Here is a 57,671-nt window from a genome sequence, read left to right as displayed (position 1 = left end):
GATGGGAAGATCGAAGTGGCGGTAACGGGCTTGAAGCCATGCCAAGCCGAAGAAAACAGGCCACAGGGCTGCCGCGGAGAGCGCGACCTTGAAAAAGAACAATTTTCCCCAGACTTCGTTCCCTACTTTGTTGACAGCTTGATAGGAAGTCTCATCGCCCATGCGTTCGGCTTCATCGGAAAGTTTTTGGTACTCGGCGAGATCCTCGGAAAGTTTTTTGAGGTACCGGCGGTTGATGCGATACCCTAAGGCAAGTGTGGTCTCTCCTGCCAAGGTAGCCAAGAACGCCACGAGGAAGACCTCAGCGAGATAAGTTCCATAGGAACCTTGAGAAGAGTGGACCCATTGGAAGAAAGCCACTTGTGCTTTTCCTTGAAGTGTCCTTCGGTGCATACAAGGGCATGACCGAAGGACGCCACTTTTTTGTCCAAAAAGGTGTCAGCTCCCGTAAGGCTTCATGATCTACATGGGCACCCAGGCCTTGCCGAAGAAACCGAGGCTAAAGTAGCCAAGACCTACGTAAAGAGCAAGCAACACAAAGAGTCTCTTCAGCCAGATGTCCGGAATATATTTTTGTGTGCGTGGACCGATCATAGAGCCCACAAAGATGCCGATGAGTTCCAAGCCGATCAGGGTCCAGTCCATACCCGCCTTGGCCACGGTGATATAGCTGGCAATGCTGGTGATCATGCTAAGGAGCACCGCCATAGCCGATGTGCCGGCCACCACGTACATAGGAGCGCCTGTGAACGAGGTGAGGAACGGGACGTAGAGGAAACCGCCGCCCACGCCAAGGAAGGACGAGATGGCCGCGATCGCCACGCCACCCAAGAAGATGACGATGGGATTGAAGTGGAATTCAGTCCCAAAGAAGCTGAATGTGGATTTCGTGATGGAGAAGGATTTAAACTGGATGCCCTGTTGGGCCATGTCCTTCTTTTCCTTCATGGCCTTTGAAAAAGCCTGGGCAGCCTCTTTGGCGGCTTTCTTCTTCTGTTGACCTGCAGGTGTGGTTTCGTAGAAGAGGAAGGCACCGACCACGAAGACGAACAAGCCGAACCAGCCCTGATACTGCTTGAAAGTGACCTTACCACCTGTGAGCCAGGGAATGAAAATTGCGCCGGCGATGGATCCCAAAGCCAGAACGATACCAACAGGCCAGGCCAAGGTGCGTGCTTTTAAATAATTAATGGTACTGATCAGGGCAGAGAGTCCCACAAGGAACTGGTTGGATGTGCGCACACTATCCGTAAGAGCTTTATTGAGACCCGGAGCCGTCTTAGCAAAGGTCTTGGCGTAGGGTCCAATACCCAAAACAGACATATGACCCACACCGGCCATAATCCCGCCGAAGGCCCCAACCGTTGAAAAAATCCAACCGACCCATACGGACCACAAAATCGCAACCACGTAATTAATTTTAGGGGCTCCAGGAATTCCGAAGGCACCACGAGGTGCTGTGGGGTCAATCTGACCCCGCTCTTTTCCCAGAGGCGCTTTAGCCACTTCTTTACCGATTTTTCCGGGAAGTCCCAGGGTGTCTCCTACAGGTTTAGCCTCAGTACTTGCCGGCTTTTCTGCAGCAGGAGCCGTTTGGGTTTGGGCTGCGGGAGTTTGCGGCTGGGCCCCCGGTGCCGTCGTTCCTTGAGCCTGCGTGTCCTGCTGTTGGCTGAGCACAGGTTCCGCCGTGACTCCCGCCACAGCAAGTGTCGCCATAAAAATCATCCATACCAAAGACCATCGAAACTTTTTCCTCATTGCACCATCCTCCTTTAAAAAGTTAATACAGACGCCGAAATGAACACCCGCTTGACGTCAGCGGTCACATCTCCGGCACACCACAACGCACCCTACACAAGCATCATCCATGCCAACGCCTTCAGTCTCTGTTCATTCATCGTGGAGGCGGCTCCGCGTGTCCGTCCCAGCACCACCAGGCCGCAAGTCGGCTATGCCTCCAGGATCTATCCCACGCACAAAGGCCAGCGGCGTCGTAGGACGTTTTAGCATCGAGAGCCAGTCCTCGTAGGGCGGACCTACGTGTCCACCCAAAATCCTCTCTTGAAAAAGCAGCTTGGCGTGCTTCAACACCCATGCACCGAGAGGCTCTCTCTGGGACTGACACATCGGTCTGCCCCTGCGAATACAGAGTCTTGACGCCAAAAGGCGGTCAATATTGTCACGATACAAGGCATCTCATACCATCAAATTCTGCAGGGGTGAGGCGTCGCCTCGCCCCTGCAAACCCGGAACTGGAGGATTCCCCCGGAGCGCTGTCCACCAGCCCGCTCTGTCTCCAGGCGGAACGCCCGCGCTCAGAAATCGCAAGGGAGAGATCCTTTTCCGGAACCGTCTCCTGCCTGATTATTTCCAGCTCTCAGGCATCCATGCCGGCATGCCTAAGCGAACCTCCTGAATCAGAGGCAGCCTCCATGTCCCTTAAAAACTTCCCTTTTCACAGGCTCCCATTTGTTACGGATGCCTTGAAGCTTGGCCCTTGAGAATCCGTAGCGCCGCTTCCGTGGACGAAACCTCTCCACCAGCCTTGTCCAAGCACTTCGAACATGAAAGCCGGGTCCATCCATCATCAAAAATGCAATAAAAAAATTGCAGTGCTATAGAAAGATTGCAGGTATCCAGCCTTTCTTCTCGTGTGCCGCTGAAGTTTTCCTTGAACACCAAGGGCTACTCGTTGGCATGGACTTTGCCCATCAAGACCGCGATGTCGCCTCGTGGGGATGTGATGAGCTCGAAAGTCTCTTTCTTCCAAGGGCTGTCCACAAGATTCCCTCGTCGCGTGGTGGTGGACAAGGTTCATGGAGTTTGTTATGGCCCTCATCATGGTATTGGATGATGAGAAGGATGCGTGCCGCTTAATGCAGAGGGTTTTGGTTCGGCTGGGGCATGAAGTGCACACGTTTTGTGATGCGAGCACAGCGCGCCGATGGCTGGAGGACCATGATCCGGACCTGGCCTTACTGGACATCAAGCTCAAGGATGACGATGGGCTTTCGGTGTTACGGTTTCTGCGGGCTCATAAACCCCGTGTTCGTGTGATGATCATTACAGGTTTTCCTTCTGCGGAAACGGCTCAGGAGGCGAGGCGGTTGGCGACCGAAGATTATTTGGTGAAGCCGGTGGAGCTTGACGAGCTGGAATATCGCGTCAGAAAGGTTTTAGAGAATCGATTCGCGACTCCGTGAAGTTCAGGGAAGTTCAGAAAAGGAAAGGAACATTTATGAAAAAGGAAGTCTTCAGTCTTTGTTTTATGTGTTCGGTTCGCTGCCCCATCCAGGTGATTGTGGAAAACGGTCAGGTGAAATGGATCGAAGGGAATCCTCATGTGCCGGGGATGGAAGGCAGCTTGTGTCCACGGGGTGCGGCGGGTATCGCCCTTTTAAATGACACCCAACGGGTTCAGTCGCCCCTCATTCGCACCGGTCCTCGAGGCAGCGGGAAGTGGAAAAAGGCCTCTTGGGACGAGGCCCTGAGCTATGTCGCCGAAAAGCTCAAAGAGATTGTTGCGAAACATGGCCCCCAAAGTGTTGTTTTAGGTGAACGGACGCAGCTTGCCACCCATGTTAGCAAGACCTTCCTAAGGGCCCTCGGTTCCCCCAATCATTTTACCCATGATGCCATCTGCAAGGGCTCTGTGAACACCGCATGCCGATCCCTTTTCGGCTACACGGACGCTCAGATGGGTGCAGACTACAAGAACACCAAGCACATCGTCTTTTACGGTCGAAACTTTTTTGAAGCCGTGGAGGTTCGAGCGGTCAACAACTTAATGGAGGCTGTGGAAAACGGGGCGAAGATCACCTACATCGACCCTCGAGTGACCGTGACGGCGACCAAGGCCCATGATTACTTCATGATTCGACCGGGCACAGACCTTGCCTTGAATTATGCCTTAATGCATGTCATCATCAACGAAAAGCTTTACGATACCCGCTATGTGCAACGGTGGGTGGACGGTTTTGCCGTGCTACAGGACTTTGTGCAGCCGTATACGCCGGAATGGGCGGAACAGGAAACGGGAATCGAAGCGCATCGCATCGTGACTTTGGCGAGGGAGATGGCCAAAAAGAAGCCTTCGGTCATCTTCCATTACGGCTATCGTGGCGCCAGTCATCCCAATGAAATCTATCTGCGCCGCTCCATTTTGATTCTCAATGTTCTGATGGGAAGCGTGGAAGCTAAGGGCGGACTGTTTTTCAAAAAGGGTCCAGGCGAAGTGGGCGGCAAGCCCGCTCGAAAATTAACGGAACAGGAAGGCCTGCCCAAGGTCGACGTGGTTCGATTTGACAAGGTGGGTACCCCCGATTTTCCTTTGCCGGACAAGGACCATGGGGTGGGGCAAAGGCTTCCTCTGGCCATCCTCAACGAGGACCCTTACCCTCTGAAGGCTCTCATCGCTTACCGTTTTGACCCTCTCATGTCCATTCCCGACCTCAACCAGAACAAAAGGGCTCTGGAAAAACTGGACTTGGTTGTCAGCATCGATATCAATTACAGTGACATCGCCTGGTATTCCGATGTCATTTTGCCTGAATCCATCTACCTGGAACGGCTTGATTGCATTCAGCAGGCCAACGGCCTCAAACCCCAAATGTTCCTGCGCCAGCAGGCGGTGAGCCCTCGTTACGATACGCGTCCTGGAGCGATCATCCTGAAGCAGTTGGCGGAACGTCTCGGTTTTGGTCAATATTTTCCTTACGAAACCATGGAAGACCTGGTCCGCTGGCAGTTGGAAGGTACGGGATTTTATCTGGAAGATTTTAACAAGAAAGGGTTTGTGGCCTATACGGACAAGCAGATCTTATGGAATCGGGAAGACGGAATCAAATTCAAGACCCCATCCGGCAAAATCGAGCTGGTGTCTTCCTTATTGGAAAATGCCGGTTTTCCGTCTTTTCCCGCTTATGAGCCGGTTCAGGTGCCTCCAGAAGGCCATTATCGCCTCATGGTCGGACGATGTGCGCAGCACACTCACGTTTCCACGCAGAACAACCCGTATCTTCACGAACTGGTCCCCGAAAACCGCTTGTGGATAAACACCAAGGAAGCGCAACGCTTGGGGATCAACAACGGCGAATGGGTGGAGGTTTCTTCCAAGGTGGGATCCGGGCAGATTCGAGCTTATGTGACCGACATGATTCATCCGGAATCGGTCTTTATGCTGCATGGGTTTGGACACGAAGCGCGGTTGGCGGCACGAAGCTTCAATCGGGGTCTTGCCGACACCATGTTGCAGGAGAACGTGACGGATATGATCGGCGGCAGCCCTGCACTGGACCACACCATCGTGACGGTGAAGCGCGTTCAATAAGAAGATGGAAGGAACCCGGAGGATATGCTCATGAGCCAGTATTATCTCTTTCAGGACATAAAAAAGTGTATCGGATGTCATACCTGCGAAGTCCAGTGCAAGGCCAACAAGGGATTGCCCGCGGGCCCGAAAGTGTGCCAAGTGGTGGAAGTCGGCCCTAAGTTCGTGGGAGCCTTGCCGAGGGCTTCCTACATTTTCATGCCCTGTTTTCATTGTGAAAACCCTTGGTGTGTGGCGGCTTGTCCCACGGGAGCCATGCAAAAGCGGGCCAAGGACGGCATTGTCTTTGTCGATGAAGAGCTTTGTGTAGGGTGCAAGACTTGCATGTCCGCGTGTCCGTGGGGAGCCCCTCAGTGGCATGCGGAAACAGGCAAGGTGGTCAAGTGCGACTATTGCAAGGATCGCGTGGATCAAGGCCTAAAGCCTGCCTGCGTGACGGTGTGCACAACACATTGCCTGCATTTTGGAAAACCCGAAGAGATTCGTGAAATTCGAAGGGAACGCCACGCCAAGGCTCTTTCGCCTCTGGACTAAAAGCTTTCTCGAGAACGAACGGATTTTTCCCGAAAGCGCGGGTCTGCCCGCTCGCACAATGAGCGGGCCGAAAGCTTATGTTTCTTAAAAAAACGCAGTCTTTAGACTTGTAGGGGCGAGGCGCCGCCTTGCCCATCCTTTGAAAAATGGTAGAAATGTCGTGGCATTACGAGTTCCCATAAAGCCTTCAAGAGGGATCTTGGTGGGGCGCAAGATGGACACACCCGGCTACCAAGGCCGCTTTTTAGTGAAGATCTATGCATGATTTCACGACTCCGAGGTCATAACGTATGACGCTTTCAGCATGTCCGGTCAGTGAGTGCCGTCGGCATTTTCAAGAAATTCTTGCCACGGAGGCCATTACCACGCCGCGGTTTCGTCACGTGGCGGAGGAAATTTTTCTTCTTTTGGAAGACATAGCTTGGGGGCGAGGCGGGCATGAGCATGTGAGTGCTTTACGATCTTTGGGCGAAGCCCTTGCATCCAAAGGGCCCGATGCCAAGACCGTGGAAGCCGGCACGTTCCTGTTGAAGACTTTGGCGGAATACGAAGAAGTTTTCGTCAGCCATATCGAGACGCACAATTGCGCCACGGGCGACTGCGTGAAATTGGCTCCTGCTCCTTGCCAAATGGCGTGTCCTGCCGGATTGGACGTTCCAAGCTATGTGACCCTCATTGGCATGGGCCGGGAAGCGGAGGCCATCAGTATCATTCGCGAGGATAATCCTTTTCCCTGGGTGTGCGGCTTGGTGTGCACGCATCCCTGTGAATTCATGTGTGTGCGAGGTCGCGTGGACAAGCCCATTGCCATCAGGGATCTGAAGGGTTACGCGGCCGAACGGGCCATGTCTCGTATGGAGTACGTAAATCCGCCAGCCCCTCCGTTGAACGGCCGAAAAGTTTGTGTGGTGGGAGCCGGTCCGGCGGGTCTGACGGCTGCTTATTTCTTGCGCCTCAAAGGCTATCATGTCACGGTCATTGAGGCTTTGCCTGTGGCCGGGGGCATGATGATGGTTGGAATTCCTCGGTTCCGCTTGCCTCGAGAGGTGATTGATCGGGAAGTGGCGATGATCGAGGATTTGGGCGTGGAAATTCGGCTGAACACTCGCCTTGGCAAAGATGTCACCATCGAACAATTACGAGCGGAAGGTTATGAAGCTTTTCTCATCGCCATCGGGGCTCACAGTTCCTACAAGCTTATGATTTCCGGGGAAGACGATTACCCTCAAGTTATCAGCGCCGTGGACTTTTTGCGCCAAGTGGCCTTAGGCGAGCGGCATGCGCCGGGGAAAAAGGTGGCCGTGATTGGGGGCGGCAATGTGGCCATTGATGCGGCTCGAACCTGCATTCGATTGGGTTGTGAGTCCGTCACCTTGCTTTATCGAAGGACGCGTTCCGAAATGCCGGCCCATGAAGTAGAAGTGCGGCAGGCGGAAGAGGAAGGGGTTCAGTTTCAGTTTCTTACCATTCCGGTGGAAATCAAGGGCAAGGATGGGCGGGTGACGGCGTTGCGTTGTCTGCGTGCCGAACTGGGGGAACCGGACCCCAGCGGACGAAGGCGACCGGTTCCGGTGGAAGGAAGTGATCATGAACTGGATGTGGATTGTGTCATTGCCGCCATCGGTCAAGTGATCAATCCCGAAGGTTTGGATCGCCTGGATCGTCTGGCCTGGTCGAAACGTGGCACGATCAAGACGAACACGGCCACCATGGAAACCACTGAGGAAGGTGTTTTTGCCGCGGGAGACGTGGTCACGGGACCGGCGACGGTCATCGAAGCCATCGGGATGGGTAAGGTGGCCGCTGATGCCATCGATCGTTACCTTCAAGGGCTTCCTCAACCAAAGATGCCCCCGGTGCCTGTACGTCGTCGCCGCTTGCCTTTCCTAAAGGTTTCTGCATCCAAAAAGATGCGTCTGGAACGACCAAGAATGGCTGAACTGAATACGGACCGCCGGCGCATCACGTTTCAGCAGGTGGAGCTCGGGCTTTCGGAACAGGAGGCAAGAGACGAAGCTTTACGGTGCTTGCGTTGTGACGTCTGTCGACGATGCGGGCTGTGCGTGGAGATCTGCCGGGATAAGATGAAAATCGACGCCCTGAAACTAGGGTATGTGGACTTGGAGCAGCCGACGGGGACGGATTTTCGAGTGACGGCGGAAAAGTGCATCGCGTGTGGCGCTTGCGCTACCCATTGCCCGAATGACGCCATGCAGATTGAGGATAAGGACGGTACACGCGTTCTTTCTATTTGCGGCACGGTTCTCAACCAGCTCAAACTGGAATATTGTGAAGAATGCGGAAATGTTTTGGGGCCGGAAAGGTATCATGACTTCATCATGAAGCGCATGAACCATTTAGCGTCTGTTGTTCGAGGGCACCGATGGTGCCTGGAATGTGCCCGCAAAAAGGCTGCCAGCAGCCATGCGGAAATAACACCTCCGGGCGCTTGAAAGACACAAAAAGATTGCGGCTCGGCTGTCCTATCAAGCCTTTTGGATTTTTTCGACAACGGCAGCAACCGCAGACAAAAGGAGGTGCTTTATGACGTTTCGTCGAGGACAAAGGGTAGAGATATACAGAAAGTCCGAGGACGAAAGTTGGGAACCGTACATGGACCAGTATGTAGGCGCCCGTGGTGTGATCACGGATCCGGACACGAGCAAGAACGATCCCACGGCTCTGGTGGAAGTGAGCTTGGATGACAAGGGCACCCACCGGTTTCCTCAGGATTGCCTTCGTGTTCTTGACGAGTGAAAAGGTTGGGCCCGAAGGCCGGCCATGAGAGGCCTTTTTCAAAAGGAAACGGTGGAGTTTTCTGTGAAAGTGCAGGACCTGTTAGCCGGCAAGGGATTTGAAGTCTACACGATCGATGTCGGGGAAACGGTGGAAAGGGCCATCGACGAGATGACCTCGCGTCGTATCAGCGCCCTGATCGTCATGGATCGAGAACGTCCCGTGGGTATTTTCACGGAAAGGGATGTTCTTAAAGTCCATGTGAAGTTTCGCGAAAAACCTTTTACGGCCATCGGCATTAAAGACGGTATGACAGAAAAACTGATCGTCGCCCGCCCGGATGATGACCTTTACACCGTCATGTCAGCCATGGTGCAGGCGGATATTCGACACATGCCCGTGGTTTTCGAAGGTCGAATCGTCGGCGTTTTGTCCATTCGAGACATCATTCATCAATACGTGGGATCCCTTCAGGCGGAACTCACCTACTTGCAGGACTACATCAACCGTCTTGAAGATGCGCAGCACGACTGAAAGAAAGGTGCCTTCGATGGTCATGATTACCATTGATGGAAAGGATTACGAAGCGGAAGAGGGGCAGAATGTTTTGCAGGTGATGCGTCGGCATGGCATTTCTGTGCCCACCCTTTGTTACCACCCTGCTTTGAAACCTTCGGGTAGTTGTCGCCTGTGTGCGGTCGAGGTGTCCGGCAAATCAGGGCGTCCCGTTGCCATGTTGTCCTGCATCATGCCGGTCAAGGAAGGGTTACAGGTTCGAACGGAAGGAGAAGTGGTTCAGGCGGCACGTACGAAGGCTTTTCGAAGCCTTTTGCAGATGGCGCCTCAAAGCACAAGAATTCGGGACTTGGCTCAGCAATACGGCGTGGATCTGGGACCTCCTCCCGACGGGTGCGTGCGCTGCCGTTTATGTATTCGGGTCTGTAAGGAAATTATCCGGGCCGAAGCTTTGCGCATGGAAAAACGGGACGGCGTGAATTTTGTGGTTCCGGTGGAAGGGGCGTGTATTGGGTGTGGCACCTGCGCCAACCTGTGTCCTACCGGCGCCATTTGCGTCCAGGACAGCGAAGGGATTCGAACCGTTTCCATACGCAATGAGGTCATCGGCATTCATGCCATGGAGCGGTGTCAAGCCTGCGGACGTCCTTTTGCCACACGAAAATTCGTGGAATATGCCGAGCACCATGTGCATCCGCATCCGGATGTGAAGGAGCATCACCGATACTGTCCCACCTGCGCCAAGATGCTCGCCGATCGCGTCAAATTGGCGCTGCGCCAAAAACAGCGCTGATCCCCCTATCCTTTCTTTAGGCCCTTTCCAAAAATGCCTTTAAAACACGAAGGGTCACGGCGCGCGGTGGCCCTTCGTGCTTCCAACCTTACCATCACATCTTCCCTTTCGCCCCTTTGCGCCTTTCCGCCGTCGCGCCTTCACGATTTCACGCCCCGATTGACCTTTTGAACATTGTAAGCTAAAGGCAAAGCGCATACCAAAGCGTTTCAGAGAAAAAATGCGCGGAGATTTTAACGACTTGACCTCATTTTTTACGCACGGACACGTATTTTAACAGGTGGCGGAAGATGCTGTGTTTCGAGGTTTTTCGAGGATTTGTTAGAGATCTGTATTCTTTTCCAAGTTTCAAGGGTTTTTCAGAGACTATGGTTTCGATTGCCATCTGCCTTTTGGCCGTTGTCCTTTTCCCAAGAGAACTTTGGGCGACTCAAATTCATGCCGATCCCGAAGGTCTGTACAGTCATCAGATGGGCCACGGCTTTTTTATCTTATCCATGGGGGTTCTGGCGTACTGGCTTCGAGGCCGAAGGCTTATTCGTTACAAGGGGTGGCGTTACCTTCAATACTCGGCGCTGCTTTTTACCCTTTGGAATCTGGATGCCATTTTGGTGCACCACCTGGAAAATCAAGATGATATTTTTATGAAGTTTTCCGAAGGAACACTCCATGCCTATCTTCGACCATATCCAGGGCGGGAATGGCTCGCCTGGATCTTCTTTCTAGGAAAAATGGACCACCTGCTCTGTGTTCCCGCTATTGTTTTTCTCTATCTGGCACTCAGAGAAATGAGACGTTCACCTCATCGTTTTTCGCCGCAGGATGATACCGGGTTATGACTCTACCTTTTTTTCCTATTTTTTTTGTTGACTTGGTGGGTTCAGCCTGCATGGTGTTTTTCGCCATAGCCTGTGTGCGGCTGTCTTATGCGCTGCATATTCGTGACCGAGAAAATGTGCTGTATCTGTATCTGCTCATGGTTTGTCATGCTTTGGCTGTTTTTGCCATTTCTCGAGGCATTGGTCATATCGCCAAACAATTGCTGCTGCTGGGGGGATACCGGCATATTTGGGAGTCTTTAAGGCCCTACAGTGGATCATTGAACACCATCAGTTTTTGCGTCGTGGGAGCGGTGACGCTCTTTTTCGAAAGAATTTGGAAAGTCCATCAACAGATCCTGCGCGATCGTCAAGCCTTAAAGGAAGCCCATGAGAAGCTTCTATTGATGAATAAACACTTAGAGGATTTGGTTTCCGAGCGCACCGCGGAGTTAGGACGATCTGAGCAAAAGTTTCGCCGCATTTTTGAGGCGTCACGAGATATGATCGCCGTCGTGGCGGCAGACGGAACGCTGTTGGACATCAATCCCGCAGGTTGTGAGATGCTCGGGATCGATGGCAACAACGTGATGGTCGAGGCGGCTGCAAAAAAATTGGACTTTGGGAAATTTTTCGAACAACCCCGGGACTGGGAGCGTCTTAGGGAGAATCTTCAGCGGTCCTTTTATGTTACAGACGAGGAAGTGGCTCTGGTGCGTCAAGATGGGCGGGAGATCAGCGCTTTGATCAGTGCCTCCTCCCAGTGTGACCTTCAGGAAAAGAGGGAAGTTTTCCATTTGGTGGTTAAAGACATCACGCAACGCAAAATCATGCAGCAACAGCTTTTGCAGGCAGACAAATTGGCTTCCTTGGGGCAGCTTGCCGCCGGAGTGGCCCACGAAATCAATAATCCTTTGGGAATCATTCTGGGGTATACGCAGCTTTTGATTCGCGAGGAACCTGAAGGCACGGAACGTTATGAAGACTTGAAAACCATAGAAAAGCATACGCGCACATGCAAGACGATCGTGGAAGACTTGCTGAGTTTTGCTCGAAGCGCTCATAGTCGCAAGGAGCCTGCCTCGATTCACGACTTGGTGCAGGAGGTCCTGAGTGTGGTGCGACACAATCTGGAGCTGAAGCGGATCCAGGTGGAAACCTATTTCGATCCAAGGGTGCCTGTTCTCGTGTTAGACAAAGACAAAATGCGGCAGGTTCTCATGAATCTGATCATGAATGCTCAGCAAGCCATCGGCAAGGAAGGCCGCATAGAGATACGCACGGCTTTCGTGGAAAACGGGCCGAGTGTTCACATCGTGGTGTCAGATACGGGAATGGGAATCGACCCAAAACATTTACCGCGCATCTTTGACCCTTTTTTTACCACGAAAAGCACGGGGGAGGGCACAGGTTTGGGCCTTTCTGTAAGCTACGGCATTGTCAAGGACCATGGGGGCGAGATTCAAGTGGCCAGTGAACCTGGGAAGGGCTCTGTGTTCACGGTTGTGCTTCCTGCTCCTGCAGAGACACAGGAGTTCATGGGCCATGAAAACTGATGGGAGCCCCCAAGACAGGCCTGAAATTCTCAAGGACCGCCTCCTTGTGGTGGATGACGAACCTGATTTTTTACGCCTTTTAAAGCGTAGTCTGGTCAAGGACCTGGAGTGTGAGGTTTTGACGGCCTCTTCGGGAGAGGCAGCGCTTGAGGTGCTTCAGGAAGAGCCTGTGGATGTGGTGCTCGTGGACATGAAAATGCCGGGCATGGATGGTCTGGAGTTTTTGGATCGCTTACGCGTGATGCATCCATGGGTGACGGCCATTATGATGACGGCCCATGGGTGCGTGGAGCTGGCCGTTCAGGCCATGCGCCAGGGAGCCTATGATTTTATAACCAAACCCTTTGACCATGAGACCTTGGTTTTTACGCTTCAAAAGGCTTTGGAACGGCATCGACTGCTTCGCGAAAACATGCGATTGCAGAGGCGATATAAGGGCGAAGTGGCCTTTCAAGAGATCGTGGGACGCAGCCCGGCCATGCGCCGCGTTTTTGATGCGGTGCAAATGGTGGCTCCGTCGGATCTCACGGTCCTTATTACGGGAGAGTCCGGGACGGGAAAAGACTTGGTGGCTCGTGCGATTCACAACCTGAGCCAGCGCAGTGAGGGGCCCTTTGTGGCTGTCAACTGCCCTACGGTTCCGGAAAACATTCTTGAAAGCGAGCTTTTCGGGTACAAAAAGGGTGCCTTTACTCACGCGACACAAAACAAGATCGGTCTTTTTCAAGAAGCTCACCGCGGAACCCTTTTTCTGGATGAGATCGGGGACATTTCACCTGTCATTCAAACCAAGCTCTTGCGAGTGCTGCAGGACAAGGCCATCAAGCCTCTCGGAGACACCAAGATGATCAAGGTGGATGTGCGCGTGATTGCTTCCACCAACCGTAACCTTCAAGAAAAGATCCGCGCAGGTACCTTTCGTGAAGACCTTTATTATCGCCTTAATGTCGTTCCCATTGAAATGCCGCCTCTTCGTCAGCGCCGCGAAGATATTCCTTTGTTGTGCGACTACTTTTTGAAAAAACACGCCGAATCCCTTCGCCGACCCCGTAAAACCATCTCTTCGGAGCTCATGGAGCTGTTTCTGGGTCGGGAGTGGGAAGGAAACGTCCGCGAGCTGGAAAACATGATCATGCGAGGTCTTTTGTTTGCTTCAGGCGATGAAATACGTCCGGAACACGTGGGGCTGTTGTCGGAACGCAGGTCGTGCCCGGAGTTTGACGATGCGTCCTTGGAAAATTTGCCCTATAAACTGGCCAAGGAAGAAATACTTCGCCGTTTTCATAAGAGGTATCTAGAAAAACTTCTGGCTCGAACAGGCGGAAACGTCACACAAGCGGCCAAACAATGCGGTCTGGAACGTCAGGCTTTGCAGCAGGTCATGCGTCGCTTCGGCATCGAGGCTGAAAAGTTTCGAAACGCCAACGACAAGCCATCATAGCCTTGGCAAGGGTTAAAAGCCTTTTTTGAAACGGTGCACGGTTTTTAGGAGGACATGAGGCAGGGTTGACGGCCCTGAGGGTTTCGGTTAAGTTACCAATGTGTTCAATCCCTTGAGTCGCTTTTCGGTTGCAGAAGTTGGGCTCCTTAGTGTTTTTCTCCCCTCGTGCTCCATGGCGAAGACCTCCGCTTTTGACCGGGTTTCAGCGGTGCCGTGAAGGCGCCGCCCGAAAAGCTGCTCCCTGAATTTTAAGGGAAGGAGGTGGAAGCATGAAGCTCAACGTCGTGGAAATTCTCAAGCATTTACCAAAGACCAATTGCAAGGAATGTGGAGAGGCCACGTGCATGGCGTTTGCCGCCAAGCTGGCCAAAAAGGAAGTGGAGCTGAAAGCCTGCCCGCCCATGTTTACGGGGGAATTTGCGGCCAAGAGGGAAATCCTGGAAAATATGCTCCTGGGCAAAGCCGCTTAATGCCGTTAAGGAAAGGCCGCACACTTGAAAACCGAGTCCACCGTCTGGTGCCGGGGTCTTCCGCCGCGAAGTTCAGACCCCGGCCGTCCATGAGGAATCTCTTACGAAGCTTGCTTTATAGCCTTGAATGATAAGGGCCCTTCTCTCCAAAGCCGCTTTAAGGCAGAAGATTGATTTTTCGAAGCGGGCCCAAAAGGTCTCGGAGTTTTATCCAAGGGCGTCTCGGCATCTTCATCCCTGTGTCCGAGGGTTTGTAGGGGCGGACCGGTGTGTCCGCCCCGCAACTGCCTGGTGCGAGGAGAATATGGGACGGACACATGGGGCCACCCCTCCAAGGTTCTTTCCCATGACAAACGATGGAGAGAAACGGCTTTCTCCAGAATCTCGCAAGGATATCACCGTACGGTGCCGACACGGATCACGGACTGCGCTTTGTTCTCAGTATATTGATTGTTTCTTCGGCCACTTCTTGAAGCTCTGCGTCCTGGGCATGTTTTTGGGCCCATTGAAGGACTGTCTCAGCCCAGGTCGAGTCCCCGACCATTCCAGTGGCATAAATCACGTCGCCTTGAACCGCCGCTGAAAAGGTGTCCATGTTTTCCCACAGAAGCGGAAGATAGGCTCGAGCCCTGGTAACGTTCTTCTCGGCCAATTCTTCGAGGACTACCAGAGCGCCCAGGCGTACCGACCATTCGGCATGGGTGAGCACAGAAGCGAAATCTTTCCAAATTTTTGAAGAAGTCAACATGAGTCGGCTCAACTCTTTGGCTTTGCCTTCTTTAAGCAGACGAACGGCGGCAGCAGCCGAGAGTTCTGTGTGTTCATCACGGCAGACCACTTCCAGGACATGAGCCAGATCGACACGGCCCGTCCAGCGAAAATGATCGCCGTAAAGGATCGTGGGAACGGATCGAATGCCGGCCTCTTGAGCTTTTTCGGCGAAAAGCAAGGCGTCCAGGACACGGATAACCAGATACGAGGAGAGGAAAGGTAGAGGGCCTAGTTCGAAAAGCATATGAGCGCAATGGGGGCACTGAGAGGCCGTAAACACCAAAAGCTCCGTAGGCTTTTGCAGTCCTTGAAGCCTATCCCACAGATCGGGTTTCCTTTGCTGAAACGATCCCTTTTGTTCCTTTTCCGATGAAGGAAACGACTCTGCCGACCTCTCGTGAAAAAGGGCCAGAGTTTCAAGAAACGGCCTGAATTCAGCTCCTGACGGGGCGGCGTGCCATATCCAGCCGTTTCCAACAAAAAAGGCCGGTAAATCATTTGTGTCCCTAAAGGTCGTCTCGAGGCTGATGTGCGGCGTGAGCCCGACAAGTTCATCTCCAAAGGCTTGAAGCACTGCACTCCGTGTGTCCCGTGTCTTCTGCAGCCCCAAGGGCACCTTGCCGGACACATGGGTATTCCAGGAAAGAACCGCCCGTTTATCGTTTTCATTCAAGGGCATTGTCTCCTCCGTGCGTCATTGGCTCGATCCCCATGCGTTCCTTAACGGCTTTGTCCAAAAGGGCAGGAAGTCCCCCTTTGCATGCAGGCTCTTGTCCGAAGACATGCTTCCAGATCCAAGGTCCTTCCATGCACAGGTAGACGCACAGGTTTGAATCCCAGCCCAGAAGTTGTTCAACCATCCATTGGTAAAGCTCTAGGCGGATGTCTCGAAAATAGCGCATCTTACCGTCCAGTCCGCGAATGAATTCTCCGGTGACTATGCGGCTTTTGGGATGATGCCGTTCAATGATGGCTTTCAAATCGGGCATGAACCGAAAAGCCCCTAAGCTGATCCACACCACTTTGGCAGGGTCAACAGCTTCAAAAAGCGCCTGCAAAGTGCGTCGGTACCCTTCGCGCCATCCTGGATAATCAATCATGGGATCAAAGTGAAACCCTAAAAAGTATCCCCATTGAGCGCATTGTTGCGCGGCGTGCAGCCGAGCCTTTAATGGAGCGGCGCGGGGTTCTTGCGTGCGGATGATCTCCTCGGCATTAAGGGACCACGAGACCAGGGTGTGACCTCGATGGTCTAAGCCCTTGAGTTGTGACACATGATCGGTTTTCGTTTTCAATTCTAGAACGGCGTTGGGGATTTGCCCAAACAGGGGGACCAAGTGCTGGGACAAACCCGTCCAAGGGTCCAGGAGCAAGGAGTCTGTGAATTCTCCGGTGCCGGCTCGAAGCAAGCGTTGGGGTGAGGACGCCGTAACTGCCTGCACTTCTGCCAGCAGGTCGTCTAGGTTTCCAAAGATCCTCAAATTGGGACTTTCAAAGTAGGCTTGCAAGATGCAATAGGTGCAATCCAGGCTGCATTGCGTGCCAATATGGACGATCTGGTATCCACAACATTCATAGATTTTGGTTCCCGGACAGTTTCGCCAAAATCGTCCCTTGTAATGAACGACCTCCAAAAGACCCGGAATTTTTTCTTGGGTCTCCGCCACCTTGTCCACATAGACCACAGGAATGGATGGCAATCTTTCCAGCAGGGTACGAACGATGGGGCTGGAGGCGACGGCCTTTTCCACAACAAGGGAGGTGATGGGATTTCGAACGGTCGGTTTCATGCCTTCATGGATGACGGGTGAAAAGAAAGGGTGTAGGTTCGTCTTCATGGAAGGCGACGGGATGATCCACAAGATGAAAAAGATTTTGGAATTCCTGGGATTGGGCAAGAGACGCCGCTTTCTGAACAGAGGCGGCCAGGGCCTCAGGGTGACGAAAGTGTACCTTCAGTTCCCATACCTCGCCTTCCAGATACGCAGGAGGCGCAAGGGACATGTTGGAAGGCAAGCTCATCTGGGCAATGGCATTTTGGATGGCGGTCATTTTTTTCCATAACCGTGGAAAACGCCATTGCTTCAGGAGTTCACGGACAGCGGCTGTTTTTTCGCGGCGATTCCGTTCAGGATCTTTCACAATGTTTTGGATTTCCGAAGCCGAAAGGAGTGTCTGCCATGTCACTCCGTCTCGTTGGGCAATATCCTTGCACCGCTCAAGAATTTCCACCTGAAGACTGGCACTGCAGCGTAGAGTTTGTATGAGGTCCAGAAAAGCCTCTCGATCCGTATGAGAGACGGAAGTCAACAGAAGAGCCGTTTTGTCGGCGATAAGCTCTTGAGCCAAAGCGGCAAGGTGGTTTGAAGGCCATGTGGCGATGGAGCACCATCGAGGTAGGGTATCGGCAGCACCGGATATTCCCAAGGTCGGGCAAATCCTTCGCTGCAGGTCCTCTTGTGTGGTCAGTGTGGCGTACTTGGCGACAATATGAACTTTTTCCGCCAGATTCAAAGGCCTGGAAAACATCTTGGTTTCAAGCCGAAAAGCCAGAAGCTTTCTGTGTTCGGCATCTGTTGGATGGACCAAAGCCTGCACATGATCGCACCGGCACCGCAACCAGAAAAGCCTTTTGAACCCATCAAGGATAACGAAACGATGTGGCGTCTTTTCCCATAGAGTCGGAGGTGTGAGGACTCCACACGTTTCGAGCGATTGCTCCAGCCTTTCGTCCGGCACATAAGATGGAACGGCAAAGGTGTGGTCTTCCCAGTCTATCTGAGACAAGGGAGCGGAAACGAGACGCTTGGATTCCATGAGTTTTTACAGGCTAAGGCCGTGGCCTGTCAGTCGCTCCAAGGCTTCCAGGTAACGGCTTCGGGTGTTTTGCACCACCGTTTCAGGCAGTTCCGGCGCCGGCTGTTCCGGTGTCCATCCAATGTCCACCAAGTAATCCCGAAGATATTGCTTGTCGAAACTTTCAGGGTTTGAGCCTATGCGGTATCGATCCGCAGGCCAGAACCGGCTGGAGTCGGGCGTCAGAACTTCATCGATAAGGATCAGATGACCGTCGGCGAGACCGAATTCCAACTTGGTATCGGCCAAAATGATGCCTTTGCTCAAAGCGTATGCGGCGGCTTTGTCGTAGATACTCAGGCTTAAGTCACGCACACGCGCGGCCAGATCCCTACCGATGCGATCCGTCATTTGATCAAAAGAAATATTTTCGTCGTGGGCACCCTGCTCCGCCTTGGTGGACGGCGTGAAAATGGGTTCGGGCAATTTTTCGGCCAGTCGAAGACCTTTTGGTAATGGAATGCCGCACACGGATCCTGTTTTTTGGTAATCTTTCCAACCCGATCCTACCAGGTACCCTCGAACGATGCATTCTACGGGAAGAGGTTCGGCTTTTTTGACCCACATGGAGCGATCCCGAAGGGTATCGGCATAGGGTGCGCACGATTCGGGAAAAGCGTGGACATCTGTGTGCAAGAGGTGATTGTCGACTGTGTCCTTTAAAAAATCGAACCAAAAGAGAGAGAGCGCCGTGAGGATCCTCCCCTTGTCCGGAACGGCTGTGCGCATCACTACATCAAAGGCCGAAATACGATCCGTGGCGACGATGACCAGAGAATCTCCAAGGTCGTAGATGTCGCGCACTTTACCTCGAGATTTGAGTTTGAGAGATGGAAAATGCGTTTCAAACAAGGCCACCCTCTGCATGACGTGCTCCTCGTCCTTTCCCATTGGCTTGATGGTTTTTAAGCTTGGAAGTCGTTTTCTTATCACAGGTGTTGGGCCGTGCCAAAGAGCAAATAACCTTTCCTCGGACAACCCCTCGTTGGGACGGACGCATGTTTCCACCAGCACTTCTAGGAACTGTAGGGTCGAACCGATGTGTCCTTGCGGCATGCCGAAGTTTTTGGATGGTCTGTCTCATGTGTTGACCAGCACAGGCAAGAATCTTAGGGGCGGACCGATGTTCCGTCCCAGAACCGCCGGGATGGATGACGATAGGGGTGCACAAGTCGGCATGCCCCTACATAGGCCGTCTTTCGATATCGCCCAAAGAGCGGTTTCCCGGTTGACCCTGTGGATAGGGTTTTGGTAAGGTGTATCAATCGGGTGAATAGACTTTGTGGCACAGGGATCAATGCGGGCTTACACCATGGATGGAACTGAACCGAAGGTCAGGAAAAGCGTCGGCGGCATCGCCGCCCTGTTTGACGATGCGGAGCGTAAGGAGCTCTTTCGTAAATACCTCATTTTTCTTGCCTGGATGGAGGTGGGCATTTTTGTTGCCTGCTGGCTCTACCAACTGGGAACGGACGGTTATGATCGTTTCGGGCCCGTGGAACGACACTTTCCTTGGAAGGTCTACTTTCTCGTGGCCTTTCTCGCCCCGGTGGCTGTGAGCTTTCTTTTGGGGACTGTAGTGGTGGGTTTTAACCGCTACTTTGTCGGGCATGGTGGAGCCAATGAATCGAGCCACGTGGATAAAGATTCCCCGGAAGCCTCGGTTCAGGACGCCAAGGTTTACAAACTGGCCGCTTTGGTGGCCTGGATGCAGAAGCTTCCCTACCTGGGCCTATTGGTCCTTTTGGCGGCTGCCATCGGCGTTGTTTACAACCTGGACGTGGTGCTTCGCGTCATCGGCGAAATCGGGGAACACACCGTCCGTGTGGCCCTCATGGTCGGTGCAGCTCTATTGGCGGCAACATGTTTTTTTGCCTTGGTGTACCTCGTGTTAAATTACAAGCTGCGCAAACGATCCATGGAATACCACTACAAATCCCAAGTGGCCGATAAGTATGGATTGGTCATTCTTGAGGACAACACGGTGCTCAACCGGGACGGGAAGCTTCTTGTTCGAGGAAAGAAGTGGAAGGACGCGGTGCCGCTCCTGGACGTGACCCCAGAGAGTTCTTCCAGATCAGTGCCCCAGGAGGCTCTGCCTCAGGCAACGGTACCCGATGGCAACACGTGACGCAAAGTTTTCATCCTTTTGAACGTCGCACACTTCAGTTCATTCAACGCCATCACTTGGTGGATCCCTCAATGATCGTCGGTGTTGCGGTATCTGGAGGTCCGGATTCCGTGGCGCTGCTGCACGTCCTTTTATCGCTTAAGAAGGTCCTTTCCTACCGAACCCTCAAGGTCTTGCATTTCGATCACGAACTGCGCGGGGAAGATTCCGCCAAGGACCGGCTTTTTGTCCTCGATCTTGCATCACATCTCGGTTGTAAAGTTCTTGTGGGCTTCGGGGATGTACGGCGGGTTCAAACCCGGCAGGGAGTTTCATTAGAGATGGCGGCGCGGCAATGCCGTCGAGAATTTTTTTTGGACTTTTTAAGCCGGGGTGAAGTTCATCGGATCGCTCTAGGGCATACGGCGGACGATCAGGCCGAGGAAATCCTTTTGCGCTTGTGTCGTGGGACAGGTCCTTCGGGCATGCAAGGCATGCGGCCCAAGACATCGGAAGGTCTCGTGCGTCCTCTGTTGTGGGCGCATCGAGGCGAAATTCTCGATTATCTGAAAGCAAAGGCCATCCCTTTTCGGCAGGATGCCACAAATTTTAGAGGATTTTGCCAAAGGAATCGTGTCCGCCTGGAAGTGATTCCACTCTTGGAAGAGATCTTTCACCCAAGGATTCGTGAAACTTTATGCCGTCATGCCGAGCAGGTCGCTCAAGAGGAAGCCTACTGGGAAAATCAGGTAACCCAAGCCTGGAAGGAGCTGGTGTGTGTTCAAGACACCGAGACTGTGGTCTTGGACGTTTTGAAAATGAGGGCACTCCCCGAGGCTTTGTCAATAAGAGTGTTTCAAAGAGCTCTGGAAAAGATGGGCTATTCTTTCGGCATCTTCGCTGTGCATCTGAGAATGCTTGAAGGTTTGCTGAGGCGGTCTTCGTCCGGTCGAGAAGTCAAGCTTCCTTCGGGGATTCGTGCCGTGAAGGAAGGAACGACTTTGGTGCTCACAAATCGGGCCCCCAATACAGCGTTCTTAAAGCGTCATGAATTTTGGGCTCCCGGTCGCTACCCGCTCCAGGAGTTTCAAGGGGAAATCCAAATAGAACAAGCGATTCTTGTTGACGATTTGGTAGGGACATGCCCTTCCTTCAAAGGATCCATGTCCGGCAAAGGCCGTGCCGATGGCGGGGCTTGGCGAGACTTTGAAGAAGGTGAAAAGATAGAGCCCACCATGCATGGTCATCACAACGAAAAGAAGGGTTCAGGCGATGTATTTTTTAGGATCGCCCGGTTTATGGATGGACGGCCAGGCATGGAGGATGCTTTCACAGCGGTGATGGATGCCGACACCCTACGTTGGCCTCTTGTCGTGCGTTCCTTTGAACCCGGCGATCGATTTCGTCCTGTGGGTGCCAGAGGTTCTAAGAAGTTGCAGGACTTTTTTACAGACGCCAAAGTGCCTCGCAGCGCTCGTCGTCGTGTTCCGCTGGTCTGTGACCAGGAAAAGATCTGTTGGGTTGTCGGCCATCGTTTGGACGATCGGGTCAAGGTCACCGAGCGCACGCAAAGGATTTTGAAGATTCACTGGCGACCTTGGGACTAACCGTTGCGAATAATGAGAAAATAGATGTTAACGGCAAGCAATCCCAGGCATCCTCCGGCGAACGGCAAAAGTTTTTGCAGGGTCATGGCTTCCCCGGGAGGCGGCAGCGTGTAATGCAGCAGGACCACAAAGACCACAAGGGAACAGGCCACCAAAAGGCTGCGCAAAGCCTTTTTCCACAGCACCCAGCCGAGAAAGGCGATGACGGCAAGCCAAAACAGAGGTTCTCGAAGGAGTTGGGACCAATCCACATTCCGCAAAGCTTCACCGGCCTTGGTCATGTTGTATTCCTTGAGAAAACCGATGAGCTTAGACCACATATCGTTCATGTTTTCATCTCCATGAGCGCACACCGAAATCGGCGAATTCTCCCTGATAAGGTTCTTCGTGCACTTCCACGCCATCGACCCGACTTAGCGGACTTCCTCGATGGCACCATTGCACCATGGCGTCTACAGCAGGAGCGTCGCCTTCAAAGACAGCTTCCACCCGTCCGTCGGGCAGATTGCGAACCCATCCTGTCACTCCGTAAGTTCTAGCGGCGTCCTGTGTATAGGCTCTGTAAAAAACCCCTTGCACTCTGCCTGAAATCCACACATGCACTCGCTTCTTTTGCATATCTTTTCCTTTCCGTCTTTCAAGAAAAGGCTCACGGCAAATGCTTCAAAAAATTTTCCTCATCCATGATGGTGACTCCGAGTGCTTGAGCCTTTTGAAGTTTCGATCCTGGATTTTCTCCAACGATGACCACGTCGGTTTTGCCGCTGACGGATCCGCTCACTCGAGCACCCGCTCGACGCAGTCGTTCCCCGGCTTCATCCCGTGTCATGGACTTCAAAGTTCCCGTGAGGACCACCGTTTTGCCTTTCCAGAAGTCATTGGATTCCCTTGAAACGGTTTCAGGAATCAGTGTCCTGGGACGGACACCGGCCTCGAACAGGGATTGAATGGCCTTTTGATTGTCTTCATTTTCAAAATATCGGCGAATACTCTCTGCAACTTTATCCCCGACACCTTCCACGGACATAAGGTCTTCATAGGTTGCAGCCTGGACTGCTTCAAAGGATTTGAAACGATCCGCCAAGACACCGGCCAGATAAGCACCCACAAGAGGAATCCCTAAGGCGTAAAGGAAGGAGGCCAAGTCGGGTTCTCGAGTTTTTTGTATGGCTTGAATGAGATTTTCGGCGCTTTTTTGGGCAAACCCCGGCAGGGTCAAAAGATCTGATGTGGTGAGTCGATACAGATCTGCGGGACTGTTGACCAGACCTCGTTCCACCAAAAGATGGGTGATCTGTTTGCCAAGTCCCTCGATGTTCATGGCTTCACGGCTGGCGAAATGCCTCAAGGCTCCTTCGATTTGCGCGGGGCAACTGCGGTTCATGCATCGATGCACGGCTTCTCCGCTCAGACGCACCACAGGTCCACGGCAAGCGGGACATTGGGCGGGCATGGTGAAGCGCCGTTCGAATCCGTTTCTTTTTTCCACAAGGGGACGGACTACTTCCGGAATGACATCACCGGCTCGTTGCACGATCACGTGGTCTCCGATGCGAATGTCCTTGCGTTCAATTTCGTCCATGTTGTGCAAGGTTGCCCGGCGAATGACGACTCCTGCCAAAGATACAGGCTCCAAGTGCGCCACGGGTGTGAGCACTCCGGTGCGACCCACCTGAACCTGAATATCCAAAAGCCGCGTTTCCGCAAAATGAGCTGGAAACTTGTAAGCGATGGCCCATCGAGGGCTGCGTGTTTTTTCCCCGAGGCGTTGCTGCCAGTCCAGGCGATTGACCTTGTAGACCACTCCGTCCATTTCATAAGGAAGCTCGGGCCGCATCGCTTCCATTTCACGATAATACTGAAGGGCCTCCTGTAAGCCCTCGCAAAGGCGCGATAAAGGATTGACAGGAAGTCCCCACCATTTCAGGGCATTCAGGATATCCCATTGGGTTTCAAAGGAAGGCCCTTCAAGAAGGCCGATGCCGTAGCAGTACGCCTTGAGAGGTCTTTGGGCGGTGATGGAAGAGTCCAACTGGCGTAAGGACCCCGCAGCAGCGTTTCTCGGATTGGCAAACAGGGGTTCTCCTCGAGCTTCCCGCTGCCGGTTAAGTTCGTGAAAATCTTTTCGGTTCATATAAACTTCGCAGCGCACGGTCAGAAGCGAAGGAATCTGGGGAGCTTCGGGGTTCGAAAACAGGGTCCAGGGAATGGCACGAATGGTTTTCACGTTTGGCGTCACATCCTCACCACGGTACCCGTCTCCTCGGGTGCCGGCTCGAACCAACCGCCCGTTTTCGTAAAGGATCTCCACGGCAAGGCCGTCCATTTTCGGCTCAGCCGTGTAGACGATGGGATCGTGGACGCCCAGAAATTTTTGCACCCTCTGATGAAATTCAATCATTTCCCCTTCGTCCATGGCGTTTTCCAGGCTCAGCATGGGCACGGGATGCTCAAACACGTCAAAAGCTTCCAAAGGTGGAAACCCCACACGAGCCGTCGGTGAATCCGGTGACGCCAGTTCCGGATGAGCCTTTTCCAGTTCTTGGAGTTCTCGAAAGAGCTGATCGTATTCCGCGTCACTGATCTCAGGGTCGTTCAGAGCATAGTAGCGGTAGTTGTGGTAACGAATCTGTTCCCGCAGTCTTTCGACCCGTCTTCGAATGTCTTCTTCGCTTTTCATGCAAGGACCTCTCGAAAGCCATGCGCCCACATGGCCGCTTGCAGAAGACCGAAGCAGCCCGTAAGCATCATGTCTCCAAAGGGAGCGGCAAAAACGCTTTCATGAGAAAAAAATCGGCGTCGCCGAGGCCCGGTGACCAGGGTCGCTTCAAAAGATGCTTTTAAAGGTTGAGGACCATAGGCGCATCCATGGCCGCCGTCTTGAAACACTTCCTCATGTTCTAGCCGACCTTGGCGAAATCGATTCAAATGATCAAAGAGTTTGGAAGGGTTCAGCCTTCCGGTATGATGTTCGTAGATGCCGAGCACATGGAGATCGTGAACAAGAGCGGCGATGGTATGGGAATTCCCCACATTGACCAGGGTGCAACCATGCGTCATGGCTTGGCGTCCTCTCGAGTCCATGAGCGCGCCAAGAATGGCGGCGATCCCTGTATCGAGAATCAGAGCCTGAGGACAATCTACACGGACGGCATGCATGCGTGTCATAAAAGGCGGAGGGAGTTCTTGAACCAGGGTTCGTAGATCGCCGCCACGATCAAGAAATTCTTTCCAATATCGAAACCGAAAAAGACGGTTGCTTTCATTGGGTGAAAAACCATGGTCCTGAACGGCTACGGCGACAGTATCAGGTAGAGGTACACCAAAGAGGGCAAGAGCGTTCCCGATGCGGTCCAGATCCAGGTCCCTCAAAAAAATGGAAGAAACCCCGTGCGGTGCCCTTTCGGTGATCGTGACGCCCATGGCTTGCACCCGTGCCAGATCATCGTGAATGGTGAGCGCGGCTTCGGGCGAAGCGTAAACCTTGAGGCCTGCTTCCAGGTGGAGAAGAACTTCGCGGCTGCTGGCTCCACCACCCATGGTGCGTCCCATCAGGAAAACATCTTGCCTCTTTTCTCGAAAAGCTCGCAGTTGTTGCGCCACTAGCCGAGTCGGAGACGGCATGACCATTTTGGCGGCATTTTCGATCAGATCGCCTTCAAACCAGCATAAAATATCTTGAGTGCCGGATCCGATATCCACGGCCAAGACGCCGCGGGCTTGGTGCATGGGCTCACCTCCATCGGCTCGGAAAAACTAGGCACTGAGTCGGCTTCGAAAAATACACACAAGCAATGGATGGGAGCAAGCGTAGAACAGCGGAACTGAATCTCAATGAAGCCGACGAAAGAGTTCGGGCAACCGTTTTCTCGTCTTCTGAAAGCGGGCGTCTCGAAACCCATGTCGCCACTGGAGTTGCGAAAGATCATCGGAAACCACCAACACCGCCGCCAGCTCGATGCCTCGAAAGGCTGAGACCGTGAACAAAGCCGATGTTTCCATGTCCACGCCCAAAACACCTTTTTCTTGATAGAAACGGACTTTTTCCTCCGTTTCTCGATAAGGTGCATCGGTAGACCATACGAGACCTTTATGCACTGTAAAATCTTTTTCCTTTTGCAAGGTCGCTTCTAGGAGACGGACGAGAGTTCGAGAAGGGGAAGGGGGGATGGAGATAGGGTAATGAGGCGAAGTGCCTTCTTCCGAATAGGCGGCTTCAGGCAAGACCACATCGCCAATCAGCACATGAGGTTGGAGGGAGCCGCACCATCCATAGGCGACGACCCGGCGGACTCCTAAAGCGATCATTTTTTCTAGGACCAAAACCGCTTGAGGAGATCCAATCATTGGACCTACAAGAGCCACAGGCGATCCGTCCCCTTCACCCACGAGCACCTCGCTGAGGAAAAAACCGGGTCTTTGGTGCCGCTGAGGCCATTGGGCTTTCATGAGAACCAAGTCTTGGTGTGTAAACACCAAAAAGGCATCGGCGGGTAAGGGAATGTCTTTGCGGGATCTTGTGGGTTCAATGAGGGCTTTAGAAGCAGGTTTTTCCATGGACTCTGGGCAGGTCATCGAGCTTTCAAGAAAATGGAAAAACCCGGCCCTGAAAAGATGGTGCCGGGTTTTTGTCATCCAGCCCCTTAAAGGTTGTTGCGTGCCTGGTTTACGGCATTTTACGTTCGAGTTTTTCAACAACCCAGTCAACGAAAATATTACTGAAGAGCTTCTTTAAGCTTGCTTCCCGCTTTGAATTTGATGGTCTTGCTGGCCGCAATGGTGATGGTCTCGCCCGTACGCGGATTTCGCCCTTCCCTTTGAGCCCTTTCTGCAACGCTGAACGTTCCAAAGCCTACCAGCGTCACTTTTTCCCCTTTGGCCAAACTGTCGGCGACAGCCGCCACAAAGCTGTTCAGAGCCTTTTCAGCCGCGGCCTTGGTGATTCCAGATTCGTCGGCCATTCTAGAAATAAGATCCGCCTTCGTCATACTCTCCTCCTCTGTTTATCGTTGAAGCCTGACCCCGTACTTGGCTACACACCAAAGGGAAGCTGTGGAACGTCTGCCGGCGCACAATCGTCAAGGGCGAATAATTCTCAATTGGCAAGCCAATTATACTGGCCGAAAAACCCTTGGCAAGCCATAAATCGCTGAAAAGCCGCATGGAATCAAGTTTTTTTTCAAGGGTTTTTTTGTGAGGCAGGCCGGGCGGCATGGAGAAAAGAGATAACATAAGAAAACCAAGCTATTATCTGAAGCAGACACAAAGGATCGCCGGGGGTTGCCGGCTTTGTTTTGACCGATTCTCAAAGGATGTGCTAGGACTTTTAGGGAAAAGGCTCACGAGCAACATCATTATGGAGGGGAAATGGGATATTCCAACGCGCGAAGGATGTTGAGAAGGCTTTTGGGAGGATTGGGCCTTATTGTTTTGAGTTTGGTAGCAGGGTGGGCCGCTTGGCATTTGTGGGTGAAATCACCTCAAGAAAAAGGCCCTGCAAACGAAGCCGTTAGTTCAGACACAGGGGCACCGATGCCTCAGCCTTTCCAACAATCCGTCTATGAAGATGTCTATTCATTAGAACTGCGGTACTGGGACCGATTTGAGAAGAAGAACTACACCGTCAAGTCGGGAGACAACCTCTACAAGATTGTCATTTCCTTGGGTCTTTCCTTACAGGATATGAGTGTGTGGCAAGGGGAAGCTCTTGCGGCGTGTCGCCCGGAGGATTTGAAACCTGGCGATGTTTTGGAAATCGACGTCTTGCGGAACACGGGCGATTCGGTGCGCCTTCATATAAGGGCATCATCGGGGGAACGGCGCCTACTTTTGAGACAGGGGGATGCCTGGGTTTGTAGACATGAAAACCCTTCTGAGCTGACTTTTACGGAATCCGTCATAGGAACCATCACGGATAATCTCTACAGTTCCTGCGTGGAACAAGGCATGCCCTCGGCACTCGTCATGGATTTAGCCGATCTCTTTGCCTATGATGTGGATTTCACGTCGGATCTTCAGTCCGGGGACCGCTTTGCCGCACTTTACGAGATCACCGTTGCTGACGGCCGGCTCGTCAAGGGGGGGCCCATTCTAGCCGCAAAGATGACCGTTTCGGGGGAGACGTACGAGGCCTACCTTTACGAATTTCCGGATGGCTTCAGGGACTATTTCGATGCGCAAGGTCGGTCCCTACGAAAAATGTTTCTCAAGGCCCCTTTGAGTTATCGGCGGATAAGCTCCACCTTCACCTACCGACGATTGCATCCGGTGCTCAGGATCTTCAGGCCTCACCTGGGAATCGATTACGCGGCACCCACCGGAACACCCGTCTGTGCTCTCGGTGACGGAAAGGTCGTCAAGCTAGGCTGGAACGGTGGTTTCGGCCGCTATATAGAAATTCAACACGATGCCGTGTACAAAACCTCCTATGGGCATCTGTCGGACTATGCCCGTGGGCTCAAGGTAGGCTCTCGCGTACGACAAGGCGACATTGTCGGCTACGTGGGTTCTTCGGGGCTGGCTACAGGCCCGCACCTGGATTTTCGATTTTACCAGAACGAAAGACCGGTGGATTTTCTCAAAACTTCTTTTCCTCGTGCTCGATCCATTCCCAAGTCACTTATGGCCGATTTCATGAATAAGCAACGCGAATATGCGGCCCGCATGAGTTTTCCCGCTGTGGCTTCCAAGGAATCGGCGGAGTCCGGCCATCCATGAGTTCCAATGATTCCATGAATTTAGTCTTGTGTGCCGTTTTAAGAGGACCCTCGGAATGTCTACACTACCGTCTTTCGGCGTTGTGGTCCGGAAAGAATTTGGTAGGTTGCCGAGTCCTGGTCCCTCTCGGACACCGTGAAGCCGTGGCCGTGGTGGTGGCCATGGAAGAGCATTTACCCGGAGATGTTGATCCTGCGACCCTCAAAGAGGTTCGGCATGTGGTGGACGAAGCGCCCATTCTTCCTTCTGATGTGATGGCTTTGTGTGCGTGGATGTCTCGGTACTACTTTCATCCCCTGCCTTTAGTCTTGGAGGCGGTCTTGCCTTCAAGCCTCGTGGCTCATCCTCAAAAACGCTATGGTCTTACATCTGAAGGTCGTTACGGGGTTCAGGATTCTTCACAGCCCAAAAATAAAAACCCCGGCGCTCAGGCTCTTGAAGCTGCTTTTTTGGAACGACAAGATTTGGACTTAAAGGATCTTGAAAACCTGCCTAAGGGATGGAAAGCCCATTTGAAACGTCTGGAATCCCTAGGCTGGGTTTCCTGGCAATACTCCTGGCCGTCCCTGGAACCTTCGGCAAAGATTCAAAAGATCGTGGTCTTGCGGCAGATGCCTTCAGAAAAGCGAATCGCCGCCAGCCCTCACCTAAGGCGTTTCCTGAATGTTCTTCAGGATTCCGGGGGGGCTTGTTCTTTGAGGGACTTGCGTCGACTCGCACCCCAGGCGTCCTACTGGGTGCGAAAGTTGGCCGCCGAAGGATCCATTGTTGTTGAAGAGCGGGAAACGGTGCGCGAATCCCCGTTGGCACAAGATGTGTCTACCACAAGGCCTGTGGAGCTCACCCCTGAGCAAAAAGCGGCCTTGAGCATCATGGAAGGGGCCGTTTTGTCCCCTTCCTTTAAACCTTTTGTGCTCTACGGGGTGACAGGAAGTGGAAAAACGGAGATTTACCTGCATCTTGTGGAAAAGGCGATCCTTCAGGGGCGAACGGCTTTGGTGCTGGTACCGGAAATTGCTTTGAGCACGCAGCTGGAGGCGCAATTTCGAGCATGCTTTGGAGATGGGCTTTCCGTTTGGCATAGCGGCTTGGCTTCCGGGGTTCGAGATGATCAGTGGAGGAAAATCAGGTCCGGACAGGCCACGGTGGTCCTAGGGGTGCGATCGGCGGTTTTGAGTCCCGTCAGAAATCTGGGATTGATCATAGTCGATGAAGAACATGACCTGTCCTACAAGCAGGAAGAACGATTACGCTATCATGCTCGAGATGTAGCTGTCATGCGCGCCAGGATCACCAATGTGCCTGTGATTCTCGGTTCCGCCACACCGTCCCTCCAATCCTACTATCATGGCCGCACAGGACGTTACACCCTGGTGACTATGCTCAAGAGAGTAGAAGACCGCCCATTGCCGCAGATTGATATTGTGGATATGCGGCGGCATCGGGGTCCTTATCGAGTGCTTTCTCCCGAGCTGGTGAAGGCGTTGCAGGAAACCTTTCAGGATGACGGACAGGCCATGTTGTTTTTAAACCGGCGCGGGTTTGCCTCCTTTTTCCTGTGCCGTCTGTGCGGGACCGTGCGCCAATGCCCCCATTGTGCCGTGAGCTTGACATATCATCAAAGTTTGGAACGTGTCTTGTGCCACTATTGCGGCCATGAAGAGAATATTCCCGGCACATGCACTGCCTGCGGCAAGGGTGTCATGGTGCCTTTCGGCTTTGGCACGGAACGGGTCGAGGAAGAACTTCGGCGCACCTTTCCTGATGTAAAAACCCTGCGTATGGATCGGGACACGATGACGTGCCCTTCCAAGGTGGTGCAGACTTTGGATGCTTTTCGAGCTAGAAAGGTTCAGGTTCTGGTGGGCACTCAGATGATCACCAAGGGTCATGATTTTCCTCATGTCACTTTGGTGGGTGTGATCAATGCCGATACCTCCCTGCAGATCAGCGATTTTCGTTCGGGAGAAACCACGGCCCAACTGTTGATGCAGGTGGCGGGTCGAGCCGGGCGTGGAGAAAAACCCGGTCGAGTGGTCTTACAAACCTACAATCCGCATCATTACGTGATTCAGGCGGCGGCAACCTTGGATTATGGTCATTTTTGCGAGCATGAATTGACGTCACGCCGTGCTCTTCAATACCCTCCCTTTACACGGATGGCTCGCTTGCTGGTCACAGGCCCGAACCTTGACATGACCGCTCAGGCGGCCGCGGTGTTAGGGCAGATCGGTCGTGCCGCCAAAGAGGCATTAGAATCGCAAGGGATTCCTCTGGCGATTCTGGGCCCGGCTCCCGCACCCATTCAAAAGCTCAAAAAGCGATACCGCTATAATCTTTACGTGAAAGCATGGAAGGCCGACGATCTTCAGACAGCGGTGGAACGAATTCTTGAGAAAGCCGTCCATCACTCTGGCATGACCTCGGTTCAGATCGCCGTGGATCGGGATCCGGTCTCCAGCCTGTGAAAACGAAAAGACTTGATCGACCTTATCTTGCAATTTGTCCGTGGGACTATTACTGTCAAACAGTACGGTAAAAGCTTCAGAACAGTGCATGACGAAAGACAAATCGAGGCGAATCATGGCCCTTTTGAACATTTGCATTTATCCGGAGCCTGTACTTCGAGAAAAAGCGAAACCCATCGAGAAAGTGGATGGAAAGGTCCGAAAACTCATAGACGATATGGCCGAAACCATGTACAACGCCCCAGGTATCGGCCTGGCGGCTAATCAAGTGGGCAAGCCCGTTCAACTTATCGTCGTGGATCTTCAAAAGGAAGACGACCCTCACGGCTTGATCGTGTTGGTGAACCCTCAGATCGTACGTGCCGAGGGACACATCGTGTGGGAAGAGGGGTGTTTGAGTGTGCCGGACTTTTTTTCTCCGGTTCAAAGACACGAAAAGGTTGTTGTCCGTGGTCTGAACGCCGATGGAAAGCCTATAGAGATCCAAGCCGACGGGTTGCTTGCGGTCGCCCTGCAACACGAAATCGACCATTTGAACGGGCGTCTTTTTATCGATTACCTCAATCCCATTAAGAAAGACATATTCAAGAGAAAATGGAAAAAGCGGGCTCTCGAGGCATCGGCCTGAAAGGGAATCCGGTGCGAGTGGTTTTTTGTGGTACACCGGAATTTGCCGTACCGACTCTATTGCGTTTGCACGAGCGCGGTGTGCACATTGTTCAGGTGGTGACCCAACCCGACCGTCCCAAGGGCCGTGGGCAAAAACCGGCGCCTTCCCCTGTAAAAATAACAGCAGATCGCTTGGGTTTGCCGGTGATGCAGCCTCATCGAATTCGGGATATGGAAACAGTTCGGGATCTCACTTCCTTGCAAGCCCAGGCTTTGGTCCTTGTAGCCTATGGGCAGATCCTTCCAAAGAGTCTTTTGGAAGGTTTTCCCTTTGGTGCTCTCAATGTTCATCCTTCACTGCTGCCCAAATACCGTGGCGCGGCCCCCATTCAGCGAGCGGTTCTTCATGGGGAAAAGGAAACCGGCGTTTCCATCATGCTTATGACTGAAGGTCTGGACACCGGTCCTGTCCTGGCCGTAGAACGGGTACCCATCGGTGAGCTCGACACTTTTGGAACACTGCACGACACCTTGGCCCGAGTAGGAGCCGAGCTCCTTTGCCGAACTCTGGAAGCTTGGATTCACGGTGCGTGCCGACCCGTGCCTCAAGATGATACGCAAGCTGTCCTGGCACCTCCTATTCAAAAGCATGAACTCCATATTCCTTGGCAGGAATCTGCGGCTTCCGTGAGTTGTCGGATTCGAGCCTTTGATCCTTGGCCAGGGGCGTTTAGCTATCATGGGGGAAAAAGGATCAAGTTTTTTAACGCCCGCCTGACGGCACACTCCGCAGAAGGGCTTCCGGGGGAGGTGCTGGGCCTTTCCCAGGACGGTCTGCTCGTACGCGCCGGCGATGGAGTCGCCGTGGCTATAGGAACGCTTCAGATGGAGGGGCGAAAGCCGGTGCCTGCAGAGGCTTTCCTTAGAGGCTACGATCTTCCCCTCGGTTCGGTCTTTACCTGAGCGAGAAAGCCCTTCGGTCTCATGGGTTCGTTCCTATCAGAAAAATCCCTCATCATTGGACTGCTTTTGGCGGCCTGTGTTTTTTTAGTGGCAGGGCTGGGGCTTCTCTTTGCAGTACCCTACTGGGGTTTTGAACGCCTTCATCCTCTGCTTCCTCAGGTGGCAGGGATCTTTTTTGTTGTACTCTTGACCACATTATTGAGCGGTTTTGGTCTTCTTATCGTCTCCATTCTGCTGGGCCGCGATGTCCCCTTTTCCGCTCTGTTACGCCACATGAGCGCCAAAGTGCTTCTTCCTTTGCTGATCCTCGTGGGGCGACTTGTAGGGGTATCCAAAAAGGCTGTGCAGCATGCCTTTGTAAACGTTAACAACGAACTGGTCCTTGCCTGGGTGCGATCTCGAAGGAAGCCCCGTCATGTGTTGTTGCTTATGCCTCATTGCCTTCAGTTTTCTCAGTGTCCTGTACGCGTCACCTTTCATGTAGACAATTGCAAAAGGTGCGGCCAGTGCCCTATCGCCGAACTTCTTGAAATCAAAGAACGTTATGGGATCCATCTGGCTGTGGCCACAGGAGGCACCATGGCTCGTCGTATTGTGACGGAAACCCGTCCCGACCTCATTGTGGCGGTGGCTTGTGAACGCGACCTTGTGAGCGGTATTCAAGATACGCTGCCTTTGCCTGTGTACGGCATTTTTAACGAGAGACCCCATGGGCCGTGCGTGGATACGCGGGTGCCTCTTGAGGAAGTACGCGCCGTGTTGACGAGCCTCATGGAAACGAACCAAGAAAGACCTTGATGGACGACGTACGTTCCCTGGCTTACCGTTTGCTTCTGCAGATGGAGCGACGTCCAGCTCATCCAGACCGCCTTCTGCGAGTGGCCCTGGGCCAAAACCCTCATATTGACCCTCGAGATCGTGCTTTGCTTACCGAACTCGTTTACGGGGTGTTGCGCTGGAGGCAACGTTTAGATTGGCACCTGGAGGTGCTGACTGAAGGGAAAAAGTTGGACCCGAATGTACGCCTCCTCCTTCGTCTCGGCCTCTATCAGATTCTCTTCCTTGAAAAGATTCCAGCTCATGCAGCGGTTCATGAGACCGTGGAAATCGCCAAGACGGCTTATCCAAAACGCACGGTGGGGTTTGTGAACGCGGTGCTTCGCCAGGCGCTGCGCATGGAAGGGAAATGGCCGTGGCCAAGGGCCGATGAAAATGCGGTGCTATGGCTTTCCGTCATGACGTCCCATCCTGAGTGGTATTCGGAATATGCTTTGAAAAGATGGGGTTTGGAAGAAGCGTCGGCATTATTGCGCGCCAACAATGAACCGGCGGGAACCACCTGTCGAGTCAACACTTTAAGAGCGGATCGAGACCAGGTGATTCAATGGTTTCGCGAAAGGAATATCCCGGCGGAACCTTCCCCGCTTCTGTCCCATGCCGTTCGTCTTGGGTCCGTCCGCATGGATCTGGGAACCTGCGAACCCTATGCTCTTGGATGGATTCAAGTGCAGGATGACGCCTCCCAGATGGTAGCCCTGGTGGTGGATCCTCAGCCCAAAGAGCGCATTTTGGATCTGTGTGCGGGGTTTGGCGGAAAGACGACGCATCTGGGAATCCTGATGAAAAACCAAGGGGAAATTGTGGCCGTGGACCGGGACGCCTGGAAGCTGGAAGAGCTCGAGCTCAATGCTCGACGTCAAGGCCTCGATTGTGTCCGAACCTTGGAAGCCGACGTTATGGAGTTAAGGCCGGAAGAGACAGGGCTTTTCGATCGAGTGCTTGTGGATGCGCCATGCACAGGCTTTGGAGTGCTTCGAAGAAATCCCGATATCAAATGGCGTCGAAGCGCACGATCTCCTTACCGGGCCAGCCTCACCCAAAAGGCCTTCTTGCGCCAGGCCGCCCGTTTTGTTAGAAGGGGCGGGATTCTGGTCTATGCCACGTGCACGGTTTTTGAGCTGGAAAATCAAGGGGTGGCTGACGATTTCTCCGAGGCCTTTCCTGAATGGATTCGGGAACCGGCTTCGAAAACGCTCCCGGAAACATGCCAAGTTGTGGCCGAAGGACCGTACGTGGCTACCTGGCCGCACAGGCATGGCACGGACGGCTTTTTCGTCGCACGATGGCGACGTTTTTCGTGAAGTCGTGAAATCGTAAATCGTGAAATCGTAAATCGTGAAGTCGTGGAGGGGTCAGGGGTAGGGAGAGCCAGTTATGGGAAGACGGATTCTGGCACCATCCATTCTCTCGGCGGATTTCGGACGGTTGGCCGAAGAAGTTCGAGCCGTGGAAGAGGCGGGTGCCGATTGGATTCATGTGGACGTCATGGATGGCCATTTCGTTCCCAACATCACCATCGGTCCGGACGTGGTCAGGGCGGTACGGCGGGCAACCTCTTTACCCTTGGATGTGCACCTCATGATCACCGATCCCGATCGTTACTTGGAAGCCTTTGTGGCCGCCGGGGCCGACTGGCTTGGCGTCCATGTGGAGGCGTGCACTCATGGACATCGAATCGTGCAACGTATTCGGGAATTGGGAGCCAAGGCATCGGTGGCGGTGAACCCTGCTACGCCGCTATGTCTTATAGAACCCTTGCTTGAGCACGTGGACATGGTGCTGCTCATGACCGTGAACCCAGGTTTTGGAGGCCAGAAATTTATCGGCTCGGTGGTTCCTAAGATTCGAGAACTGCGCCGATGGATCGACGAAAGATCCCTGAAAGTGCTCATTGAAGTGGATGGGGGAGTCTGCGTGGACACGGTGGATGTTTTGGTGGAAGCCGGTGTGGATGTCTTTGTGGCCGGTTCGGCGGTCTTCCAAGGTTCCGACTACCATCGGACCGTCGGCGCTCTTAAAAATCGGTTTCCTAACAATTAGGGGAACGATGACCCGTGGCTGGGCCGTTCACGACTCCCATCTTCATGATTCACACTTTACGATTTCACGATTTACGATTTATGACTTCACGATTGCGCGCTCCAGCGGCTTAGGGAAAATCAGTGCGGAATTATCACAAGGAGGAGGGGTTCATGGAAGTGAAAAAGGTGTGTGTTTTAGGTGCCGGCATCATGGGTTCTGGAATCGCACAGGTTCTGGCTCAGGCGGGATACCAGGTGGCTTTACGGGATATTGAGCAGCGCTTCGTCGATAAGGGTTTAGGTGGGATCAAGGGGAACCTGGATCGTGCCGTGGCCAAGGGCAAGATGGAGGCGACAGAAGCTGAAGCGATCATGGGCCGCATTCACGGCACAACGGATATGGCGGACGCGGCTTCCGAGGCGGACTTTGTGATCGAGGCCGTCATTGAGAACATGGAGCTCAAAAGAAAGGTTTTTCAGGAACTGGACAGCTTATGTCCTCCAGAAACCATTTTGGCTTCCAACACCTCCGGGCTTTCCATCACAGAAATGGCCTCCGTCACCAAGCGTCCTCACAAAGTGATCGGCATGCATTTCTTTAATCCGGTCCCCGTGATGAAGCTGGTGGAAATCATTCGAGGGTTGGCGACCGACGAGAACACCCTTGCGGTGACCAAGGCGCTGGTGGAAAAGATCGGCAAGGTGCCCATAGAGGTCAAGGAGGCACCGGGATTTGCCGTCAACCGCATTCTGTGTCCCATGATCAACGAGGCCATTTTCGTGTATGCTGAAGGGATCGCATCCGCTGAAGACATTGACCGGGCCATGACTTTGGGGGCCAATCATCCTATCGGTCCTTTGGCCTTAGCGGATATGGTGGGCTTGGATACTTTGCTTTTCGTCCTAGAGGGGCTTCACAAGGAATTGGGAGAGGACAAGTATCGTCCGGCGCCGTTACTGCGCAAGATGGTTCGTGCAGGCTACCTGGGACGCAAGAGTGGCAAAGGGTTTTATGACTATTCCAAGTAGATGACGAGGGGTTTTCATGCAAACGGATCGAGATGTGGTGATCGTTGCGGCGGCACGGACGCCTATAGGTAAGTTCGGCGGAGCCTTGAAGGATGTGCGGGCGTCCGCTCTTCTAGCTCATGTTATGAAAGAGGTGTTGAAACGGGCGGGGAATCTTTCGCCGAGCCTTCTGGACGAAGTGGTCACCGGCGATTGTGTCCAGTGCTTTGATGAAGCCAATACGGCTCGAACGGCCATGCTGCAGGCGGGATTTCCCGTGGACATTCCAGCGCACACCATTCAGCGTCAATGCGCTTCCAGCATGCAGGCTCTGGCGACGGCGTCCCAGATGATCAAAGCAGGGGATGCTCAGGTGGTCATGGTGGGTGGTGTGGAATCCATGAGTTCCGCCCCCTATTACCTGCCCAACGCCCGTTGGGGCATGCGCCTCATGAACCATGAAGTGGTGGACAGTGTGTGGGAAATGCTCCATTCTGGAAGCCGACTTTTGGGGAATCCCATGATCATGGGAGTGACGGCGGAAAATCTTGCGGAAAAATATGGAATTTCCAGACAGGATCAGGACGAGGTGGCTTTGCGAAGTCACCACAATGCAGAGAATGCCATTAAGAGCGGGCGGTTCAAAGATGAAATCGTTCCGGTGGAAATTCCTGGACCCAAGGGGAAAATCACCTTGTTTGAACAAGACGAACATCCTCGGTTCGGCTTGACCATGGATGATCTCGTTCGTTTAAAACCTGTCTTTAAAAAGGACGGGACTGTAACGGCCGGAAATTCGTCGGGGCTCAACGACGGAGCCGTGGCGGCTTTGGTCATGAGTCGAGTCAAGGCCAAGGAATTGGGACTGGAACCCATGGCCCGTGTGTTAGCCACAGCCGCGGCAGGCGTGGAACCCGAATACATGGGGTACGGTCCGGTACCGGCGACGGAGAAAATTCTTAAGAAAACCGGTATGGCCTTGAAGGACATTCAGCTGATTGAATTGAACGAAGCCTTTGCCGCCCAATACATCGCGTGCGAACGAGGCTTGGGTTTGGATCGTTCCATCACCAATGTCAACGGCAGTGGTATCGGTTTAGGGCACCCCGTAGGATGCACGGGGCTACGCATTGTGGTATCCCTGATTTACGAAATGGCAAGGCGCAACCTGAGTGTGGGTTTGGCGACTTTGTGTGTGGGTGGCGGCATGGGAATGGCGACCATCGTTACGCGCGACTAGGTTTACTTTTTGCGGGCAATGCTTTGTCTAGGGGCGGACCTTTGGTCCGCCCTTTTTCTTTCCCTTCGGCAAAGACAAACCTAATAGCAGGTCCCTGCGTATTCCCATGCCTGTGCAAGAATCAGAGGGATCTTTGGACCGGCGGCTTGTCCGAGGACTCGAAAGGTGCTCAGTTCCAGGCAGGGTTGTTTCGTATCGGGGTGTAGGGGCGAAGCGGCGCCATGCCCCTCCAAACCCGAAGCGGTGTTTCTCCCCTCGTGGGCTCGACCCGCTTGAGCACCAGGCTGGAGCGTTCTGGTTGCGGGGATCGGGAGCGCACCCTTTGGGGCGCTCGAGTGGCTTGGGCAAAGGGCGCACCCCATGGTGCCAGATAAGATACGCCGTCCACGCCAAGCTGACGGGGCGGTGGCCTCCCCTGATCAGGCCAGTCCTAGGCGTTGCAGGAGCTGCGGTGTGGGACGGCCGAAGGCATCCCAGCCCCGCAGGCGATAATACATGGGAAGCATCTTATCCAATTCACACACATGGCCTCGAGCCGGCCCTTCAGGCATGGGTTCTTGCGTCATGCGCGGCGGCAAACTGTCGTCCTTGACATCAAAACCGGCTCGCACCAAAAACAACCGTTCGGCATTGATGATCCGTTCGGCGGCGGTCATAAGGCTTTCCATGGTGTAACCGGCTCCGACAGCGGCATTGAGCAGTTCCAGGAGACGCACGGGCCGAATGTCCTTGGTCTTGGACACCAGATTTCGCACGGAAAAAAACACGCACAACCCCGCCGAGTCAATCAGGGCGAACACATCCTGCCAGTCCTTGACGATCTGAGGTTTGTCCTCCCAGGTGAGCGGATCGACCAAAAGGGGCACCCCGAGAATCTCGATATAGGCGGGATCCCCTCGCATGTGGCTGGCTCCGATGGGCGAAGTGGCATAGGCCAGACCCATCCCCTTTTCCGCACGGGGCTCATACCCGGCAAATTCCTGGCCCTTGGACACCATGGCCAGTTCCGGGCACCCGTAAAGGGCGGCCAACCGAAGACTTCCTTGCGCCAGTTCGTCGCCGAAACCTTCGCGAAGCGCCGTCTTTCGGACCATATCCACCATGGCCTGAGCGTCCCCAAAAGGCAAGGGCCTTCCTATGGTGCTTGCATCGAGGATGCCTCGTTCGTACATTTCCATGGCACAAGCGATGGTGGCGCCACAGGATATGGTGTCCATGCCCATTTCATTACAGATGTAGTTGGCTTTAATGACCGCGGCCAAATCCCGCACGCCGCAATTGCTGCCCAGCGCGTAAATGGTCTCGTATTCGGGTCCTTCGCCTTCGCCCTGAAAAGGGCCTTCGGCCACTCGGGTGACGCGCCCACAGGCAATCGGGCAGCTGTAACAGGACTTGGTGCGGATGAGGTATTTTTCCGTGAGCGCTTCGCCTCCGATGTCCTTCCAGAACTCAAAGGTGCCTTGTTGAAAATTGCGCGTGGGATAAGCGCCCACATTTTGGGTTCCGGTGGAGGTGATGGCCGTCCCGTAGACTCGAAGCGGCAGCGGACCTTTTTGCGTGGCTTGTTTGAACCCCGCCATGATGTCCTTGACCAAAGCCTTGAAGGTTGTGGGGTCATGGAGGGGAACCTTGGAGGTGCCGAAGACGGCAACGCCCTTGAGGTTTTTGGATCCCATGACGGCTCCGACGCCCGAGCGGCCCGCCGCACGGTCCTTGTCGTTCATGACAGCGGCAAACAAAACGCGCCGTTCTCCAGCAGGCCCGATGACCGCGGTCTTGGCCTCCTGGTGCGTCTCTTGCCTCAAAAGACGGTCTGTTTCATGGGTGTCCTTGCCCCACAGGTGTCGGGCGGAACGCAGTTGGGCCTTGCCTTCGGAGATCCAAAGGTAGACGGGTTCGGGGGCCGAGCCCTCAAAGACCAGGCCGTCAAATCCCGCCCTTTTGAGCATAGTGGGAAATTGGCCGCCCGCGTTGGAACAGGTAAGCGCTCCCGTAAGGGGGGATTTGGTCATGACCATGTAGCGGGCTCCGGTGGGAGCGCCTGTGCCGGTCAGAGGGCCTGTGAGGAAGATGAGCTTGTTTTCGGGCGAAAAAGGGTCGATCTTCGGGGGGACTTCGTCAAGGAGCATCCGGATGCCGAGGCCTCGCCCGCCCACATAGTCCACGGCCTTGGTTCGGTCCAGAGGCTCTACGGTGATGGTGCCCGTGGTGAGATTGACTCGAAGGATTTTTCCCATCCATCCCATGGTGGTGCCCTCCCATGCAGAAGACTCGATTTTTGGCGTCATTGTCTCTAGAGTGTGTCCCTTGAAGCCTGGGCGCAGGCCGGCGGGACGCCTTCCTGAAACGAGAACCGTGGTCTGAGGTCAAGCCGTGAAGATTCGGGTTGAAAGCTTTGCCACCTATCGAGACTATACGCGAAACCTCCCTGAGGACAAGAGCCTGGAGGTGCCCGAAGGGGCCACCGTGGCCCAGGTGCTGGCGATGTTGGGCGTGCCCGAGGAGGCGCCGAAGATCCTTTTGGTCAACGGCAGAGCCCGGTTCCCGGAAACGGTTTTGGCCGCCGGGGACTCGTTGGTTTTCTTTCCGCCCTTGGAAGGGGGGTGATCAGAGTCCCAGGTAGGCTTGGCGAATTTTGGGGTCATGGAGCAATTGCCTTGAAGGGCCGTGGTGCGTGAAGCGTCCCGTTTCCAGGACGTAGGCCCGGTCGCTGTTTTTCAAGGTCATTTCGACGTTTTGTTCCACCAAAAGCACGGCCATGGATCGCCGAATGTCTCGAAGTTGTTCAAAGATTTCCTTGACGATCAATGGGGCGAGGCCGAGGGAGAGTTCGTCGATGAGAAGGATCGTGGGCCTGGCCATGAGGGCTCGAGCGATGGCCAGCATCTGTTGTTCTCCGCCCGAAAGGGTTCCGGCTCGTTGATGGCGGCGCCGGCCCAAAATGGGAAACATGGCGATGACCCGATCCATGGTTTCCTGCAGGAGGGGCCGTGCTTGCTTGCGGTAAGCGCCTAGTTCCAGGTTTTCCTGCACGGTGAGGTCCTTGAACACGCGGCGTCCTTCGGGCACGCACGCCATGCCTAAACGAACCACCTGGTGAGGAGCCAGGGGGGCGATGTCTGTTCCGTTGACGCGCACGGTGCCCTGCGTGGGTTTGAGAAGGCCCATGAGGGTTCGAATCAGGGTGGTTTTGCCGGCGCCGTTGGGTCCGACGACGGCCACCGTTTCTCCATCTTGGACCGTGAGGGAAAGGCCGTGGAGAATGTTGTTTTCTCCGATGGAGACGTGAAGGTCTTGGACGTCAATCATCCGTTTCTCCCAGATAAGCTTTGATGACACGGGGATCGTGCACGACGGTTTGGGGGTCTCCCTGACAAAGGAGGCGACCGGCATCCAGGACCAAGAGCCTTTCCACCACCTGCATGAGGGCGCCCATGACGTGTTCGATCCAGAGGATGGTGACGCCGAAGCGGTGGCGGATGGCGCGAATGAGATCCAAGGCTCTTGGGATTTCTCCGGTGTTGAGGCCGCCGAGGACTTCATCGAGCAAGATGAGCTTGGGACGGGTGGCCAGGGCTCGGGCCATTTCCAGGAGCTTCTTTTGGATCAGGTTGAGGTGGCGGGCTTGGGTGTCCGTGAAGTCCTGGAGTCCCACGAACTCCAGAAGCTCGCGAACTTCCCGGCGTCTGCGAGGGGTTTCTCCGGTGAACCCGTCGCGGCCGATGAGGGCCGCCGTCACGTTTTCGTAGCAGGTCATCTGTTCAAAGGGGCGCGTGATTTGAAAGGTTCTGGCGATGCCGGATCGGCACACGGTGTAAGGTTTGGCGCGTGTCAGGTCTTTGCCGCAGAAGCGAATGGTACCCTGATCACAGGGAAAGGTGCCGGCGATAAGGTTGAAGAGGGTTGTTTTGCCGGCGCCGTTGGGTCCGATGAGGCCCACGATGGAGCCTTCCTCAAGCTCGAAGCTGACTCCGGCCACGGCCACGAGACCGCCGAAGCGTTTCACCACATCCTGGACTTGCAAAAACGCCATGGGATGACCTCACGAAGGGGAAAGGCGCCCGGGGCGGCGTCGCAACCCCATGAGACCTTCGGGAGCGAAGCGACAGACCGCCAGGGCGACAAGACCGAAGACAAGAACATGGATCTGGCCGTAGATGCGAATATATTCGGAGAGAAACTGAAGAAAGACGGCCCCGATGATGGGCCCCGCGAAGGTGCCAAGGCCGCCGATAACGGTCATGGCCAGGACCTGAAACATCAGGTTGAGGGACAGAATTTCCGGGGTGATGAGCTGGTGGTAATGCCCATAGAGGGCTCCCGCCAGGCCGGCTATGGTGCTGGAGATGACGAAAGCCACCACACGAATACGCACCACATGAAGACCCAAGGAGGCTGCGGCCGTCTCATCGTTTTGGACCGCTCGAAAGGCTGTTCCCAAATCGGAACGCACAAGGCGATGGATGGCGTAGAGAAGGACCAGGGTCACAGCGGCCATGAGAAAATAAGCGGCGGTTTTGGAATAAGCCGGTAGAAGAAAAGGCACCGAAAGCCCCATGGTCCCTCGTGTTAATTCGTATTCATTGTCAACGATGATTCGAAGCATTTCGGAAAAGGCCAGGGTCGTCAGGGACAAATAGATGCCCCCCATGCGAATGCATAATATTCCCAAAAGGAGTCCTAAAACGGCGGCCACGGCCGTCCCTAAGAAAACCCCCAGAAGGGGGGGGACATGAAAATGGATGGCTGCCAAACCTGAAACATAAGCGCCCATTCCGGCAAAAGCGGCGTGGGCGAAAGACACCTGTCCAGTGTATCCCGCCAGAAGATTCCAACTGGAAGCCATCATCACGTAAAAGAGGCACAATATGCCAGTGTGCAGCCAATATTCACCTGCAACAAAGGGGAAACCGACACACAGAAAAAAGAGAACAACCGAGAACACTTGTGTCCAACGGTGCGTCACGGGCGGCTCCTTTGATACCATGTTAGAGCTGCTTTTGGCCGAAAAGTCCGGTAGGACGAACCACCAGAACCAGAAGAAGAATGAAGAAGCCGAAGAAATGCTTGTACCCTGAAGACACGTAAGCGGCTCCAAGGTTTTGCACCAACCCGAGGACAAGGCCTCCGACGACGCATCCTGTCAGGCTTCCCATGCCTCCTAAAACCACCACAATAAAAGCGGTCAGACTCACCCCGACACTCACCGTGGGCGTCACCGGAAATATGGGTGAGAGAATAACGCCGGCTGCGGCGGCCAGGGCACATCCTGTGCCGAAGGAAAGCATGTTCACCATGGTGGGATTGACACCCAACATAGCAGCCATTTCCCGATCTTGAGCCACGGCTCGTACTGTTTTCCCAAACCAGGTTTTTTTAATGACCACGAATAGCGCGGCGATGACAACGGCTCCTACCCCCAAGGCCGCCAACCTTTGATTGCCATAATAAAACAGGCCGAAAAGATGCGTCGATCCGGTCACCCAGCCGGGGGGTTTTTGAGGGTACGGACCGAAAATCAATAGGTAAGCGTTTTGCAAAACTATGGATAAGACGAAGGTGATGATCAAGGAGGCCATATCGTTGCCGTAGGTGTTTCGAAGAAGGACCCGTTCGAGGATAAGGCCGAAGATGAAGACCATGATGACAGCCAGCAGCGCCGCCAGGGTGACGGGTAGTCCCAAACCCCTGGCGAACAGGGCGCTGAAATACCCTGCCAGGACGTAAAGCTCCCCATGGGAAAAATTGATAACGTTCATGATGCCGACGATGAGTGAAACACCTAGGGCTGACAGCGCATAGATGACCCCTAGCAAAAGGCCGTTGGTGGTGTAGAGGAGGAAATCTTGCATGAGCTCGCACATCCTTTCGACCAACTTTCAACGGGCAAGTCGTGCCGGTGATATGGAAGGATGCATCGGGGCGGGAATGCCCCGCCCCGATGGAGGTTATTTCTTCTTCAGCTCACCGGTCTTGACATTCATAGGATACACCACCACCTGTTCTTTGTTTTGCCACTGCACAATCAGCATAGGCGGCTGCCACTGATGGTAACGGTAATCCCCCTTTTCCAGACCAAATTGAACAACACCGCTGCCCACTTCCAAATGCGTCTTTTCTAGGGCGTCCACAATCTTTTCACTGTCCGTGGAACCTGCTCGGCGAATGGCGTCGGCGGCCACCAGCAGCACGTCGTAAATGGAACGGGATTTGTAATCAGTGGGTTCTTTACCGAATTTCTTTGTATAGGCTTCCCGATATTTCTTGGAGACGGGATTGAAATCCACCTTGCTGTGCATGCGAGAAAGGAAAAGTTCCAGATTGCCGGCATCGCCTACATTCTGCCAGAATTCGGGCCAGAGGCTCGGAGGGCCGGCCCCTTCCAAAATCAGGGCTTTTTGTGGAAACAAGCCTGTTTCGTTGGCCTGAGCGATAAAGTAATGGACTCCAAAACCATAGATGAAAGCCAGCACAAGATCCGGCTCAAACGCTGAAATTTTGTTCAATTCCGTGTAATGATCCTGGCTCTGACGTTCCGTTTCCACGGTCATGAAGGTCACGCCCATGGCCGTCAAGCCGTCTTCGGCCAGTTTCTTGATTCCCAAACCCCAGTCGGTGTTTTCCGCCACAATGGCCACCCGCTTGAAACCATAGTCCTTTATGAACCCCAGCAGATTGTCTTTTACGACCCCGCTGTTACATGGCCCGGCACGAAACACGTATCGGGAATTCTTAGCCGTGATGTCGTCCGCCCAGGCTTCCGCGATAATCAGTGGATGTTTGTAGCGATCGGCGATGGGGACCTCGGCCAACGCACAGGAAGAATGACTCTCTCCAACGGTCACAACCACCTTGTCGCTGGTGATGAGCTTTTCAAAACCCGAGGCCGCTTTTTCGGGGGTGCCACCGGTGTCTTCAAAAACCACTTCCATCTTCTTGCCCAAAATACCACCCTGCTCCCCGTTGATCACATCCAGGGCCAAGGCAATGCCTTCCTCAAAAGCGGCGCCCGTTGCCGCCGCGGGCCCGGTTCGAGGTCCCACGACCCCGATCTTGATGGTTTCCGTAGATCCAGCACCAGCAAATCCGAAGAGGCACAACCCTAGAACCAGTGAAACCGACAAAACTTTTCGCCACATCATTCGAAGCCTCCTTCCTGTTGAGCCCATAAAACGAAGGGAAAGATTCGACCTCTCCCTCCACACGATGCTTCCCATCCACTTTACCGTCATTGGGCAATGACGGAGCTTGCCCTTGTGAGTCCGAGTATGGAGCGTGCTTCGTCGGGTGTCGCCACCTCCCGGCCCAGTTCCCTGGCAATTCGCACGATTCGCTCCACCAGTTGCTCGTTGGACGCCAGTTCCCCCTTTCGGTAGTAAATGTTGTCTTCCAACCCCACGCGAACGTGCCCGCCCATGACAATCCCTAGAACGTTCATGGGCAACTGCGCGGCACCAATGCCCGAAACCGTCCAGGTGGCATCGGAAGGAAGGCTAGCTTTGAGATGGATCAGGTTTTCCGCAGTGGCGGGAATGGCCCCCTTGAGGCCCATGACAAAGTTGAAGTGAAGGGGTGCCTGCGCCAGGCCGCGGGCCCACAAATCCAAAGCGTTGGCGATCATGCTCGTGTCGAAGATTTCCATCTCCGGCTTGATGCCGTAACGAAGCATGTCGGAAGCCAATTTTTCAATGAGGCTCGGGCTGTTAACGTACACGGAATCAGGAAAATTTACGGATCCCGTGGTCAAGCTGGCCATTTCCGGGCATAGGGCAAGACGCTCGCTGCGCTCTTCATAGCCCATGCCGGCACGCCCGCCTGTGGAAATTTGAATGATCAGCCGAGATCGTCCTCGAAGGTCTTCGACCACCTCCTGGAACAGGTCGAAGCGCGGTGAGGGAGCCTGCGTTTCGGGGTCGCGCACATGCACGTGAACCATAGCCGCTCCCGCAGATTCACAACGCAGTGCGCATTCCACGATTTCCTTGGGAGTGATGGGCACATGGGGAGTCTTAGCTTTTACGGGCAAGGAGCCCGTGGGCGCGACGGTAATCACCAATTTTTTCATGCATCTCCCTCTCGCTGCCGATGAACGCGTCGAACGGAGACCTGCTTGGCCAAAAGATCCGAAATGGTGTGAACCGTTTCCTTTAACCGAGGCAGGCATTTTGCTACCAAAGCCTCCACCGTGTAACGGCTTGTGGGCACAGCCACATTGACCGCCGCTACCGGTTTGCCGCGTTTGAGAACCGGCATGGCGATGGAACGCAACCCCACCGAAAGCTCCTCATCGTTGACCGCATAGCCTTGACGCCTTATGAGATCCAGCTCCTTCTGAAATGCGTCTCGAGAGGTGATGGTTCGATGTGTCAGGCCATAAAGAGGCAACTGCTGCAGAAGCTCCTCACGTTCCTTGGCTGGTAAGAACGCCAGGATCGCTTTTCCCATGGACGTGCAATGAATGGGCAGCCGAGCACCGATATGGAGCGGGTGCTTCATGATGGGCTCGGTGACATACCGATCCACGTAAAGAATTTCCATGCCTTCCCGGACGGCCATGTTCACTGTTTCTTCCAAAGATCGGGACAATTCCTGAAGGTAAGGCTCGGCCACCTGCCGAATATCCATGCGACTCAAGGCTGCATAGCCAAGGCTGAGCATCTTCGGAGCCAAGTGATAGTATTTGTCCGGGGTTCTGTGCACGTAACCCAATCGTACCCACGTGTAACAAAACCGAGAAACGGTCACCTTGTTCAGGCCCACAGCTTGGGCAATCTCTGTCAGGTTAAGGGGTCTATCGGCCTGAGACAACACTTCCAGCACCGCCATGCCCCGAGCAAGGGACTGAATAAACGTCCGAGACTCGTCCTCCGGAATCGTCACTTTTGGCATCATGCTGATCACTCCCAAAGGGTTTAATGAATTTCACAGTGCAAAGGATGGTTCTGCTAAGTAGAAAATAGTTGGAAAGGTGTCAAGCCGATTCCTCAAAGAACCGTCTTTGGGCACACAAGCCATGAAGAAATTTTTGCACGCGGTGCGGTCGCGAATTGCCTCGTTGTTTTGCATGGCCGATCCTTCCCCATTGCCCATTTTTTGCCTAACTCGTATAGTTACACAAAATCGGAAATGGGCCTTGCCTGATCAAGGAGCCTTGCCATGAAAACGTTCCGAACATTTTGCTGGCGAGCTTGGGTGCCGACGGTGCTTTTAATCTGTTCTTCGGTCTCAGTTCTGCAAGCGCAAACCGGTTTTACGGAAAAAGACCGGCAGACCTTGACCGCACTTCAGTTTCGTGTCGAGGAAACGACCAAAGCCATCGAGACGCTTCGTCAAGACACCAACAAGCGTTTTGAAGAGCTTCGAGAAGACATGAACAAGCGCTTTGAGTCTGTGGACAGGCGTTTCGAAGAGCATCGGGAAACGATGGACAGGCGTTTTGAATCGGTGGATAAGCGTTTTGAGCAGCTCATCCACTTCCTCTATATTCTTGCAGGTATTTTCACGACCTTGGTTGTTGCCGTGATTGCCTTTGCTTATTGGGATCGAAGAACCATCATTCACGAAGCTCGACGGCAGACAATAGATCATCTGGAAAGGGAAGGTATTGTCCGCCGGATCGTTCTCGCCCTTCAAGAATATTCCCAAAAGGACGGAGATCTGCGCCAAATTCTGAAATCTTTTAATCTCTTATAGTTCTTCCATCGACGCGTTTTCTGACCTTGTTCTGTCGCGCCGCGGGAAAGAGCGGTTTGCGTTGGTTGTCATAGAGGATGCGTACCGGAGCGCCTTTATGGCCATGGGAAGGTGCGGGTGGCAGCTCGCAAACGGTGCGCTTCTTCTTCACGCCGACATGGCGGACAAAGAGGCATCCAGTCAGGAGGTATCTCGGAGGATTCTATAAGCTCCTTGAGTTTTTCTTCGAGAAGACGACGAAGTTTGTCCGTTGTGTGAGGTTGGCCGCATTTTCGGCACGGCATGAGGCTTATGGACCATGTGAAGGTCATAGACACGGGGCTTTCCTGGGAATCTTCTAAGGGCTTCAAGACAATGGCGTCGACGGGGCAGACCTTTTGGCAGGCGTCGCACAGAGCTTCGCAGAACCATGGAGCCGAAAAAAGCCTTTGAGTACCTTCATCATGAAATGCAATCCCTTTTTCAGGGCATGCTGCAACACAGGCAAAACACCCGCAGCATTTTTCCACGTTAATCACAAGCCGTTGCCTTTGTGTTGGTGTTTTCATGTTAGAATCCTTTAGGAGCTTAACGCCGGTTTATCGAGGTGCCTGTCGAGTTTTCGTCCCAAAGCTCAACGTACGGGGTTCCATGATTGTTGCAAGGTTTTGAGACACGCGACGTTGCTTAAGGGCAACGTCTGGATCATCCCTGATAGCTCCCGTCGGGCAGGTGAGCACACATGCGGGTTGTTTTCCTTGTCGGCGGCGGTTGGAACACAGGTCGCATTTCAACAGCCCTGAAGCCTCAAAGGGGTTAACGGTCAAGACTCCAAAGGGACAGGCGACGGCACACCAGCCGCAACGTGTGCATCGATCCTCCAGGAACACAACACCGTTGCTTTCATTCCACTGAAGCGCCTGTTCCGGACAGACGACGACACATGGGCTGTTTTGGCAATGGCGGCACATGAGCGGTGCTGGAAGCCCTTCGGCAAAGGCTAGATGAAGGCGGGAAGGGGTTCCATGAGCCGCCTCGCAAGCGGCTTCACAGGCAAAGCATGCGGTGCAACGCCGAAAGTCTACATAAAGAAAGGCGTTCATGGTCTAGCCCTCGATCACTTTTTCCAATCGGCACGCGGCCGATTTGTATTCTGGAATTTTCGCCTGAGGATCCAAGACATCTTGGGTGAGTCGGTTGGTTTCAGGAAAATGAAAGGGGATAAAAACGACGCCGGGTGTGATGGCTCGGGTGAGGTGCACCTGAGCTTTTATCGATCCTCGGCGAGTGATAACCCAGACATGGTCTTGAGACTTCAGACCCTCACGGGCGGCGTCTTCAGGGTGCACTTCCACGGTAAGATATGGGGCTCGGGAAAGGAGGCTTTCCGTGCGTCGTGTCATGGCCCCACTGTTATAGTGCAATGTCATTCGGCCGGTGGTGAGGCAAAAAGGATAATCGGCGTCGGGTGTTTCAGGCAAACCGGCAAATTCCAAGGGGTAAAGCTTGGCCAATCCGTCTTCTGTTGCGAAACGGTTTTCGTACAGCACAGGTGTCCCGGGGTGAGCCTCATCGGGGCATGGCCATGGGATGCCGCAGGTGCTTTGACGAAGCCTTTCCGGCGTTATTCCCTTATAAGCCGGTACCGCATGTCGAATCTCTTCCAAAACATCTTCCGGACTTTCATAGGGAAAATATTTTGCTAATCCCAGCCGATGCGCCAGCGAGACAAGAATGGCCCAATCCGGCCGAGCTTCTCCCGGGGGAGGGACAACTTGCGAAGACCACTGCACTCTTCGGTCGGTGTTGGTGCGAGAGCCGCTCTTCTCCGCCCAGGCTGCAGCGGGAAGCACCAGGTGAGCCAACTCGGCCGTTTCTGTCAAGAACAGGTCCACTACAAGGAAAAATGGCAAACGCTGGAGAGCTTCCCGAGTTTTCGAGCTGTTGGGACTGGTCACCACCGGGTTTTCTCCTATGGCGATAAGGCTTTGAATGGTTTTCCCTGCGGCCTGTTCGATTTCAGTGACCGTGAGCCCGGCTGTGGTAGGCAGAGTTCCCGAGGGTAGGCCCCAAGCTTTTTCAAAGAAGCTTCGAGCTTCAGCATCTGTCACAGGCCGATACCCAGGAAGAAGGCCGCTTAACGCTCCCATGTCACAGGCACCTTGCACGTTGTCCTGACCGCGCACGGGGAAAAGGCCTGAGCCTTCCTTGCCTACATGACCGGTGACCAAAGCGAGAGCGGCGCAGGCACGAACTGTTTCCGTGCCGAAAACATGCTGGGTGACTCCCATACAGTAGATAAGGGCCGCTTTTGAGGCAGTCGCATAGAGTCGTGCCGCTCTCACAATATCTCGAGCGGGAACACCGGTGATCCGGGCGGCCCAGTGAGGGTCGGTTCGCATGACCGAAGCTCGCAGAGCTTCCACGCCGGTGGTCCTGTCGGCGATAAAGCGATCGTTCTGAAGACCTTCCTGAAAGATGACGTGCAGCATGGCAGCAAAGAGTGCCAAATCGGTGCCGGGACGCACCGGCAGGTAAAGGTCGGCGATCCAGGCGGTTGGCGTGCGTCGAGGATCCGCCACAAGGATACGAGCACCGGCGTCTTTCGCCTTCTGAACCCACTGAAAGGCTACCGGATGATTTTCAGCCAGGTTGGACCCCACGAAAAAGAGGCAATGGGATCGAGCAAGATCCCATAGGGGATTGGTTGCTGCCCCCATGCCGAGCATAGGACCGAGACCTGTCAAGGTGCTGGCATGGCATAGTCGGGCGCAATGATCCACGTTATGGGTTCCTAGAACACGCGCCAGCTTTTGCACTAAATAGTTTTCTTCATTGGTGCCTTTGGCTGTGGCAAGAAAGGCCAAGGACTGAGGGCCATGGGTCGAAAGGATCCTTTGAATTTGTTCGGCGGCCGTATCCAAGGCTTCATCCCATGAAACCCGTTTCCAACCTGAAGGAGAGCGTCGAAGTGGGTGTGTCAGGCGTTGTGGATGGGAAAGAATATCTAAAGCTGCATGTCCCTTGGCACAAAGACGGCCGGCATTGATGGGAGCATCAAGGGCGTACTCCAATCCCGTGATCCGGCCGTTTTCCACGACGAGATCCAAATGACAACCGACCGCGCAATAAGGACAAACGGTGCGAACAGTTTTCATGGGTTTCCGATGCTCCCGGTTGCCACAAAATCAGCTTCGGTGCCCGCCGTTCGGGCTGCCTCCACGAAACGACGCACGGTACGACGACGTCGATCCAGCAGAAAATCTCTTTCCAAAACAAGGGCCTTGGTTGGGCAGGCTTCCACACATGCCGGCAGGTCTCTATCGGGACATCGATCACATTTGACCACGAAAAGATCCCCAGCTCCCGGTTGGATCACGCCAAAAGGACACGCCATGACACAAGCATGGCAGCCGATGCAGCGATCCACGCCGTAAACCACCAAGCCGCTTGCTTCGTCAAAACGGAGGGCTCCCGTTGGACAACATCGAACACAGGGGGCATCTTCACAGTGCCGACACAGAAAAGGAGCGGGGCTCTCGGCCGCCTGTTCCACAAAGATGCGCCGCTTCGGCTTTGGCTCTTCCAAAATTGCCACTGCGAGTGAGCCACTTCGAGAATGTGCCACTCGGCAGGCCAGCTCGCAAGAATGGCATCCCACGCAACGTTCAAACCGAACCATCACCCTTTCTCGAATGCTTTCTGGCATTTTCTTCTCCCCTTGTCAGAATCAAAGGCCCAAGGCTTTCCTCTTTTGCCGAATATGATTGACAATGCGTTCTGCCGCTTTCTCGGGATCGGGTTCCACGGCAAAAGAAGCTCCAAGCAGTCCCTCGATGTCTTCTGTAAGCAGTTTGACAATTTTGGGGCTGCCGAAAATGGGCGGGGGTGTTCCGAGGACAGTAAAGACACCGGAAGCCACCGCATAACAAGCGATGGAAACGGCTTTTTCCGAATACCATTCAGGGGCTGCGGCAGCCAAAGGAAGATCAGAAATGTCGGTCCCCAAAGTGTTAGCCAATGTGGCAGCCAAATTCAAAATGCGGACATTGTCTACACAGCTTCCCATGTGCAGAACCGGCGGAATGCCAAGAGCCTTGCATACTCGCTGAAGACCCGGGCCGGCTTGGGTTGCAGCTTCCGGAACCTTCAGTCCCGCCTTGGCGTGGGCGACCGCTGCGCACCCTGTGTCCACCACCAAGATGTCGTTTTGGATAAGGCGTCGTGTGAGGGTAACATGGCCGGAATCGTGCTGAATTTTTGGGTTATTACAACCTACGACGCCAACCGCTCCTTGAATGTCTCCCGATTTGATGGCTTCGATGAGTGGTGTCACGCTTCCTCCTAGAGCGGCGACAATGGCTTCCACACTGAATCCGGCGAGCATTCTCGTGGGAGCGTTGGGTGCGGGTTGAATTTTTGCCGGAATACGACGGGCATAATTTTCCACTGCCAGTCGGACCAGTTCCCGGGCTTTGGCTTGAGCCGTTTCCGGATGGAATTCATGGTGAGCCATGTGCGGATACTTGGCTTTATCGCTCGTGGAGATCATCAGTGTGTGATAACAGGTGGCGATTTCGCCCAGGGATGGCATGATGCACTGGTAATCTACAAGCATCATGTCCACCAGACCGGTGCTGAGAGCCAGTTCCGTCATAAGATGGTTTCCGGCCATGGGGATTCCGCGACGCATGAGCAGTTCATTGCCCGTGCAGCACAGCCCAGCCAGGTTGATACCTTTAGCGCCTTTTTGAGAAGCCAAAGCCAAAAGTTCCGAATCCTGAGCCGCTTCGTAGATCATTTCAGACACAATGGGATTGTGGCCATGGAGGACGATGTTCACTTGGTCCTCTTTCAAAACCCCTAGGTTGACTTCCGATGTCACAGGCTGGGGAATACCGAAAAGAATATCGGAGATTTCCGTGGCGATGAGGGAACCTCCCCAACCATCGGAAAGAGCGTTACGCAGTCCGTGGAGCAGGAGGCTTTGCCAGTCGTTGTCCACGCCCATGTGAGTTCGATGCATCATTTCCGAGGTTTCCCGGTCGATTCCTCGGGGCGTGATGCCCAGCTTATTCCATATGGCTCGGCGTTTTTCAGGAACACGAGCAAGAAAGGTTAAAGCCTTTTTGCGAGTTCCAAATTCCTCTTCCATGGCGTAGGCAAGTTCCACCGCGAGGGCGGACGGTGTCTTGCCATCTGAGGCGATGCCGAATTCCGCGGCCACTTTTTGCAGTTTTTCCACACTGCGAATGGTGTATCCTGGAGCGTAGCCTTCCCCTACTTTACGGAGCACTTCCACCAGATCCCGTCCGTGATCGGAATGAGATGCCGAACCTGCGGCAATCATGCGCCCGAGATTACGCGCGACAATAATATCCGCATCTGCTCCACAAATACCGCGCTGAGGCCCTTCTCCGAAGGGATCGATACGGCATGGCCCCATGGAACAGTTACGGCAGCTCAACCCCAGTTCGCAAAATCCGCATTGGGGTTTTTGAACCTCGTAACGGTCCCACACCGTTTCCAAACCATCCTGAGCGGCCTTCTGAAGGAAAATTTGCCCGTCTTCGGTGATGGTTCGCGCCTGAATCTCTGCTTTCTTAAGTAACATGGCTTCAGCCCTCCTTGGGATAGACTTTCAAATCTTCCCGTTTTCTGAACGGAATCCAATGCCATGAAAGACACGAAGAATAGCCCGTGAGAACGCGGCGCCTCGGTATGGGACGTCTTTTCCCCAGAACCTTTGTGGCAGGACCTTCCCGCTTTCATGACGGTCCTTTCCGAATTCCAGCAACATGCCGTGCCTTCTGGGTTCCTGAATGCGTGAGAAATTACACAATACTTATCGCAACAGATAAAGATTGGTCAAGGGATGGGGAAATGGCCCATACGGGTTTGTCCTAAAGAGGAGATTTGGGGGTTGAGACCTTGTGTCGCACGAATAAAAGCTCCAAGGGAACCGGAGTGACTGCCGCTGCGGGCCCTGAGCCTGAACCGCCCGGGAAACACGTGGAAGAAGGGCCGTTTTCGGGAAAGTTTCCAGGAGGCTGTCCGAGAAAGCACAATGAGCGTTGTCTCGAATGCCATTTTTAGCTAGAGCCCAGGTGACGCCTTGCCTCTATAAACCTGAATCTGGGCTACACCCTGGGATGGGAGCGCGTGTCCAACCCGCTCTTTGTGCGGACGTAAGGCAAGCGCTTCCACAGCCAAAAACTATTCTCGGACAAGGTTCTAGGGCAAGAGAAAAAAGGACAGGGCCTTTTGGGAACCGGAGTCAAAATCCACAAAAGAGACGCCTACACTTTTGCCTTCAATACGCCGTACTTCACCCGTAACCTTGATAAGGGACTTTCGTGCATCGTTTAGGGAAATCTCCAGATGAACCAGGTCCCCCACCTGAAGGTCATGGGGCAAAGGTGTTTGAAAGCGACAGCCATGCTGTGAGATGTCCAAGACAATCATCTGACGAAAGGGGGAACTGGATTCCTTGGTTTTTTTCCGATATTCTCCAAAAAGATAGGTGGGTTTACGATAGGCTTGGCGGACTTCAAAGGAGACTTTAAAAGTATGCCCGCATAGGCAGCGGACCTTAACCGTTTTGTTCTGCTGAGCCATGGACGAGGCCGGGACACTGCGGCTGAAACCGCATTGAGGACAAATGATCGTTGCTTTACCGTCCTGGGAGACAAAGACTTTGTGCTGTGTCATTCTTTTCCCTGATTCTCTCTCATGGAGTGTGTCTGGAAACGATCTTCTTCCTGGGAGCGCGATCGCCCCTGCCGTACAAACGGCGGGCCAGATGCAGCCCTCTCAGGAAAAGCCCTGATTCGGCCTTTTTGGGGCGAGGCGTCGCCTTGCCGCTACTATGACATGGCATTGAAGGCCTTGGTATTGCGAATTCTCGGACAAACTCACGGTGACCTCCCTTCGGCGCTTTCGGAGTCGATGGCTTTCGCCTTTCGCTCGTGCCTTACTGACGGTGCCATTTCGACTCATCGTCATATTCGGCCCGTTGAAGCCGAACCTTTAGCATATTTTTCCGATCTTTGACGAGATTTGGGATAGGAGGATGGGGTATGAGTCGAACCATGCAAATCGATGTTCGGTTGGTTCCGGTTTATGAGCAAGGTCGGTTTGATCAGCTTTATCCAGGCTGTGCCGCGATGTTTCGAGACGTGGGAAAGAATCGCCTGGTCCAGGAGCCCCCCGCGCTTTACCATCTTGTGGAGGAACTGGAACGGACGGCGCGAGATCCAAAGGTGTCTTCGTTATGGAAAAAGGTCCTGGATAAACACATTCCAGAACTGGCCCGTTGCCGGGACGAAGCCCGAGAGGCGCTCCTGGCAAAGGAACTTCGAGACTTGGACCGGATCTTATACCGTTTGGAAGATCTCTTTCAGGAATTGGACAGAGACCTTCGCTGGGAAGTCCCTTCCGGCAAGGCATGAAAAACCGCTTCTCGCTGCAAACGTGCAGAGCCCTGCTTCAGGGTTTCTGGATGAGCACGAAATTTCCCACTGGGTCTTGTTCCTGCTGAGCCGGTTTCAAGAGGAAGGCGGCATGGCTCGAAGCCGTTCGGCGATCTTCCATTCTCGAACAAGTTGAGCGGTCGATTCAGGCACAAGATGCTCCCAGGGTAGGTCTTCTCGAAGGCGACGCCGCACTTCAGTACCGCGAATACCTTTTTCGTGTGAAGATTTTTCCCATAGCACATGGGTTTTGAGGCCGAGAGACTGAAACATGCCGAGCTTCTTTCGTCCCCAGTCGTCGTAGATGGTGAGAAAAAAGACGGCGTCCAAAGGAACATAGTATCGATAGCGTTCCGGAAAATTCACGGGGAAAGGCACTATTGTAAAATCCTGTAATGGAACACCGTGACTTTCCAGGGCGCGGCGAACCATCAGCTGTCTTTCATAATAGGTCAGGGGGTTGGCTTCGGGGTCAGTTCGATGAGGATCCGTCTCATCTTTGGCCGTTAAAGCGGGTTCAGGATTCGTGATACCGACCACTAGGTGCTCACAAAGGGCTTTGCCAGCCAGAAGATAGCGAAGATGATCGAGATGGAGAATTTGAAACCGCCCGTGAATAACTCCGCACCGTGCCAAAAGTTCCATAGCGTGACCAGTCCTGCTTTAAATCTTATTTGAAAGACCTGGCGCGGCTTCCAGACGCCCGGACATACAGCAGCCTGCGCACGACAACCGTGTTGCTGATTCCCGCCAAGGCAATCAGGGCTGCTGCAGGAGCCGCCTTCCAAAAAACCGTAGCCCAAGCGGCAAGGATCATGATGCTGGTGCGCGTTCCTTTGCTTGCCAAAGTGGGTGGTCCAAGGCTCAGCCCCAGAGTTTCCGCTCGCGCTGTCGTGTAACTTATCAATTGGCACCCTAGGAGAGCCACCGTGCCCAAAGGAATGAGAATCCCTAAGGAAATATTCGGCATTTCTTGAGCAATGAAGGCGCACATGCCCACCATCATGGCTCCGTCGGCATAGCGATCCAAGGTGGAGTCCCAAAAAGCTCCCCACGACGTTTCCAGACCTCGCAAGCGAGCCAGCTGCCCGTCAACCCCGTCCAAAACCTGCGCCAAGGCCGCGAAACACCCGGCGGTAAAAGCCCATCCCAGTCCAAAAAACAACCCCGCGAGAACTCCCAGAGCACTGGACGCCACCGTGATCATCCAGGGATGGATGCCGGGAACCGACGCAAGATGTGGAGTCACGCGTGACGAAAGGTGAACTTTGATCCAGCGCAGAACAAAGCGGTCGCTGGGTTTTGTCTGCCAAGGCTCTGACGATGACAACGCCAAGGTTTTCCTTTCGTTGAGCGGCCCTTTCATGGACTCCAAGTGACGAGATTTTCCTCTCCGTTTGAAAGCCTCAAAAAGGCTTGAACGACCTTCAGTGTGCTCAGAATGGCGCGGGCATCCCTCAATTCCAACACCCACCATGCACACAAAGGAAGTGTTTGAAGCAAATTCAGTCTGTCGGTCACATCCTCCATGGAATCAGGTGGAAGATGCCTGTCCAGCCATTCCCGATGATAGACATGGGCGTTGAGGATGCGATTCCTGTGCGGTGAAACAAAATCCTCCAGATCAAAACGTTCTGTCACGATGGAAGGGCTGACAACCGCATGGCCGATATCAAAAGTCGCCCATAGACCGGTTTGCCGCAACATTTTTTCAAACAGCTCCGGGCGGCTGGTCCAGCCCCACGCCAGGTTTTCCAAGCAGAGGCGAATGCCGAGCTTTCTGGCGAAACCATTCAACTTCGTCAGGTTTTCCAAGGTTCTTTCCCAGGATAGGTCCACTGTTGTGTTGCGTCCGAGCCCCACATGAATGGTGAGGCTTTCACCGTTAAGCTTGGAAACCAGGCGACAGACGTTTTCAAAAACTCGAAGGGCTTCATGAGCCTTTTCGGGATCCTGGTCTCCCAAGTCCACATTGGGAAAGGCCGCATGATAGCGCACTTCCAAAGGTCGAAGATGCGAAACGTGCCGAACCAGCTCGGAAGCTTGCCTGGGATTTTGAGGAAGCTCCTTCAGTGTGAGACTCCAGTCCACGCCGTCCAGATGACATTCCAGGGCAAAGCGGCGAAGCGCATGGACATCTTTTGTGAAATTTGGACAGGCAAGCTTTGGATTGGTCATGAAGGAATCCCCTATGCCGAGGCGATCCAATCAGAAAGAGTGGGTAGCGCCCCACACAAACTAAAAGTAGGCCTCCACGGGCATGTGGCGGAAAGCTCCACCCCTCCGTAAATGACCGAGGCGGGTCGGTCGGATGAAACCACCACAATGAAGGTCTGTTCGTGTTCCGCAGAGAAGCGCAACGCCGAATTGTAGCGGGCACCTCGCGCTCGGTCTTCCCCCGCAACACCGCGGCCATCCAAAAGACAGGCGAAGCGATACAACCTGGCGTCAGCACCGATATGCAGGGCGCCATCCATTTTGGAAAGGGATTTGGCCAGGTCTAAGTTGGCAGCATCCTGTAAATCCAACGGATTTTCGAGGAGGTGTCCGGAAATGGATAAGGGCTCAGGGCCCAAATCAAGCACCAAAGTGCAACCGTGCTTGCGTTCTTGAGCTCCGTGAACAATGGCGGCGATGATTTGAAAAAGCGTGTGGGCCTTGGACGAGTCCAGATTTGAGGTCAGTAAAGCTTCTTCCAATTGCACCAATTTGGCACGGCGATTGGACGAGTAAAAGCGTCCTTCCGAAAAGCTGCACACAGGTTCCCCGTTAAATCTCAAAAAGCCGTAACTGCCGAGAAATTCAGCACTGATGCGACAGTCCGGCAAAGGGCCTCGTCCGATTCCTACCAATTCTCGACCGTCGGAGACAAGCCAACGCTCCGAATGTTCCACGGCTAAAAGAATCTTGCGTATGTGTTTGGTATTGCTAATGCTTGGACGTTCCCCTTCAGGAAAAACGGCCATGAGGTTCAAGTCCTTCAAGCAGCTTTCCTCAATGAAAACCAGCTTGCCTCGAGGCCATGCTCCTTCTTCCGGGGTTTTGGAAAGCTCTAGAACCGAGTCCAAAACAGGGTAAATGCGCAACCGACTGTCCCAGCCCATCTTGAGGTTCAATCCGTCCA

General features: G+C 53.9%; 55 protein-coding genes (2 of these 55 cut by a window edge). 25 read left to right on the top strand and 30 right to left on the bottom strand.

From position 1 onward, the window contains the following. On the bottom strand, positions 1–360 hold the 5' portion of the coding sequence (locus tag WHS46_11465) for a hypothetical protein (GenBank protein ID MEJ5349292.1). 171 nt of this gene lie to the left of the window's left edge; the window shows 360 of its 531 coding nt (coding positions 1–360); the start codon lies at positions 358–360; its stop codon lies beyond the left edge, outside the window. A 102-nt stretch (positions 361–462) separates the two neighbouring features. Continuing rightward, positions 463–1,758: a sulfite exporter TauE/SafE family protein gene (locus tag WHS46_11460; protein ID MEJ5349291.1), complete on the bottom strand. Its 1,296-nt coding sequence runs from the start codon at positions 1,756–1,758 to the stop codon at positions 463–465. A gap of 1,070 nt (positions 1,759–2,828) precedes the next feature. On the opposite strand from WHS46_11460, the gene WHS46_11455 reads away from it, so the two are divergent. The 11 genes from WHS46_11455 (at position 2,829) to WHS46_11405 (ending at position 14,193) form a co-directional block, all read left to right on the top strand. Beyond that, entirely contained in the window at positions 2,829–3,203 is a 375-nt protein-coding gene (locus WHS46_11455; GenBank protein ID MEJ5349290.1) for a response regulator, read from the top strand. 35 nt (positions 3,204–3,238) lie between these two features. Further along, entirely contained in the window at positions 3,239–5,329 is a 2,091-nt protein-coding gene (locus WHS46_11450) for a molybdopterin-dependent oxidoreductase (GenBank protein MEJ5349289.1), read from the top strand. A 30-nt stretch (positions 5,330–5,359) separates the two neighbouring features. Then, the gene (locus tag WHS46_11445) at positions 5,360–5,863 is read left to right on the top strand and encodes a 4Fe-4S dicluster domain-containing protein (protein MEJ5349288.1); all 504 of its coding nucleotides are present in this window, start codon (positions 5,360–5,362) and stop codon (positions 5,861–5,863) included. Positions 5,864–6,153: 290 nt separating this feature from the next. Next, a complete protein-coding gene (locus WHS46_11440) occupies positions 6,154–8,316 on the top strand; it encodes an NAD(P)-binding protein (GenBank protein MEJ5349287.1) in 2,163 nt (720 codons plus the stop codon). A gap of 91 nt (positions 8,317–8,407) precedes the next feature. After that, positions 8,408–8,620, top strand: coding sequence for a hypothetical protein (locus WHS46_11435; protein MEJ5349286.1), 213 nt, complete (start codon positions 8,408–8,410; stop codon positions 8,618–8,620). A gap of 63 nt (positions 8,621–8,683) precedes the next feature. Further along, positions 8,684–9,133, top strand: a complete 450-nt coding sequence (locus WHS46_11430) for a CBS domain-containing protein (protein MEJ5349285.1) — start codon at positions 8,684–8,686, stop codon at positions 9,131–9,133. 16 nt (positions 9,134–9,149) lie between these two features. Beyond that, positions 9,150–9,908, top strand: a complete 759-nt coding sequence (locus tag WHS46_11425; protein ID MEJ5349284.1) for a 2Fe-2S iron-sulfur cluster-binding protein — start codon at positions 9,150–9,152, stop codon at positions 9,906–9,908. Positions 9,909–10,198: 290 nt separating this feature from the next. Further along, positions 10,199–10,747, top strand: a complete 549-nt coding sequence (locus tag WHS46_11420) for a hypothetical protein (GenBank protein MEJ5349283.1) — start codon at positions 10,199–10,201, stop codon at positions 10,745–10,747. Beyond that, positions 10,744–12,282: an ATP-binding protein gene (locus tag WHS46_11415; protein MEJ5349282.1), complete on the top strand. Its 1,539-nt coding sequence runs from the start codon at positions 10,744–10,746 to the stop codon at positions 12,280–12,282. The genes WHS46_11420 and WHS46_11415 overlap by 4 nt, the downstream gene beginning before the upstream one ends. Further along, positions 12,272–13,723, top strand: a complete 1,452-nt coding sequence (locus WHS46_11410) for a sigma-54 dependent transcriptional regulator (protein MEJ5349281.1) — start codon at positions 12,272–12,274, stop codon at positions 13,721–13,723. The genes WHS46_11415 and WHS46_11410 overlap by 11 nt, the downstream gene beginning before the upstream one ends. Positions 13,724–13,992: 269 nt before the next feature. Then, complete coding sequence (locus WHS46_11405) at positions 13,993–14,193, top strand: (Fe-S)-binding protein (GenBank protein ID MEJ5349280.1); 201 nt, start codon at positions 13,993–13,995, stop codon at positions 14,191–14,193. A gap of 418 nt (positions 14,194–14,611) precedes the next feature. Here the strand turns inward: WHS46_11405 and WHS46_11400 are convergent, their stop codons facing one another. From WHS46_11400 to WHS46_11385, 4 genes are read right to left on the bottom strand one after another with little or no spacing between them, the layout of a single operon-like run. Beyond that, entirely contained in the window at positions 14,612–15,637 is a 1,026-nt protein-coding gene (locus WHS46_11400; protein ID MEJ5349279.1) for a hypothetical protein, read from the bottom strand. Further along, positions 15,630–16,754 (bottom strand): spore photoproduct lyase family protein, encoded by a 1,125-nt coding sequence (locus WHS46_11395; GenBank protein MEJ5349278.1) that lies wholly within the window; start codon positions 16,752–16,754, stop codon positions 15,630–15,632. Before WHS46_11395 ends, WHS46_11400 begins: the two co-directional genes overlap by 8 nt. Positions 16,755–16,758: 4 nt before the next feature. Next, the gene (locus WHS46_11390; GenBank protein ID MEJ5349277.1) at positions 16,759–17,781 is read right to left on the bottom strand and encodes a hypothetical protein; all 1,023 of its coding nucleotides are present in this window, start codon (positions 17,779–17,781) and stop codon (positions 16,759–16,761) included. 6 nt (positions 17,782–17,787) lie between these two features. Then, positions 17,788–18,687, bottom strand: a complete 900-nt coding sequence (locus WHS46_11385; GenBank protein ID MEJ5349276.1) for a phosphoribosylaminoimidazolesuccinocarboxamide synthase — start codon at positions 18,685–18,687, stop codon at positions 17,788–17,790. Positions 18,688–19,102: 415 nt separating this feature from the next. Here WHS46_11385 and WHS46_11380 point away from each other — a divergent pair, with 415 nt between their 5' ends. Continuing rightward, positions 19,103–19,951, top strand: coding sequence for a hypothetical protein (locus tag WHS46_11380; protein ID MEJ5349275.1), 849 nt, complete (start codon positions 19,103–19,105; stop codon positions 19,949–19,951). Then, on the top strand, positions 19,948–21,537 hold the full coding sequence (gene tilS, locus WHS46_11375) for a tRNA lysidine(34) synthetase TilS (GenBank protein ID MEJ5349274.1): 1,590 nt from the start codon (positions 19,948–19,950) through the stop codon (positions 21,535–21,537). The genes WHS46_11380 and tilS overlap by 4 nt, the downstream gene beginning before the upstream one ends. Here the strand turns inward: tilS and WHS46_11370 are convergent. The 6 genes from WHS46_11370 to WHS46_11345 all read right to left on the bottom strand — a co-directional run bounded on the left by WHS46_11370 (position 21,534) and on the right by WHS46_11345 (position 26,525). Beyond that, entirely contained in the window at positions 21,534–21,866 is a 333-nt protein-coding gene (locus WHS46_11370; GenBank protein MEJ5349273.1) for a hypothetical protein, read from the bottom strand. The genes tilS and WHS46_11370 overlap by 4 nt on opposite strands. A gap of 4 nt (positions 21,867–21,870) precedes the next feature. Then, positions 21,871–22,155, bottom strand: a complete 285-nt coding sequence (locus WHS46_11365) for an acylphosphatase (protein MEJ5349272.1) — start codon at positions 22,153–22,155, stop codon at positions 21,871–21,873. A 31-nt stretch (positions 22,156–22,186) separates the two neighbouring features. Continuing rightward, a complete protein-coding gene (gene ligA / locus WHS46_11360; protein MEJ5349271.1) occupies positions 22,187–24,217 on the bottom strand; it encodes an NAD-dependent DNA ligase LigA in 2,031 nt (676 codons plus the stop codon). Continuing rightward, entirely contained in the window at positions 24,214–25,266 is a 1,053-nt protein-coding gene (locus WHS46_11355) for a DUF1786 domain-containing protein (GenBank protein ID MEJ5349270.1), read from the bottom strand. The genes ligA and WHS46_11355 overlap by 4 nt, the downstream gene beginning before the upstream one ends. Before the next feature lie 102 nt (positions 25,267–25,368). After that, on the bottom strand, positions 25,369–26,094 hold the full coding sequence (locus tag WHS46_11350) for a nucleoside phosphorylase (GenBank protein MEJ5349269.1): 726 nt from the start codon (positions 26,092–26,094) through the stop codon (positions 25,369–25,371). A 158-nt stretch (positions 26,095–26,252) separates the two neighbouring features. After that, complete coding sequence (locus WHS46_11345) at positions 26,253–26,525, bottom strand: HU family DNA-binding protein (GenBank protein MEJ5349268.1); 273 nt, start codon at positions 26,523–26,525, stop codon at positions 26,253–26,255. A 544-nt stretch (positions 26,526–27,069) separates the two neighbouring features. On the opposite strand from WHS46_11345, the gene WHS46_11340 reads away from it, so the two are divergent. From WHS46_11340 to WHS46_11300, 9 genes are all read left to right on the top strand, one after another. After that, entirely contained in the window at positions 27,070–28,254 is a 1,185-nt protein-coding gene (locus tag WHS46_11340; GenBank protein ID MEJ5349267.1) for a peptidoglycan DD-metalloendopeptidase family protein, read from the top strand. Then, complete coding sequence (gene priA / locus WHS46_11335; protein ID MEJ5349266.1) at positions 28,251–30,722, top strand: primosomal protein N'; 2,472 nt, start codon at positions 28,251–28,253, stop codon at positions 30,720–30,722. The genes WHS46_11340 and priA overlap by 4 nt, the downstream gene beginning before the upstream one ends. Before the next feature lie 115 nt (positions 30,723–30,837). After that, positions 30,838–31,350, top strand: coding sequence for a peptide deformylase (gene def, locus WHS46_11330; protein MEJ5349265.1), 513 nt, complete (start codon positions 30,838–30,840; stop codon positions 31,348–31,350). Further along, on the top strand, positions 31,317–32,294 hold the full coding sequence (fmt, locus tag WHS46_11325) for a methionyl-tRNA formyltransferase (GenBank protein ID MEJ5349264.1): 978 nt from the start codon (positions 31,317–31,319) through the stop codon (positions 32,292–32,294). Before def ends, fmt begins: the two co-directional genes overlap by 34 nt. A gap of 21 nt (positions 32,295–32,315) precedes the next feature. Further along, positions 32,316–33,092, top strand: a complete 777-nt coding sequence (locus WHS46_11320) for a DUF116 domain-containing protein (GenBank protein ID MEJ5349263.1) — start codon at positions 32,316–32,318, stop codon at positions 33,090–33,092. Further along, positions 33,092–34,435: a 16S rRNA (cytosine(967)-C(5))-methyltransferase RsmB gene (rsmB, locus tag WHS46_11315; GenBank protein MEJ5349262.1), complete on the top strand. Its 1,344-nt coding sequence runs from the start codon at positions 33,092–33,094 to the stop codon at positions 34,433–34,435. The genes WHS46_11320 and rsmB overlap by 1 nt, the downstream gene beginning before the upstream one ends. 73 nt (positions 34,436–34,508) lie before the next feature. Beyond that, complete coding sequence (gene rpe, locus WHS46_11310; protein ID MEJ5349261.1) at positions 34,509–35,174, top strand: ribulose-phosphate 3-epimerase; 666 nt, start codon at positions 34,509–34,511, stop codon at positions 35,172–35,174. Between the two features lie 152 nt (positions 35,175–35,326). Then, positions 35,327–36,184: a 3-hydroxybutyryl-CoA dehydrogenase gene (locus tag WHS46_11305; GenBank protein MEJ5349260.1), complete on the top strand. Its 858-nt coding sequence runs from the start codon at positions 35,327–35,329 to the stop codon at positions 36,182–36,184. A 16-nt stretch (positions 36,185–36,200) separates the two neighbouring features. Then, positions 36,201–37,403 (top strand): thiolase family protein, encoded by a 1,203-nt coding sequence (locus WHS46_11300; GenBank protein ID MEJ5349259.1) that lies wholly within the window; start codon positions 36,201–36,203, stop codon positions 37,401–37,403. A 419-nt stretch (positions 37,404–37,822) separates the two neighbouring features. On the opposite strand, the gene WHS46_11295 is transcribed toward WHS46_11300, so the two are convergent. Then, positions 37,823–39,649 (bottom strand): aldehyde ferredoxin oxidoreductase family protein, encoded by a 1,827-nt coding sequence (locus tag WHS46_11295; GenBank protein ID MEJ5349258.1) that lies wholly within the window; start codon positions 39,647–39,649, stop codon positions 37,823–37,825. Positions 39,650–39,776: 127 nt separating this feature from the next. Here WHS46_11295 and WHS46_11290 point away from each other — a divergent pair, with 127 nt between their 5' ends. Further along, complete coding sequence (locus WHS46_11290) at positions 39,777–40,010, top strand: MoaD/ThiS family protein (protein MEJ5349257.1); 234 nt, start codon at positions 39,777–39,779, stop codon at positions 40,008–40,010. Here WHS46_11290 and WHS46_11285 read toward each other — a convergent pair whose 3' ends face one another. The 7 genes from WHS46_11285 to WHS46_11255 all read right to left on the bottom strand — a co-directional run bounded on the left by WHS46_11285 (position 40,011) and on the right by WHS46_11255 (position 46,295). Continuing rightward, positions 40,011–40,712, bottom strand: a complete 702-nt coding sequence (locus tag WHS46_11285; protein MEJ5349256.1) for an ABC transporter ATP-binding protein — start codon at positions 40,710–40,712, stop codon at positions 40,011–40,013. After that, positions 40,705–41,436 carry an ABC transporter ATP-binding protein gene (locus tag WHS46_11280; GenBank protein MEJ5349255.1) on the bottom strand — a complete coding sequence of 244 codons (732 nt, stop codon included), beginning with the start codon at positions 41,434–41,436 and terminating at the stop codon, positions 40,705–40,707. The genes WHS46_11285 and WHS46_11280 overlap by 8 nt, the downstream gene beginning before the upstream one ends. A gap of 9 nt (positions 41,437–41,445) precedes the next feature. Then, positions 41,446–42,369, bottom strand: coding sequence for a branched-chain amino acid ABC transporter permease (locus WHS46_11275; GenBank protein ID MEJ5349254.1), 924 nt, complete (start codon positions 42,367–42,369; stop codon positions 41,446–41,448). Between the two features lie 22 nt (positions 42,370–42,391). Continuing rightward, the gene (locus tag WHS46_11270; protein ID MEJ5349253.1) at positions 42,392–43,255 is read right to left on the bottom strand and encodes a branched-chain amino acid ABC transporter permease; all 864 of its coding nucleotides are present in this window, start codon (positions 43,253–43,255) and stop codon (positions 42,392–42,394) included. 96 nt (positions 43,256–43,351) lie between these two features. Beyond that, complete coding sequence (locus tag WHS46_11265; GenBank protein MEJ5349252.1) at positions 43,352–44,545, bottom strand: ABC transporter substrate-binding protein; 1,194 nt, start codon at positions 44,543–44,545, stop codon at positions 43,352–43,354. Between the two features lie 86 nt (positions 44,546–44,631). Then, positions 44,632–45,468 (bottom strand): 3-keto-5-aminohexanoate cleavage protein, encoded by an 837-nt coding sequence (locus WHS46_11260; GenBank protein MEJ5349251.1) that lies wholly within the window; start codon positions 45,466–45,468, stop codon positions 44,632–44,634. Then, positions 45,465–46,295: an IclR family transcriptional regulator C-terminal domain-containing protein gene (locus WHS46_11255; GenBank protein MEJ5349250.1), complete on the bottom strand. Its 831-nt coding sequence runs from the start codon at positions 46,293–46,295 to the stop codon at positions 45,465–45,467. Before WHS46_11255 ends, WHS46_11260 begins: the two co-directional genes overlap by 4 nt. A gap of 264 nt (positions 46,296–46,559) precedes the next feature. Between WHS46_11255 and WHS46_11250 the strand changes: the two genes are divergently transcribed. Next, entirely contained in the window at positions 46,560–47,096 is a 537-nt protein-coding gene (locus WHS46_11250; GenBank protein ID MEJ5349249.1) for a hypothetical protein, read from the top strand. Positions 47,097–47,191: 95 nt separating this feature from the next. Here WHS46_11250 and WHS46_11245 read toward each other — a convergent pair whose 3' ends face one another. The 6 genes from WHS46_11245 to WHS46_11220 all read right to left on the bottom strand — a co-directional run bounded on the left by WHS46_11245 (position 47,192) and on the right by WHS46_11220 (position 53,786). Further along, positions 47,192–47,644 carry a 4Fe-4S dicluster domain-containing protein gene (locus WHS46_11245; GenBank protein ID MEJ5349248.1) on the bottom strand — a complete coding sequence of 151 codons (453 nt, stop codon included), beginning with the start codon at positions 47,642–47,644 and terminating at the stop codon, positions 47,192–47,194. A 30-nt stretch (positions 47,645–47,674) separates the two neighbouring features. Continuing rightward, positions 47,675–48,178: a 4Fe-4S dicluster domain-containing protein gene (locus tag WHS46_11240; GenBank protein MEJ5349247.1), complete on the bottom strand. Its 504-nt coding sequence runs from the start codon at positions 48,176–48,178 to the stop codon at positions 47,675–47,677. 3 nt (positions 48,179–48,181) lie between these two features. Then, positions 48,182–50,233, bottom strand: a complete 2,052-nt coding sequence (gene fdhF, locus WHS46_11235; GenBank protein MEJ5349246.1) for a formate dehydrogenase subunit alpha — start codon at positions 50,231–50,233, stop codon at positions 48,182–48,184. Beyond that, positions 50,230–50,784, bottom strand: coding sequence for a 4Fe-4S dicluster domain-containing protein (locus WHS46_11230; GenBank protein ID MEJ5349245.1), 555 nt, complete (start codon positions 50,782–50,784; stop codon positions 50,230–50,232). Before WHS46_11230 ends, fdhF begins: the two co-directional genes overlap by 4 nt. 21 nt (positions 50,785–50,805) lie before the next feature. After that, positions 50,806–52,689, bottom strand: a complete 1,884-nt coding sequence (gene cooS, locus WHS46_11225) for an anaerobic carbon-monoxide dehydrogenase catalytic subunit (GenBank protein ID MEJ5349244.1) — start codon at positions 52,687–52,689, stop codon at positions 50,806–50,808. Between the two features lie 620 nt (positions 52,690–53,309). Next, a complete protein-coding gene (locus WHS46_11220; GenBank protein ID MEJ5349243.1) occupies positions 53,310–53,786 on the bottom strand; it encodes a PilZ domain-containing protein in 477 nt (158 codons plus the stop codon). Positions 53,787–54,154: 368 nt separating this feature from the next. Here WHS46_11220 and WHS46_11215 point away from each other — a divergent pair, with 368 nt between their 5' ends. Then, positions 54,155–54,526 (top strand): hypothetical protein, encoded by a 372-nt coding sequence (locus WHS46_11215; GenBank protein ID MEJ5349242.1) that lies wholly within the window; start codon positions 54,155–54,157, stop codon positions 54,524–54,526. A gap of 96 nt (positions 54,527–54,622) precedes the next feature. Here WHS46_11215 and WHS46_11210 read toward each other — a convergent pair whose 3' ends face one another. The 4 genes in view from WHS46_11210 to WHS46_11195 are tightly spaced (at most 25 nt apart) and all read right to left on the bottom strand, a layout consistent with a single transcriptional unit that may run on beyond the window. Further along, positions 54,623–55,192, bottom strand: coding sequence for an adenylyltransferase/cytidyltransferase family protein (locus WHS46_11210; protein MEJ5349241.1), 570 nt, complete (start codon positions 55,190–55,192; stop codon positions 54,623–54,625). Positions 55,193–55,217: 25 nt separating this feature from the next. Further along, positions 55,218–55,913, bottom strand: a complete 696-nt coding sequence (locus WHS46_11205; protein ID MEJ5349240.1) for a CDP-alcohol phosphatidyltransferase family protein — start codon at positions 55,911–55,913, stop codon at positions 55,218–55,220. Continuing rightward, positions 55,910–56,725 carry a sugar phosphate isomerase/epimerase gene (locus WHS46_11200; GenBank protein ID MEJ5349239.1) on the bottom strand — a complete coding sequence of 272 codons (816 nt, stop codon included), beginning with the start codon at positions 56,723–56,725 and terminating at the stop codon, positions 55,910–55,912. The genes WHS46_11205 and WHS46_11200 overlap by 4 nt, the downstream gene beginning before the upstream one ends. 11 nt (positions 56,726–56,736) lie before the next feature. After that, positions 56,737–57,671, bottom strand: the 3' portion of a protein-coding gene (locus WHS46_11195; protein MEJ5349238.1) for a DNA integrity scanning protein DisA nucleotide-binding domain protein. The gene runs 502 nt beyond the window's last position; 935 of the gene's 1,437 nt are visible here — the last part of the coding sequence; its start codon lies off the right edge, out of view; it ends in the stop codon at positions 56,737–56,739.

This window comes from Desulfosoma sp., from assembly GCA_037481875.1.
Classification (GTDB): Bacteria; Desulfobacterota; Syntrophobacteria; order Syntrophobacterales; family DSM-9756; genus Desulfosoma.
The sequence above is the reverse complement of the archived record's forward strand: the minus strand, read 5'-3'. Positions and strand labels throughout refer to the sequence as shown.

Coding starts and splice junctions, on each gene's coding strand:
- WHS46_11460 (MEJ5349291.1), bottom strand. CDS start 1,758: ATGAGGAAAAAGTTTCGATGGTCTTTGGTATGGATGATTTTTATGGCG.
- WHS46_11455 (MEJ5349290.1), top strand. CDS start 2,829: ATGGCCCTCATCATGGTATTGGATGATGAGAAGGATGCGTGCCGCTTA.
- WHS46_11450 (MEJ5349289.1), top strand. CDS start 3,239: ATGAAAAAGGAAGTCTTCAGTCTTTGTTTTATGTGTTCGGTTCGCTGC.
- WHS46_11445 (MEJ5349288.1), top strand. CDS start 5,360: ATGAGCCAGTATTATCTCTTTCAGGACATAAAAAAGTGTATCGGATGT.
- WHS46_11440 (MEJ5349287.1), top strand. CDS start 6,154: ATGACGCTTTCAGCATGTCCGGTCAGTGAGTGCCGTCGGCATTTTCAA.
- WHS46_11435 (MEJ5349286.1), top strand. CDS start 8,408: ATGACGTTTCGTCGAGGACAAAGGGTAGAGATATACAGAAAGTCCGAG.
- WHS46_11425 (MEJ5349284.1), top strand. CDS start 9,150: ATGGTCATGATTACCATTGATGGAAAGGATTACGAAGCGGAAGAGGGG.
- WHS46_11420 (MEJ5349283.1), top strand. CDS start 10,199: ATGCTGTGTTTCGAGGTTTTTCGAGGATTTGTTAGAGATCTGTATTCT.
- WHS46_11415 (MEJ5349282.1), top strand. CDS start 10,744: ATGACTCTACCTTTTTTTCCTATTTTTTTTGTTGACTTGGTGGGTTCA.
- WHS46_11410 (MEJ5349281.1), top strand. CDS start 12,272: ATGAAAACTGATGGGAGCCCCCAAGACAGGCCTGAAATTCTCAAGGAC.
- WHS46_11405 (MEJ5349280.1), top strand. CDS start 13,993: ATGAAGCTCAACGTCGTGGAAATTCTCAAGCATTTACCAAAGACCAAT.
- WHS46_11395 (MEJ5349278.1), bottom strand. CDS start 16,754: ATGAAACCGACCGTTCGAAATCCCATCACCTCCCTTGTTGTGGAAAAG.
- WHS46_11390 (MEJ5349277.1), bottom strand. CDS start 17,781: ATGGAATCCAAGCGTCTCGTTTCCGCTCCCTTGTCTCAGATAGACTGG.
- WHS46_11385 (MEJ5349276.1), bottom strand. CDS start 18,687: ATGCAGAGGGTGGCCTTGTTTGAAACGCATTTTCCATCTCTCAAACTC.
- WHS46_11370 (MEJ5349273.1), bottom strand. CDS start 21,866: ATGAACGATATGTGGTCTAAGCTCATCGGTTTTCTCAAGGAATACAAC.
- WHS46_11365 (MEJ5349272.1), bottom strand. CDS start 22,155: ATGCAAAAGAAGCGAGTGCATGTGTGGATTTCAGGCAGAGTGCAAGGG.
- ligA (MEJ5349271.1), bottom strand. CDS start 24,217: ATGAAAAGCGAAGAAGACATTCGAAGACGGGTCGAAAGACTGCGGGAA.
- WHS46_11355 (MEJ5349270.1), bottom strand. CDS start 25,266: ATGCACCAAGCCCGCGGCGTCTTGGCCGTGGATATCGGATCCGGCACT.
- WHS46_11350 (MEJ5349269.1), bottom strand. CDS start 26,094: ATGGAAAAACCTGCTTCTAAAGCCCTCATTGAACCCACAAGATCCCGC.
- WHS46_11345 (MEJ5349268.1), bottom strand. CDS start 26,525: ATGACGAAGGCGGATCTTATTTCTAGAATGGCCGACGAATCTGGAATC.
- WHS46_11340 (MEJ5349267.1), top strand. CDS start 27,070: ATGCCTCAGCCTTTCCAACAATCCGTCTATGAAGATGTCTATTCATTA.
- priA (MEJ5349266.1), top strand. CDS start 28,251: ATGAGTTCCAATGATTCCATGAATTTAGTCTTGTGTGCCGTTTTAAGA.
- def (MEJ5349265.1), top strand. CDS start 30,838: ATGGCCCTTTTGAACATTTGCATTTATCCGGAGCCTGTACTTCGAGAA.
- fmt (MEJ5349264.1), top strand. CDS start 31,317: ATGGAAAAAGCGGGCTCTCGAGGCATCGGCCTGAAAGGGAATCCGGTG.
- WHS46_11320 (MEJ5349263.1), top strand. CDS start 32,316: ATGGGTTCGTTCCTATCAGAAAAATCCCTCATCATTGGACTGCTTTTG.
- rsmB (MEJ5349262.1), top strand. CDS start 33,092: ATGGACGACGTACGTTCCCTGGCTTACCGTTTGCTTCTGCAGATGGAG.
- rpe (MEJ5349261.1), top strand. CDS start 34,509: ATGGGAAGACGGATTCTGGCACCATCCATTCTCTCGGCGGATTTCGGA.
- WHS46_11305 (MEJ5349260.1), top strand. CDS start 35,327: ATGGAAGTGAAAAAGGTGTGTGTTTTAGGTGCCGGCATCATGGGTTCT.
- WHS46_11300 (MEJ5349259.1), top strand. CDS start 36,201: ATGCAAACGGATCGAGATGTGGTGATCGTTGCGGCGGCACGGACGCCT.
- WHS46_11295 (MEJ5349258.1), bottom strand. CDS start 39,649: ATGGGATGGATGGGAAAAATCCTTCGAGTCAATCTCACCACGGGCACC.
- WHS46_11285 (MEJ5349256.1), bottom strand. CDS start 40,712: ATGATTGACGTCCAAGACCTTCACGTCTCCATCGGAGAAAACAACATT.
- WHS46_11280 (MEJ5349255.1), bottom strand. CDS start 41,436: ATGGCGTTTTTGCAAGTCCAGGATGTGGTGAAACGCTTCGGCGGTCTC.
- WHS46_11270 (MEJ5349253.1), bottom strand. CDS start 43,255: ATGCAAGATTTCCTCCTCTACACCACCAACGGCCTTTTGCTAGGGGTC.
- WHS46_11265 (MEJ5349252.1), bottom strand. CDS start 44,545: ATGATGTGGCGAAAAGTTTTGTCGGTTTCACTGGTTCTAGGGTTGTGC.
- WHS46_11260 (MEJ5349251.1), bottom strand. CDS start 45,468: ATGAAAAAATTGGTGATTACCGTCGCGCCCACGGGCTCCTTGCCCGTA.
- WHS46_11255 (MEJ5349250.1), bottom strand. CDS start 46,295: ATGATGCCAAAAGTGACGATTCCGGAGGACGAGTCTCGGACGTTTATT.
- WHS46_11250 (MEJ5349249.1), top strand. CDS start 46,560: ATGAAAACGTTCCGAACATTTTGCTGGCGAGCTTGGGTGCCGACGGTG.
- WHS46_11245 (MEJ5349248.1), bottom strand. CDS start 47,644: ATGAAAACACCAACACAAAGGCAACGGCTTGTGATTAACGTGGAAAAA.
- WHS46_11240 (MEJ5349247.1), bottom strand. CDS start 48,178: ATGAACGCCTTTCTTTATGTAGACTTTCGGCGTTGCACCGCATGCTTT.
- fdhF (MEJ5349246.1), bottom strand. CDS start 50,233: ATGAAAACTGTTCGCACCGTTTGTCCTTATTGCGCGGTCGGTTGTCAT.
- WHS46_11230 (MEJ5349245.1), bottom strand. CDS start 50,784: ATGCCAGAAAGCATTCGAGAAAGGGTGATGGTTCGGTTTGAACGTTGC.
- cooS (MEJ5349244.1), bottom strand. CDS start 52,689: ATGTTACTTAAGAAAGCAGAGATTCAGGCGCGAACCATCACCGAAGAC.
- WHS46_11220 (MEJ5349243.1), bottom strand. CDS start 53,786: ATGACACAGCACAAAGTCTTTGTCTCCCAGGACGGTAAAGCAACGATC.
- WHS46_11215 (MEJ5349242.1), top strand. CDS start 54,155: ATGAGTCGAACCATGCAAATCGATGTTCGGTTGGTTCCGGTTTATGAG.
- WHS46_11210 (MEJ5349241.1), bottom strand. CDS start 55,192: ATGGAACTTTTGGCACGGTGCGGAGTTATTCACGGGCGGTTTCAAATT.
- WHS46_11205 (MEJ5349240.1), bottom strand. CDS start 55,913: ATGAAAGGGCCGCTCAACGAAAGGAAAACCTTGGCGTTGTCATCGTCA.
- WHS46_11200 (MEJ5349239.1), bottom strand. CDS start 56,725: ATGACCAATCCAAAGCTTGCCTGTCCAAATTTCACAAAAGATGTCCAT.